The following is a 41,205-nucleotide window of genomic DNA, read 5'->3' as shown; positions in this document are numbered from 1 at the left end:
TTACAGCTTACAGCTTACAGCTTACAGCTTACAGCTTACAGCTTACAGCTTACAGCTTACAGCTTACAGCTTACAGCTTACAGCTTACAGCTTACAGCTGCGAAGCCGAAGGATTCGTCATGAACATCGACATTGAGAAGGTCTGCGCCATCGCCCGCGAGGCCGGCGCGGCCATCATGGATATCTACGACGGCGATCACGCCGTTGAATTCAAGGAAGACAAGTCTCCGCTGACGGCTGCCGACAAGGCGTCCCACGAGGCGATCATGGCGGGGCTGCAGGCGCATTTCCCCTAGATCCCGATCCTTTCGGAGGAGGGGAAGGACATCCCCTACGAGGAGCGCAAGGACTGGGAGCGCTTCTGGCTGGTCGATCCCCTCGACGGGACCAAGGAGTTCATCAAGCGCAACGGTGAATTCACCGTGAACATCGCCCTTGTCGAAGGCAATGCCCCTGTTCTCGGGGTGGTGTATGTGCCGGCCCAGGACAAGCTCTACTATGGCAGGGTCGGGGAGGGGGCGTTAACCCGGAAGGGACAGGAGTCTCCCCTGCGGATCCAGGTGCGCCCGGAGGCTCCCGAGGAGGGGCAGACGGTCGTTATGAGCCGTTCCCATCCGTCGCCCGAACTCGAGGATTACCTGAAGAGCATCAAGGTGGCCGAAGCCCTGCCGGTTGGGAGTTCCCTCAAACTCTGCGTCGTGGCCGAGGGCCGGGCCGATCTTTACCCTCGCCTAGGCCCGACCATGGAGTGGGATACGGGCGCGGGCCAGGCTGTCGTGGAGAGCGCGGGGGGGCGGGTTCTCGATCCCGCCGGCGCACGCCTGGAGTACAACAAGCCCAACCTTTTGAACAGCTACTTTATTGTCAGCCCCTGAGAGCCGCATCTTCTGAAGCCAGTCTGTCCGCAATGAATCCGGTCCCCGTATCAGTCTGCATGGCCACCCGCAACGGGGAGAGGTTTCTCCCCCGGCAGCTCGAGTCCATTCTGCGGCAGCTGGCGAAGGACGATGAGATCATCGTCTCGGACGACTCCTCCACGGACCGCACCCCCGAGATCGTCGCCTCCTGTCGGGATCCGAGGGTCAAGTTTTTTCCCGGCAACGCCTTTTTCCATCCCGCCTACAACCTCGAAAACGCCCTGAAACGGTCCACGGGGGAGATCATCGTCCTGGCCGACCAGGACGATGTCTGGCTGGAGAACAAGGTCGATCTCGTTCGCGAGCGCCTGAAAGGGCGGTCCGGGCAAATTGTCACCCTTTCCCTCGACGGGGAGGTGATCGATGCCGAGGGGGTGGTGGTCTGCGCTTCCATCTTCGGAATGATCGGGGCAGGGCGGGGCCTGGTGAAAAACCTGTACGACAACACGTACATGGGCTGTACCATGGCTTTCACCCGCAGGCTCCTCGATGTGGCTCTTCCGTTTCCGAAGACAATCCCCATGCACGACTCGTGGTTGGGGCTGTTGAGCGAGATTTACGGGGAGGTCGAGTTCGTTCCCGAAAAGACCATGCAGTACCGCCGCCACGAGGACAATGCGAGCTTCCGCCGGCCCTTCCGGGAACAGGTCGGATCCCGGCTCGCCCTTGCGGGCAATCTGCTCCGGCGACGACTTCTTGTCGGGACGTTGCCCTGCAACCGGAATTGACGTTTGCCTTTGAGAAGAGTTTTTGAAATAATTAACGGTTGAATGCTGTTTATCTTTTCTCCAGAAAGAACTCGGGAGCGTTTATGAAAATCACAATTTTTGGATCGGGTTATGTCGGTCTGGTGACCGGGGCCTGTCTTGCCGACGTCGGCAACGAGGTCCTTTGCGTCGATATCGACGAAAACAAGATTGCCATGCTGCAGCGGGGAGAGATCCCCATATTCGAGCCCGGCTTGGACGGACTGATCCAGAGCAACGTGTCGGCGGGGCGAATCTCCTTCACGACCGATGTGGCCGAGGGGGTCGCCCACGGCCTGTTCCAGTTTATCGCCGTCGGCACCCCGCCCGACGAGGACGGTTCCGCCGACCTCCAATACGTCCTCGCCGTTGCAAAGAGCATCGGGGAGCACATGGACGACTATCGCGTTATTGTCGATAAATCGACGGTTCCCGTCGGCACGGCCGACAAGGTCAAGGCCGTCGTGCAGAAGGAGCTGGACGGCAGGGGGATGGAGCTGGAGTTCGACGTGGTGTCCAACCCCGAATTCCTCAAGGAGGGGGACGCCATCAGCGATTTCATGAAGCCCGACCGGATCGTCGTCGGGACGGACAACCCGCGTACGACCGAGCTTCTGAAGGCTCTTTATGCCCCGTTCAACCGCAATTTTGACCGCCTGGTGACCATGGACGTTCGTTCGGCCGAACTGACAAAGTATGCCGCCAACGCCATGCTCGCGACGAAGATCAGCTATATGAACGAGTTGGCCAACATCAGTGAGAGGGTGGGGGCGGATATCGAGCAGGTGCGGCGCGGCATCGGGTCCGATTCCAGGATCGGCTATTCCTTCATCTATCCCGGGGCCGGTTACGGAGGCTCCTGTTTTCCCAAGGATGTGCAGGCCCTGGAGCGGACCGCGCGCCAATACGGCTACGAAGGGCACATCCTCCAGGCGGTGGAGAGCGTCAACAATGAGCAGAAGCAGGTCCTGTTCAAGAAAATCAACCACCACTTCCATGGGGATCTCGTGGGCAAGACGATCGCTTTGTGGGGACTGGCATTCAAGCCGAACACCGACGATATGCGGGCGGCTCCGAGCCGCACCCTGATGGAGGCGCTCTGGGAGGCCGGGGCAAAGGTTCAGGCTTATGACCCGGAGGCCATGGATGAGGCCCTGCGCATTTACGGGGAGAGGGACGACCTTGTCCTGTGCGATTCCCCGGAAAAAGCCATGGAAAACGCCGAGGCGCTGGCGGTCCTTACCGAATGGAAGATTTTCCGAAGCCCGAATTTTGACAAGATCAAAACGACCCTGAGGCAACCGGTGATTTTTGACGGCCGCAACATTTACGACCCCCTTCTTTTGAAAAACAGGGGTTTCACCTATTATGGCATCGGGAGAGGGGAACTCCCTGCATACTGGCAAGGGTAACGCCACGCCCGTGTTGTGGGTTTTGCATTCTCTCTTTTTCGAGATGCCGGTTTTTTCGGATTGACCATTTAATAGATTCCAGGGGAGGTTTCCAGCGATGCTTGTACCAATCATACTTTCCGGGGGGGCGGGGACACGCCTGTGGCCCCTCTCCAGGGAGCTGTATCCCAAGCAGCTTCTTCCCCTGGTAGGCGACAAGACCATGTTGCAGAATACGGTCAGCCGCCTCGAAGGGATTTCCGGCCTCGCAGAACCGGCGGTTGTCTGCAATGAAAACCACCGGTTCATGGTTGCCGAGCAGCTAAAGCAGTTGGGTCGTGCACCGTCGGCGATCATTCTCGAGCCGGTGGGGCGCAATACCGCCCCGGCGGTTGCGGTGGCCGCGTTCCAGGCCATGGAGGGGGGAGAAGACCCCCTTCTGCTCGTTCTTCCGGCGGACCACGTTGTCCGACAGGCCGAGGGCCTGCGCCGGGTGATCGAATCGGCCGTCCCATTGGCCGAACAGGGCAAGCTGATCACTTTCGGCATCGTACCGACGGGGCCGGAGACAGGGTATGGGTATATTCGAGCGGGGGCCCCGCTCGAAAGCCGGAAGCTGGAAGCTGGAAGCGTGAAGCTGGAGGGGGCACCCGTCACTGGTCACGCGTCACGCGTCACGGCCTTCGCCGTTTCCCGTTTCGTGGAGAAGCCGGATCTCGAGACGGCCCGCTCCTATATCGACTCCGGGGATTATTCCTGGAACAGCGGCATGTTCATGTTCAAGGCGTCCCGGTTGGTTCAGGAGTTGGACCGGTTCGCCCCGGAGATCGTCTCCGCCTGTCGCAAGGCCGTCGAGGGGGCCGAAAGGGACCTCGATTTTATTCGCCTCGACGCCGATGCCTTTGCCGCCTGCCCGAGTGATTCCATCGATTACGCCGTGATGGAGAAAACGGAGGATGCGGTGGTCGTTCCTCTCGACGCCGGATGGAGCGATGTGGGGTCGTGGTCGGCCCTTTGGGAAGTGGGGGAGCATGACTGTCACGGCAATCTGGTGTATGGCGATGTTCTGCTCAATGATGCCAAAAACAACTACCTTCATGCCGAAGGCCGGATGATCGCGGCGGTGGGGCTCGAAGACCACGTTGTCGTCGAGACGGCCGATGCGGTCCTGGTGGCTCACAGGGACAAGGTTCAGGATGTCAAGGAGATCGTCAGTCAGTTGAAAATGCAGCAGCGTGACGAAGCCATCCTGCACCGAAAGGCTTTTCGGCCCTGGGGGTCCTATGAATGCATCGACAGCGCGGAGCGTTTTCAGGTCAAGCGCATTACGGTGAATCCTGGCGCCAGCCTGTCCCTGCAGAGGCACCACCATCGGGCCGAACACTGGATCGTGGTCAAGGGGACTGCGCGCATCACCAAGGGGGACGAGGTCGTTCTTCTGAGCGAGAACCAGTCGACCTACATTCCACTCGGCGTGACCCACCGCCTCGAGAACCCGGGGAAGATCCCCTTGGAGTTGATCGAGGTCCAATCGGGGAGTTATCTTGGGGAAGATGACATTGAGAGGTTCGGGGACGTTTATGGCCGCTCGTAATCTTTTCAGCCTGTAGCGTTGTCATTTGATTCATTTTCCATCGGTGGGGGGGGCATGATGGACCGACTTAACTGTTTTAAGGCTTACGACATTCGCGGGCGCTTGCCCGATGAATTGAACGCGGACATTGCCTACCGGATCGGGCGGGCCTATGCGCAGTTCCTGGCGCCGGAGAAGGTCATCGTCGGCCGGGACGTGCGTCTGTCTAGCGGCGAGCTCTGCGACGCCCTCGCCGAGGGGTTGACCGACGGCGGAGCGGATGTCCTCGATATCGGGCTGTGCGGCACGGAGGAGGTCTATTTCGCCACCTTCCATTCGGGGGCGGACGGCGGCATCATGGTGACCGCCAGCCACAACCCCATGGACTACAACGGCATGAAGCTGGTGCGGAAGCAGTCCAGGCCGATCAGCGGCGACAGCGGCCTCGACGCTATCCGGGATCTGGCCGCCGGGGGCGAGTTCGCTCCGGCGGAAAAGAAGGGGCGGGTCGTTTCCCTCGACGTCAAAGAGGCGTATGCCCGGCATCTTCTGGGCTACGTCGATGCCGGGGGCTTGCGCCCTCTCAAGGTGGTGGTCAACGCCGGAAACGGCTGTGCCGGACCGGCGGTCGATCTGCTCGAGAAACACCTGCCCTTTGAATTCGTCAAGGTTCATCACGAGCCCGACGGGACGTTCCCCAACGGGATACCCAACCCCCTGCTGCCGGAGAACCGTGCGGCGACGGCCGATGCGGTCCGGGAGCACGGTGCCGACGTGGGCATCGCCTGGGACGGCGATTTCGACCGCTGTTTCCTGTTCGACGAGGCGGGAGGATTCATCGAGGGCTATTACATCGTCGGTCTTCTTGCCGCCGCGTTTCTCGCCAGCCATCCCGGCGCCAAGATCATCCATGACCCGCGCCTGACCTGGAACACGATCGCCCTGGTCCGCAGGGCTGGCGGGGAGCCGATCCAGAGCAAGACCGGCCACGCCTTCATCAAGGAGCGGATGCGCAAAGAGGACGCCGTTTACGGCGGGGAGATGAGCGCCCATCATTATTTCCGCGACTTTGCCTACTGCGACAGCGGAATGATCCCCTGGCTCCTCGTTCTGGAACTGATGGGGCGGACCGGCAAGGCCCTCTCGGCTCTGGTGGGGGAGCGGATGCGCCTCTTCCCCGCAAGCGGGGAGATCAACCGCCGCCTGACCGACCCGGGAGGCGCGATCGAGCGGGTTCGCGAACGCTACGCGGAACAGGCCCCGGCGATCGACCTCACCGACGGGCTGAGCATGGAATTCGCCGAATGGCGCTTCAACCTGCGCTCTTCCAATACCGAGCCGGTGCTGCGTCTCAACGTGGAGTCGCGCGGGGATGCGGCGCTGATGGAGGAAAAGACTGCGGAATTGCTGGCCCTGATCGATGATGACGGACACTAAGGTCAGTTCTCAGCTGTCAAATATCAACAAAACGAAGCCATCAGTCTGACGGGACACGGGTTGATGCGAATAATGCCTGAAGCTGTTTTGGCCTGGTTGGTGTTCAAAATCCGTGTTGATCAGATTCGATCCGCCTCCTGCCGGTTTTTTGGGGACTGTGGCCTGATCTGCAACAAAAAAGTTTGAACCGGCATCGGGATGATCCAGGATTGTCCCGGTTTTTTTTTAGGTTCTGTGATTCGCGCGGAGAGCGGGTGACGGGTTTGGGGTTCAAGGAACGAGGATGAAGGTTCCTGTCCCCTCTGTCCTGAAACCTGGGTCTCCGTTGTGCCTGCCTTATCTTCAGGATTTGCCAAAGCAGGTTAAATAGTTGTATGGTGTCATGTTGTCCCGTGACGGTTCAAGGGGCGTCTTTTCCTCGCCCCTGACCCCGTTCCCCGACCACGATTTACCTCTTCACGAATCACCGATCACGGATATGTCCGATGCCCAGAACGCTTGTCATCATTCCGGCCCATAACGAAGAGCCCCTCATCGGCGAGGTGGTGGGCCGCGTCCGCAAGGCTGTCCCGGAGTGCGACATCCTGGTGGTCGATGACGGTTCTTACGACCATACGGCCGCCGTCGCCGGGAGGGCCGGCGCCCTGGTTATCCGCCATCCCTACAACATGGGCTATGGGACCACAATCCAGACCGGCTTCAAGCACGCCCGCCGGCAGCAATACGATTTCGTGGTTCAGCTGGACGGCGACGGGCAGCATGACCCGGAGTTCATTCCCCGCCTGCTGGAGCCGGTGGTCCGGGGGGAGACAGATTTCGCCCTCGGTTCCCGTTTCCTCGACGTGGAGAGCTACCGGCCCTCCTTCTCCCGTCGGCTCGGAATCCTGATTTTCCGCAAGCTGGTCTCGGTCCTCATCGGCCGGCCGATCACCGACCCCACCTCGGGTTACGCGGCCTTCAACAAGGATGTGGCGCGCTTCTTCACGGCGGACATCTTCCCCTGCGACTATCCCGACGCCGACATGCTGGTGACCCTCAACCTGGCCGGTTTCCGAATCCAGGAGGTGCCGGTGCGCATGCTTGCCAACGAGGAGGGCAAGACCATGCACGGCGGGCTGAAGCCGCTTTATTACATCTTCAAGATGTTCCTGTCGATTTCCGTCACCTTGATGCGCAGCCGCAAGTTTTACCGAAAGGTTGTGTCATGCCGATAAATCAGAAGATATTCGCCCTTCTGGTCTGTGCCGGGGTTTTTTTCTTCACCTTTGAGATGGTGCGCCGCAAGCGTTTGCGCGAGGAGTACTCGGTGCTCTGGCTGACAGTCAGCGTCGGGATGTTCGTGCTGGTGGTCAAGTATGAATGGCTGGTGGCGCTGACGGAGATGATCGGAGCGGCCCTGCCGACGACGACCCTCTTCCTCGGCTCGATCATTTTCCTGGCGCTCGTCGCGGTGCAGTTTTCGATCAAGATTTCCCAGCTCACCAACCAGGTCAAGAACCTCGCTCAGGAGAATGCCATTCTGCGCCACGAGGTGCAGCAGGCCTGTCAGGGGAGGCTGGAGGACCCGGCGGCCGACCCGATAGAGTGAGTGTCCGCCCGTCTTCCGGGGGGCTGCCGCAGCGCTCAGAAAATTCTTTACAGCCATACCCCTTTGATGTATTCTGCGCAACCTGCGGAGAGGTGACCGAGAGGCCGAAGGTGCTCGCCTGGAAAGCGGGTGTACCGCAAGGTACCGAGGGTTCGAATCCCTCCCTCTCCGCCAGTTTTTGCAAGCAGATGGATCCCAAGGGGATTCGAAGCGGAGCGAGCGCTGCCAGCGGCAGAAAAGCGGCCAGGGATGGACGCGCCAGCGAGCGCAGGGGAGCCGACGCCGGAGCCGCCGTGACGGCGGCGACGAAAGTGGGCGAATCCCTCCCTCTCCGCCAGTTTTAAACATTCCGATGACATAGCCGGCGTCCATTGCCGCCAGAAGTGACAGCCGGGTCCCGCGCAACGGCCGGTCGCCAACTCCGTCAGGCCCGGAAGGGAGCAGCGGTAACGACCTCAGCCGTGTGCCGCGGGGGTGCCTGGCTGTCACTTGTGGCGGCAAACCCGTCTATCTTCTTTTGCCCTTCCACCTTTGCCGTGGAGACTCCGAGGCCTCATGTCTTACCTGGTCCTGGCGCGCAAGTGGCGGCCCCAGAGTTTTGAAGACCTGATCGGGCAGGAGCATGTCAGCCGGACCCTGGCCAACGCCATCCGCACCGGCCGCGTTCACCACGCCTTCCTTTTTACGGGCGCCCGGGGGGTCGGCAAGACCTCCGCTGCCCGAATCCTTGCCAAGGCCCTCAACTGCGAGGAGGGCCTCTCCCCGACCCCGTGCAACGAGTGTCCTTCCTGCAAGGAGATCGCCGCCGGGCAGGGAACCGATGTCTTCGAAATCGACGGCGCCTCCAACACCGGGGTCGACGACGTTCGCGACCTGCGCGAGAATATCCGCTACCTACCGTCGCGCTCCCGATACAAGCTCTTCATCATCGACGAAGTCCACATGCTCTCCATCAACGCCTTCAATGCTCTGCTGAAGACGCTTGAGGAGCCGCCCGAACACGCCAAGTTCATCTTCGCGACCACCGAACCGCATAAGATTCCCGTCACCATCCTTTCGCGCTGCCAGCGTTTCGACTTCCGCAAGATCCCCCTCGGACGGGTCTCCGGACGCCTGCGCGAGATCGTGGATGCCGAGGGGGTCCGGATCTCAGACCGCTCCCTTTCCCTGGTCGCTCGAAGGGGGGAGGGGAGCATGCGCGATTCTCTCTCCACCCTCGACCAAGTCATCGCGTTCTGCGGCGAGGATGTGGCCGACGACGATGTGCAGGGGCTCCTGGGGATGGTGGACCGCCGGCTTCTGCTCGACGCGGTGGAGGGCGTCATGCAGCGCGACAGCCGCAAGGCTCTGGAGACGGTGCGCCGGGTGGACGAGTTGGGGCACTCCTTCCGGCAGTTCTGCCAGGAACTGGTGGAGACCTTCCGAGCCCTGGTTCTGGTCAAGGTGCTGGAGGATCCGGCGGAGCATCTCGACGCCACGGGCGAGGAGGTCCAGGGTCTTCAGGCTCTGGCCGGAGCTTCCGGCCTGGAAGACCTGCAGCGGGCCCTCGGCCTGCTGGTCAAGACCGAGGCCGAGCTGGCCGGCTCGGCCTTTCCCCGTCTGACCCTGGAGATGGCCCTGATTCGCCTGGCCCAGTTGCCCCCGGCCCGGGAGATTGCCGCCCTGGTGCGCAAGCTCGAGGAGGTCGAGGGGCGCCTGGCGGCGGGGGGGGGCTATTCTCCCGTCCAGGCCTCTGCAAGGCCCCCCGCCCAGGTCTCTGCAAGGCCCCCCGTCCGGCAACCGGAGGCGGCGCCGCCAAAAAAGACTGAGGCCCCGGCGCCCGAAGGGGACGGCGGCCGGGGCTGGCAGGGTCTGGTGGAGTACGTCAGGGGCCGCCGGCCCCTCGTCGGTTCCATGCTCGAAGGCGCCAGCCTCCTGGCCCTCGATTTGCCCCAGCTGAAGATCGGCTTTCCCGCCGGCTCCTTTCCGCTCGAGCAGGTTAAGGACCCGGAGACCCTGCAGGCTCTGGAGGATTTGGCCCAGGAGCATTTCGGACAGCCGGTGAAGGTGCTGGTCTCTCCGGTGGATGCTCGGGAGGGGGACGCTCCCCCTTCTCTGCTGGATGAGCGCCTTGCCCGGGAAACCGACCGCAAGAAGCGCCTCCGGGAGGACGCCCTGGACCATCCGATGGTGAAGGCGGCCGTGGATATCTTCGGCGGCGAGGTCAAGACCGTCAAGCCGATCGACAAGGGGTTCGTCTGAGGGAGGTCCTTGATCCCTCGGTCGTGGAAACAGTTTCGAGCCGAAAGTTGATTGCTGACGGCTGAAATATCAATTCACAAACGCCGCCCGCGGAGGCGATGCAAGGAGGTAGGAACCATGTCCAAAGGTATGGGGAACATCATGAAGCAGGCCCAGCTCATGCAGCAGAAGATGGCTCGCCTGCAGGAGGATCTGGGGAACCGCGAGGTGGAGGCCTCCTCCGGCGGGGGGATGGTGACCGCCACCGTCAACGGCAAGCAACAGCTACTCTCTCTCAAAATCGAGCCGAGTGCGGTCGATGCGGAGGATGTCGAGATGCTGCAGGATCTGGTGATCGCTGCGGTCAACGAGGCGATCAAGAAGAGCCAGGACATGGCCCAGCAGGAGATGTCGAAGATCACCGGCGGCATGCAGATCCCCGGGCTCTTCTGATCTCTGGGATCGCTTCGGTCGGCAGGCCACCGTCATGGGGAAGAATGGCGGTGGCTTTTTTCTTTCCCATGAGAAAACCTTCTGCTATGGTGGCCATGCCTTGAAATGGTAAGGCCAAAAAATTTTAGCGATACAAAACTTCTTCAGTCCACTTAAAAAAATAGAACGCCATTTTAAAACTCTTGGATTTTTGTTTTAAGCCATGCTAGACTCCATCCCGTCTTTCGCCCGGCTGGTGGCCGAACTGGCCAAGTTCCCCGGCATCGGGCAGAAAACAGCGACCCGGTTGGCCTTCTTTGTGCTGCGCCAAGCGACCGGGGAGGTCGAGGCCCTGGCAGGCGCTATTCGTGATCTGAAGCAGAAGGTTCGTTTCTGTTCGGTCTGCTTCAACATCACCGAGGCAGATCCCTGCCCCCTCTGTACCGACCCAGGGCGGGATGACCGCCTGCTCTGTGTTGTGGAGCAGCCTCAGGACCTTATCGCCATCGAGCGCAGCCGTTCTTTTCGGGGGCGCTACCACGTTCTGCATGGCGCCCTGTCGCCCCTGGACGGCGTCGGTCCCGAGGATTTGAAGGTCGCCGAGTTGACGGCCCGCCTGGGGCAGGGGGCGGTGGAGGAGGTCCTGGTGGCCACTAACTTTACCGTCGAGGGGGACGCCACCGCACTTTACTTGTCCCGGCTCGTCCGCCCTCTCGGCATTCGGGTCACCCGGCCGGCCCACTGCATCCCCATGGGAAGCGACCTGGAATTCGTGGACGACGCCACGGTCAACCGGGCCGTGGAGGGCCGCCGGGAAATTTGAACTTTTGTTGAGTTTTGTCTACCATGACGTAAACTGTTTATGTTTTGGGGAAAAGCCCCGCAGCGTTCCTCTTCGCACCTTTCGCCCGTTTCATCAAGGGCTGTCGGTTGTGGGCAGGCGACGCCGGGGTCGATTTCGTTTGTAGCCTGATTCGCCCCGTTTTTTCGTTGAAAAATATCACGCAAAAAGGAGGTTTTTCATGTCCAGGAAGATGGTCAACATTGACGGCAACACCGCCGCGGCGCATGTGGCTCACGCGACCAACGAGGTTATCGCCATTTACCCGATCACCCCCTCTTCGGTAATGGGGGAGGTCTCCGATGCCAAGAGCGCCGTCGGCGAGAAGAACATCTGGGGGACGGTCCCCAAGGTCGTCGAGATGCAGTCCGAGGGCGGCGCCGCCGGGGCCGTTCACGGGGCGCTGCAGACCGGGGCCCTGACCACCACCTTCACCGCCTCCCAGGGCCTGCTGCTGATGATCCCCAACATGTTCAAGATCGCCGGTGAGCTGACCCCGACGGTCTTCCATGTTTCGGCCCGGGCCATCGCCGCCCAGGCCCTCTCCATCTTCGGCGACCACTCCGACGTCATGTCCTGCCGCTCCACCGGCTGGGCCTTCCTCTGTTCCAGCAACGTCCAGGAGGTCATGGACTTCGCCCTCATCGCCCAGGCGTCGACCCTCGAGAGCCGGATCCCCTTCCTCCACTACTTCGACGGTTTCCGGACCTCCAGCGAAGTGCAGAAGGTTCACGAGCTCTCCATGGACGACATGCGCGCCATGATCGACGACGACCTCGTCCGCGCCCACCGGGCCCGCGCCCTCTCCCCCGACCACCCGGTGTTGCGCGGCAGCGCCCAGAACCCCGACGTCTACTTCCAGGGGCGCGAGACGGTCAACCCCTTCTACGAGAAACTCGCCGAGTTGGTCCAGGCGCAGATGGACAAGTTTGCGAAGCTCACCGGCCGCCAGTACAACCTCTTCGACTACGTCGGCGCCCCCGACGCCGAGCGGGTCATCGTCATGCAGGGTTCCGGCTGCGACACCGCCCACGAACTCGTCGAGCACCTCGTGTCCAAGGGTGAGAAGGTCGGCCTCATCAAGACCCGCCTCTTCCTCCCCTTCGGCATCGAGGCCTTCGCCAAGGCTCTGCCCAAGACGGTCAAGAGCATCGCCGTTCTCGACCGCACCAAAGAGCCCGGCTCCATGGGCGAACCCCTCTACCATAACGTCCGCACCGCCATCGGCGAGGCGATGGCCGACGGCCTGGTCGAGTTCGGCGGATACCCGACGATTGTCGGCGGCCGCTACGGCCTTGGTTCCTACGAGTTCTCCCCCGGCATGGTCAAGGCGGTCTTCGACAACCTCTCTGCCGCCAAGCCGATGAACCACTTCGTGGTCGGCATTAAGGACGACGTCCTCGGCAAGAGCCTCGACTTCGACGCCGATTACCAGGTGCCCCAGGACGTCTACTCCGCCATGTTCTACGGCCTCGGCTCCGACGGCACCGTCGGCGCCAACAAGAACTCCATCAAGATTATCGGCGAGAACACCGACTTCAACGCCCAGGCCTACTTCGTCTACGACTCCAAGAAGGCCGGCTCCATGACGACCAGCCACCTGCGCTTCGGCAAGGAGGAGATCCGCTCCCCCTACCTGGTGCAGAAGGCCGACTTCATCGCCTGCCACAACTTCTCCTTCCTCGAGAAGTACGACATGTTGAAGTTCGCCAAGGACGGGGCCACATTCCTGCTCAACGCCCCCTTCGGCAAGGACGAGATCTGGGCCCACCTGCCGCTCGAAGTCCAGCAGCAGATCATCGACAAGAAGCTCAATTTCTTCGTCATCGACGGCGTCAAGCTCGGCAACCAGATCGGCCTCGGTCCCCGCATCAACGTCATCATGCAGACCGCCTTCTTCAAGATCTCCGAGATCATCGACTTCGGTCTGGCGACCAAGGAGATCAAGGACGCCATCGTCAAGAGCTACGGCAAAGCCGGCGAGAAGGTCGTCAACATGAACTTCGAGGCGGTCGGCGCCGGCACCAACAACGTCGAGCAGGTCGCCGTGCCGGCGAGCGCCGACAGTGCCATCCGCATCAAGTCGGCGATCAGCGGCGAAGTCCCCGACTTTGTGCGCGAGACCACCGGGCCGATCATCGACGGCAAGGGCAACCAGTTGCCGATCTCGGCCATGCCCGTCGACGGGACCTTCCCCACCGACACCGCCAAGTACGAGAAGCGCAACATCGCCGTCGATATCCCGGTCTGGGATGAGGATATCTGCATCCAGTGCGGCATCTGCTCTTTCGTTTGCCCCCACGCCACTATCCGCATGAAGATCTACGACGCCGACCAGCTCTCCGGGGCCCCTGAGGCCTTCAAGGCGGTCGACGCCAAGGGCAAGGAGATGGCGGGCAAGAAGTTCTCCCTGCAGGTGGCTCCCGAGGACTGCACCGGTTGCGGCGCCTGTGTCCACAACTGCCCGGCCAAGAGCAAGGAAGATCCGAGCCACAAGGCGATCAACATGACCTTCCAGGCCCCGCTGCGCGAGACCGAGGCCAAGAACTGGGACTTCTTCCTCACCCTCCCCGAAACCGACCCGGCCCTGATCAACCGCTCTAGCCTCAAGGGAAGCCAGCTGCTGCAGCCCCTCTTCGAGTTCAGCGGCGCCTGCGCCGGCTGCGGCGAGACCCCCTTCGTCAAGCTCTGCTCTCAGCTCTTCGGCGACCGGATGGTGGTGGCCAACGCCACCGGCTGTTCTTCGATCTACGGCGGCAACCTCCCCACCACCCCTTGGACGACGACCAAGGACGGCCTTGGCCCGGCGTGGAGCAACTCCCTCTTTGAGGACAACGCCGAGTTCGGCTACGGATTCCGCCTGACCATCGACAAGTTCAACGAGTACGCCCTCGAGTTGCTGGACAAGGTCACCTCCTGCGACTGCAAGGGGTGCAAGGACAACCTGGCGCTGATGGATGAGATCAAGGGCGCCGACCAGTCCACCCAGGAGGGGATCGAGGCCCAGAGGGTCCGCGTGGCCAAGCTCAAGGCGGCCCTCGAGCAGTGCCCCGACGCCGCCGCCAAGAACCTCCTCTCCGTGGCCGACTACCTGGTCAAGAAGTCGGTCTGGATCCACGGCGGAGACGGCTGGGCCTACGACATCGGCTATGGCGGCCTCGACCACGTCCTCGCCTCCGGCGAGAACGTCAACGTCCTGGTTATGGACACGGAGGTCTACTCCAACACCGGGGGGCAGGCTTCCAAGGCGACCCCCCTCGGCGCCGTGGCCCAGTTCGCCGCCGGCGGCAAACGCATGCCGAAGAAGGATCTCGGCATGATCGCCATGACCTACGGGAACATCTACGTCGCCAAGGTCTCCATGTCCAACCCCGCCCAGGTGGTCAAGGCGATGCTCGAGGCCGACGCTTACGACGGGCCGTCCCTGGTCCTGGCCTACAGCCACTGCATCGCCCACGGCATCAACATGACCACTGCGGTCGACCGCTGCAAGGAGGCCGTCGCCTCCGGTCACTGGCCTCTCTTCCGCTACAACCCGGCCTTGGCCGATGCGGGCAAGAACCCCCTGCAGTTCGACAGCAGGGACGCCAGCATGACCTTCGCCGAGTACGCCGGCAAGGAGAACCGCTATCGGGTGCTGGCGAAGGCCCAGCCCGAGGTGGCCGAGCAGTTGATGGAGGCGGGCAACAAGATCACCAACGCCCGTTTCGAGATGTACAAGGCGCTGGCCGAAATCCAGGCCAGCTTCAGCACCAAGGACTGATTCGTCCTTTCATAAAGCAGGAAAAAGCCCCCGGCAGTCCATTCGCCGGGGGCTTTTTCCTTTGGCGTTATGGGGGGTTGGCCGCGGAAGAAAGCCTTGATCGATGGCAGGATAGATGCTATAAAGGCCACTGGCTTGGTAACCTATCTAGGAGCATTGGCATGTTCGGTTCGCAGTCGTCCCTCGTCATGTACGATGAGGAATTCCAGAAGATCAGTGCCGTGCTGGCGAAACTGCTGCGGGAGTCCAACGCCAAGGTTATCTTCCTGGTGGACAAGAACGGCCAGTTGATCGCTTCAGCCGGGGAGAGCAAGCACCTGGACACCACCAGCCTCGCCTCCCTCACCGCGGGGAATATCGCAGCGACCGGCGGGCTGGCCAAGCTGATCGGCGAGAAGGAGTTCTCCATCCTCTTTCACGAAGGGGAGAAGGACAATATCCACATCTCCCTCGTCGCCAGCCGGGTGATTCTGGTGGTGATTTTCGACGAGCGCAGCTCCCTCGGCTTGGTCCGCCTGCGGGTCAAGAAGGCCAGCGACGAGTTGGGAACGATCTTTGACGAGTTGAACCGAAAGTCCGAGCAGGTCGGGCAAACCGGTGGCCCGCCGAGCCCCTTCGCCGAGATCACCGACGACGATATCGACAATCTGTTCAGGTAAGGGTTGAGCGAGCATGTCCTTCATTAACTACGCCTCGCGCGAGATCAACTGCAAGATCGTCTACTACGGCCCCGGCCTCTGTGGCAAGACGACCAACCTGCAGACCGTCTACAACAAGACCGCACCGGAGGCCAAAGGGAAGATGATCTCCCTGGCGACCGAGACGGAGCGGACCCTTTTCTTCGACTTTCTTCCCCTGGCCCTCGGCGAGATCCGCGGGTTCAAGACGCGTTTCCACCTCTACACGGTCCCCGGCCAGGTCTTCTACGATGCCTCCCGCAAGCTGATCCTCAAGGGCGTCGACGGAGTTGTTTTCGTCGCCGACTCGCAGGAAGAGCGGCTCGACGCCAATATCGAGAGCATGGAGAATCTCAAGGACAACCTCGAGGAGCAGGGCTACCAACTCGAGAAACTTCCCTTCGTCATGCAATACAACAAGCGCGATCTGCCCAACGTATCCTCGCTGGAGGAGTTGCGCAGTCTGCTCAATCCCGACGAGGTTCCCGAATTCGAGGCCTGCGCAATGAGCGGCGAGGGGGTGTTCGAAACCCTCAAAGCCGTGGCTAAGCTGATCCTCGTAGAACTCAAGAAGGGGTCGTCTTAGGAAATCCCTTCGGGGGAAGCAAAAAACCTTGACAACAATTCGTCAATTTCTTATATTCTGCGCCTGTTGAATTTTCCCTGCCGACGAGATCGCCGGCAGGATGCAAATCAGTTCCATTCCACCTTAGCTCAGTTGGTAGAGCAGCGGACTGTTAATCCGCTTGTCGCTGGTTCGAGCCCAGCAGGTGGAGCCAAATCGAAACTCCCACTTCTGAAAAGAGGTGGGAGTTTTTTGTTATGAACTCACGCATCGCCGCCGGCATCGACAGGTTCGCTCGATTGGTTTTCAGAATGGGCCGCCCGTTTTCGAAGCGCCCGCCTCCGACGGGGAGGTGGGCGCTTTTACGGGGTTAATTTCGCCCCGGTCTTGGCCGAGAACCTTTCCAGATCTTCCCGTTCGGGGACCGGTACTGTCGCCGAACGGAGGAAGGCGAAGGCTTATCTGGTAAACTTCCCCTGTTAAGTGGGTTTCGGGGAGACGGCCATGGAAAAGATCCCGACATGCCGTTTCAGGAAAGGCCTTCAGCCGAGCCGGAAAAAGGGCGATGGCGCGCTACGCGTGGTCGGCGCCCTGCTTTTTCTGACCCTGGCCATCTCTGCGGCCCCCGCCTTTTCTGAGGCCCAGACAGTCGCCCCCGCAAAGGTGACGCTGCATTTCTTCTGGGCAGAGAGTTGCCCCCACTGCGCGGAGCAAAGACCCTTTCTTGAGGGGCTTCAGGAGCGATATCCCCGGTTGGAGGTTCTGGACTACGAGATCTGGAACAACAGGGCCAATTTCGATCTGCTGGTGAGCCTGGCGGAGTCCTTCGGCCAGGAGGCGGTCTCCACCCCGGCAACGGCCATTGATGGCAGGCTCTGGTTCGGATTCTCCGATCCGGTGGCCTCCGAGATCGAGGAAGTGCTGCAAAGGTGCCTGTCCTCCGGTTGCACCGATCCCCTGGAGCGGCCTGCGGCGCCCGGAGCGGGGCAACCGGAGGAGCCTGCCGTGGCTGGCGAATCACCCCCGATTGCGGTCCCGGGGCTGGGACTCGTCGACCCGTCAACCCTCTCCCTGCCGGCCTTCACCTTCGTCCTCGGCCTGCTCGACGGGTTCAACCCCTGCGCTTTCTTCGTGCTGCTGTTTCTGCTCAGCCTCCTCATCCACGCCCGGTCCCGCCGCCTGATGCTGCTGGTCGGGGGGACCTTCGTGCTGTTCTCGGGGCTGATCTATTTTCTTTTCATGGCGGCCTGGCTCAACCTGTTTTTCCTCGCCGGCACGGTCCGGGCGATAACCGCGGTTGCAGGGGGGGTCGCCCTGGTCATCGCCGCCATCAACGTCAAAGACTATTTTTCACCCCATCGGTGGCTCTCTCTGTCCATTCCCGAGGGGGCCAAGCCCAGGCTCTTCGCCCGCATGCGCGGGCTCGTTCAGGCCAGTCGCATCCCCTCGGTCCTCTTCGGCACGGTGGTTCTGGCAGTCTCAGCCAACAGCTACGAATTGCTCTGCACGGCCGGATTTCCCATGGTCTACACCCGCGTACTGTCCCTGCACGAGATGCCCCGCGGGCACTACTACGCGTATCTCGCCCTGTATAACCTGGTCTACGTTTTGCCTCTGCTGGTGATCGTTCTCGCCTTTACCGCCACCCTCGGTTCCCGGAAGCTGAGCGAGAAGGAGGGGCGGGGGCTGAAACTCGTCTCCGGCCTGATGATGCTCTGTCTCGGCCTGATCCTTTTGGTCCGGCCCGATCTGCTGAACAGCGCCTGGACGGCCATCGTGCTTCTCCTGCTGGCACTCGGGACCGCCGGGATCATTCTGCTCCTTGAGCGCCTGCGGAACGGGGGCAGAGGCCCCCTCTGAGCCGATTGTCCCGTTTTCAAAAAGAAAGAAGCCCGCCGACCTCCTCGAGGTGGCGGGCTTTCTGATTTTTCCGGTCCAGTTCTCCTGTCACATTTCGACGAAGTAGTTCTGCCACGCCATGTCGATGGACTCCTCGGTCAGTTCCGGATCCCGGTTGTGGTAACGGGCGTCATCGACGATGTGGTCGATGATGTCGCGCGGGTGGCATGCGCTCAACATGACCGCCATGCGCCGATAGTGGTGCCGGAGGAGGTATTCGAGGATGTGGGGGGCGAAGCGGATGCCGTTGGTTTCGCAGACAGAGCGGAAGATCCGCCCGTACTCCAATTCGCTGGGGTGGTCGATCTTGATCTTGTAGCGGATGCGCCTCAGGAACGCTTCGTCCACCAACTGCTTCGGTTCGAGATTCGTGGAAAAGATGACCAGCTGGTTGAAGGGGATATCGAACTTCATTCCGGTATGCAGGGAGAGGTAGTCGATGTTCCGGTCGAGGTTGACGATCCAGCGGTTGAGGAGGCTCTGGGTGGCCATCTGCTGCCGCCCGAAGTCGTCGATGATGAAAAGGCCGTTGTTGGCCTTCATCTGCAGGGGGGCCTCGTAGAACTTGGCGATGGAGTTGAACTCCAGGTCCAGCATCTTCAGGGTGAGTTCGCCCCCGGTGATGATCACCGGCCTCTTTATCTGGACCCAGCGCCGGTCCAGGTCCGGCGGGGCGGACCCGGTGTCTGCCAGTTCGTGGTTGACGGGGTCGAAAAGGGTGATGATCTGCCCTCCAACGGTGAGGGCGTAGGGAATGAAGATGGTGTCGGGGAGAACCCTGCCGATGGTTTCGGCGATGGTGGTCTTGCCGTTTCCCGAAGGACCGTAGATGAACATGGGCCTGCCCGAGGAGATGGCCGGGCCGATGCGCCGAAGGAGCTGTTCGTCGAGGGTCATGTGAGCGAAGGCCCTCTTCACCTGGTCTTCGGTAACGACGATGTTGCGCACCGACTGCATCTCGACGAAGGTTTTGTAACTTTCGAGGGAGACCGGGGCCGGCCCGGTGTAATGGCAGATGTCGAGCAGCTCTGCGGCGCGATTCTTCCCGTATTCATTGATGGAGAAGGCGAAGGCGGCCTTCACGTACTGGGCGGCTCCCTTGACCTCCACCAGCTTCTCGCGACGGAGCTTTTCGATGGCGGCATCGACCACGGTGCCCGGCAGTTTGGTGCTCTCCACCACGTCCGAGAGCCTGAAATCTCCCATGTAAAGGATGTGCTTCAGGACCAGATCCGCAATGTTGGAGATGTCCAGGCCGGTCTGCTCCACGTTTTTTGGGGAAACCGGGTGACGCCGCAGGAATGTGTTGAGTTTCTCGGGCGTCACATAGCCTAGGGCTACCAGGTTGTGGCCGAGCCTCCCCCCATGCACTTTCTGGCGGGCCAGTGCCTTGTGCAGGTGACTTTCGCTGATCACCCGTTCGGCCAGCAGTTGTTCGCCAAGGGTCAAATTCCTGTCCAGGTGGTTTGGTGCAGCTTCCATTGGCGCGGCTCCAGGTTGTGAAGGGTTGCCTCTTCAAGTGGAGGGGATCGCGTGGGTCCACACGTCCCGGCATGAACAATGAGTTTGCATTATAGCGCAGGACGGGGCGGTGTGCATGCCAAAAGCTTAAGAATGTCTCATTCTTTCGGACGAGAGCCTTCGATTCCTCGTTCTGCCGGGGGAGAAATGGAGTCCCGGGCAGTTTCGCCGAGGCGGGCGAAAGCTTCAAGGGCAAGTCGCCGGGACCTCGGGAGGGCGGTCTCGATTTGGCATGCATTGTGCTGTTTCATTAGGCGTTGAGGGATAAAGTCAAAAGTCAGGATGTTCGGGATGGCGGAAAAAGGTGTGGTTTACCTGCTCATTGTGGTGGTCTGTTTCTTTCTGGGGGGTGTGGCCGGGCTCGTCATGCACCGCTCAGACTACTGTATTGCCGGCATGTTTCGTGACTTCTTCCTGTTCGGAGAGACGCTCCGGTTGCGTTCTCTGCTGCTGCTGGTCGTGGCCAGCATGGTGCTGTTCGAAATGGCCAGGCAGCTGGGCTATATCACCCTGTATCCCTTCCCCCTGCTAGGTTCCCCCTCCCTCGCCAACCTTTTCGGCGGCGCCCTGCTCGGGGCCGGGATGGTTCTGGCTGGGGGTTGCGTGGTGGGCACCCTCTATCGCCTGGGGTCGGGGAGTCTGCTGAGCGTTCTGGCCCTGGCGGGGTTGGTCGCCGGCAGCGCTCTGTACGCGGAGGTGCACCCTTGGTGGGGGGAGCTGGTGAGGAACACCACTTTTTTCCCGGGGATTGTCACCCTGCCGCAACTGTTGGGGATCGAACCGGGGCTCCTCGTCGGGGCGGTGGTGCTGGCCGCCGGCTACCCTTTCTGGCGCTGGTATCGGCAGGGCAAGTGGTCCCGCCAGACCTCCGTCGAGGGGTATCTGCAGCCCTGGAAGGCGGCCCTGGCGCTGGCTCTGGTCGGGCTTGTTTCGTACCTCGCGGTCGGCATGCCCATGGGCATTACCACCGCCTATGCCAAGGCGGGAGCCTTTCTGGAGCAGTTGGTGATGCCGGAGCACGTGGCCGGTCTCGCCTACTTCCAGGGGGTTCCCCTCGACTACACGGCCCCCCTCGGAGGGGTGGTGCTGCAGGGCGGGGCGGGGCCGCGGTTCGATGCCATCGCCCTTATCCAGTTTCCCCTCATCGGGGGGATCGTTCTTGGCGCAGCCTTTTCGGCCCTTCGGCTCGGGGAGTTCCGGATTTATCTGCGGGTGCCGTGGCGGCAGGCCCTGTCCGCTCTGGCCGGTGGCCTCATCATGGGCCTGGCCGCGCGCATGGCCCCGGCCTGCAATGTTTGGCACCTGCTGGGCGGGGTGCCGATTCTGGGCATGCAGAGCATGCTGTTTGTGGCCGGAATGGTTCCGGGCGCCTGGTTGGGAAGCCGGATTCTCACCGGACTGGTTCTGAAATCCTCCCGGTAGGAGGCTGTTCGGTTGGCCGGGAGGCGGTGCAATAGGAATAGAATGCCATCGAAGGAAGGGGGCTTTGCCCATGTCCGATCAAGAAGCTGAATTTCTCTACTACGATCTGAGGGGACAGATCTGCCCCTCCACCCTGCTGACCGCCCTGCGCGAGGTCAACCGCTATAAGGGGCCGCTCAGGGCCGGAGGGCTCACGCTGTCCTTCCAGACCGACAACCGGGATTCCACAACGACCATCCCCGACGCGGTGCGTAACATGGGCTACCATGTGGCGGTGACTAAGGAGAAGGGGCACTACTGCATCGTTATCGGCAAACAGCACTAGTCGCAAAGGAGGAGGCCCCGGCCAAGACCGTTCGCCCGGGTTGACCCATGTCCTTAACAATGCCTTTCGAAGAGTCGGACCGAACATCGACGAAAAGCGCCCTGCGCGCCTAGATCGCACGCCTTGCGGGGGAGAACGAGGCGCTGCGCCAGCGGGAGGCGGCCGCCGTCGCCTATGTTCGTGAGAAGATCAACCAGCTCCTCGAGGTCATGGGGACCCTGCCCCTGCGCCCCGAGGAACTGGACGACGAGACTCTCTTTGCCCTCGATCCCATCGGAATCCTCAGCGAGTCCTTCGCCCAGGTCCTGGAAAACCAGATAGAGGTTAACGAGGAGCTGGCCCTGGCGCGGGACGAGATCCAGGCCATTTTCGACTCGGCCGGTGCCGGCATCCTGGTGGTCGATGACCGGATGCGCTTGGAAGCCTTCAACAAAAAGAGCCAGCAGCTCTTTTTCCCGGACAAGACCGAGGCCGAGGTGCTGGGCGGCAACTTCCGCCAGATCGTGTGCGAGCCCGAACTGCCCCCCGAGGAGTGCATCTTCGACCGGGTGCTGGCCACCCGGTGGATGGTGGAGCAGGTCGATTTCGTCGCCAGGGGCCGCCACTTCCACGTCGTGGGCACGCCCATCAAGAACAATCGGGACGAAATCACCCAGGTGGTACTGGTGTACGCCGATATCACCGACCGGATTCGCGCCGAGGAAGCTCTACGGGAGAGCGAGACGAGGTTCCGCGACCTGTTCGAGAACGCCAACGACTTGATCCAGAGTATCGCTCCGGACGGCTCCCTCATCTATGTCAACCGGGCCTTGCGGCAGGCCATGGGTTACGGGCCGGAAGAGCTGGCCGGCCTGAAACTGCAGGACGTCATCCATCCCGGCTGCATCGATCGTTGCATGGAGACTTTTGGCCGGCTGGTCTCGGGAGACAACACGGGAGGAAGGCTGGAGGCCACCTTCGTGACAAAGGATGGCCGGGCCATCATTGTCGAGGGGAGCGTCAACTGCAGCTTCGAAGATGGCCGGCCGAAGGCCACCCGGGGAATCTTCCGCGACGTGACCGCCCGCAAGGCGGCGGAACAGGCCCTGCGCGAAAGCGAGGAGCGCTTCCGCGGTCTTTACGAGAACGCGCCCTCCAGCTATCAGTCGCTGGACGGCGAGGGGCGGTTGCTCGAGGTCAACCAGGCCTACCTCGACATGCTCGGTTACGCTCGGGGCGAGCTCCTCGGCCGCTGGGTGGGAGACTTCATGTCTCCCGAATCGAGAATGCTGCTCAAGGAGTGGCTTCCCCGCTTTAAGGCCGAAGGGGCTGCGGACGGGGCCGAGTTCATCATGGTGCATAAGGACGGCTCCGAAGTCGTCGTCTCGGTGACGGGGAAGGTGGCCTACGACGCCAGGGGCAGGTTCCAGCAGAGTCACTGCATCCTCCACAACATCACTGAGCGCAAGCGGGCCGAGGCCAAGATCCAGAAGCTCGCCTACTTCGATGCCCTGACCGACCTGCCCAACCGCTCCCTCCTCCACGACCGCCTCTGCCAGACCCTGTTGCAGGCCGAGCGTAGCGGTCATCAAGTGGCGGTGATGTTCCTCGACCTCGATCGCTTCAAGGAGATCAACGACACCCTTGGGCACATCGTCGGTGACGGGTTGCTCAAGGTCGTCGCAGAGCGGCTGCTGCACTGCGTGCGCAAGAGCGATACGGTGGCCCGGGTCGGGGGGGATGAGTTCGTCATCATCCAGACCAGCCTCATCAGTCAGAAGGACACATCCCTGCTCGCCCAAAAAGTCCTTCAGGCACTGGCGCAGCCGGTGGACCTGGATGGGCGGGAGGTGTTCACGACGGCCAGTCTCGGCATCGCCATCTATCCCCGAGGCGGATGCGATGCCGATGCCCTTTTGAAAAATGCCGACAACGCCATGTACCGGGCCAAGGAGGAGGGGCGCAACACCTACCGGGCTTATACCTCGGACATGAATGCCAAGGCCCTGGAGCGCCTGCTGCTGGGCAACGACCTGCGACGGGCCCTGGAACGGGGGGAATTCTTCCTGCATTACCAGCCCCAGGTGGAGCTCGCCTCGGGGAGGCTGTTCGGCATGGAGGCCCTGCTGCGCTGGAACCATCCCGACCTGGGCCTGATTTCCCCGGCCCAGTTCATTCCTCTGGCGGAGGAGACCGGGCTTATCCTTCCCATCGGCCGTTGGGTTCTGGAGACCGCCTGCGCCCGGACACAGGCCTGGCACGAAGCGGGGTTTCCGGGCCTGAGGGTGGCGGTCAACCTCTCCGGCTGCCAGATGCGCCAGCGCAACCTGCCCGCCATGGTGGAGGAGGTTCTGCACCGCAGCGGTCTCGATCCGAGCTGCCTGGAACTGGAACTCACCGAGAGTATCCTCATGGAGGGCGCCGAGGCCAACAAGAATATCCTCGGCGAGTTCAAGGCGATGGGGGTGAAGCTGGCCATCGATGATTTCGGCACCGGCTACTCCTCCCTGAACTATCTCCGGCACTTTCCCATCGACCGGCTCAAAATCGACCAGAGTTTCGTGCAGGACATCACCCGCAAGCCGGACGACGCCTCGGCTATCGCCGAAGCGATCGTCGCCCTGGCCCGCAGCCTGCGGCTCAAGGTGCTGGCCGAGGGGGTGGAGACCCAGGAACAGCTTGAGTTCCTGCGGGCCCTGGAGTGCGACGAGGTCCAGGGATACTATTTCAGCCGCCCGGTGGCCGGGGAGGACTTTGCCGGGCTGCTGCGATCGGGGCTGACCACCGCCGAGGGGAATCGCTACCGATTCTGACCCGGCCCATCCAGCCCTTCTGCCGACCCGCGACCGCCCCTCTTCGGGGCGGTTTTTTCGTACCTTTCGGCAAAGGGGAGCCTTGCACTCGGTGCGGGGAGGGTTTACATTGTAGCGGCAACGTCAGCTGCCAACCATTCCGGGTTGTTACATGTCCTCAGAACAGAATTTCCAGAGCGGGCGTCTGCCCGTCCCTTCCCCTGACCTGGTGGTCGCTCAGGCCCCCGGTGGGGACTGGCTGGTGGTGCGCGTCACCCCCCGTTTGGCCAAGATTGCGGCGCTCAGCTCCGATACCGGGGCGGGCCGGCCCCTCGGCCAGCTCTTCCCCACGGCTGTTCCAGATTTGACGAGTTTGGCGCGGGAGGCCGCTGAAGAAGGGCACTCCCTCGTCGGCGTCCGAGTCCGGTTGGGCGGCGGGGCTGAGGAATCCCTTGCGGCAGATGTGAGCCCCGGCGGCCTGACCGGCGACTTTCGGGCCCAGACGGTGGCTTTCAGCTTCCGGAGTCTCTCTCCCGGGGAGACCGGGGCCGTGAGCGAGTTTCACGGCCTGGTCGGCAGCGGTCCGGGAATCCGCGAGGTGTTTCGCAAGATCTCCCTGTACGCCTCGAGCGATGCGGCGGTGGTGATCACCGGGGAGACCGGGACCGGCAAGGAACTGGTCGCCCGGGCTCTTCATGACACCAGCCCCCGGGGCGGCGGGGCCTATGTCGCGGTCAACTGCGCGGCCATCTCCGATGAGCTGCTCGAATCCGAGCTGTTCGGGCACGAAAAGGGGGCCTTTACCGGTGCCCTGCGGACACACCGCGGCCGCTTCGAGCGGGCCCATCGCGGCTCCCTCTTCCTGGACGAGGTCGGGGACATGCCCCGGCGCACCCAGAGCAAGCTGCTGCGGGTGCTGGAGACCGGGCGGGTCGAGCGGGTGGGGTCCGAGCAGGAGCGCTTGGTCGACGTGCGGGTGATCAGCGCCACCAACATCCCTCTCGAACAGGCGGTTGGGCAGGGGCGCTTCCGCGCCGACCTTTATCATCGCCTCTCGGTGCTGCGCATTCACCTGCCGCCCCTGCGGGAGAGATCCGAGGACATCCCCGCCCTGGTGAACCATTTCCTGCGGATGTTCAACCGCCGATACGGGCGGCGCATCGAGCGGCTGACCCCGGAGGCCCAGTCCCTTCTCCAGTCCTACCTCTGGCCGGGCAATGTGCGTGAGCTGCGCAACGTCCTGGAGCGGGTCTATGTCGAGACCCAGGCCGAGGTGATCCCCGCCCGCGCTTTCCGGGAGTGGGTCCGGGAGCGCCAGGGCTTCTCCCCCGGCGGCTGGGACCTGGAGGCCGCCTCCGGCCCGCCGCCCCTCGCCCCCCCTTATCCCCTCGCCTCGGAGCGGCCCCTGCTGGAGTCCTCCCATGCCGGGGTCCTGGATGCCGAACTCCTGCCCGCGGGGCCGTCTGCGGCCCGGCGTTCCACCCGTCCCGTCGAACTTGAGCCCGGGCAGATCCGCCGGGCCTACGCCCAGGCCGGGGGCAACCTCTCCGGGGCCGCCCGCCTGCTGGGGGTCCACAGGGCCACCCTCTACCGCTACCTCCAAAAGCTCGGCCTTCGGCGCGAAGACCTGGAGGGTTGAAGCCGGAGGCGGCCCGCCGCGAACCCTTTGGCCCGAACGTTCCTGCGACGCCGCAAGCGCCTCCTGCGGCGCTGCACTGCGACGTCGCAAGGAGTCGCTCCGGCGTTCTCTGTTTCTTGAATACAACGTAAATTCGGTAGGTTGTCTTTTCTCGGGCCGATGGCACGGGTGTTGAAGTACCGATGGGCACACCCGGAAGCCGCCAGGGCTTCCCCCATCAACCCCGAGCAAGGAGGACAACAACCATGACAGGACTGACTCTTCTCAGAGAAATGGATCACCTATCCCGCGAGATGGATGGCCTCTTCCGCGGTTTCGGTCGTTTTCTCGAACCGCCTTTCGCTTCCGGCAACGGTGGCCGATACCACAGCTTTTGCCTCCGGGAGAACGCCGAGGGTTATACCCTTGACGCCCGATTGCCCGGGGTCACCCCCGAGGCCCTGGAGATGACCTTCCAGGACGGGGCCCTGACGATCGCCGGCGAGCGCACTGCAGCCGCTCCCGACGGGGCCACCTGGCATCGCCGGGAGCGCAGTGCTGGACGTTTTGCCCGGACCGTCGACATCCCGGCGCCGATCGACGCCGAAGGGGTGAGGGCGGAGTTTCGGGACGGGGTGCTGAACGTGACCCTGCCCAAGGCGGCCGAAGCGAAGCCGAAACGGATCGCGATCAAGGCCGCTTGATTGGCGGCGCATCGCAATCGGGCTGAAGAGTGACGACGATGATGATACGGATAAGGAGACAGACCATGGGAAACAGGGAGCTGGCAGTAAAGACGGGGGCCGAACTGGCCGAAAAGAAGAGCGAGGAGACCTGGACCACACCAAGCGTCGACATCTACGAGACAGGCGAGGCCCTGACCGTCGTTGCCGACCTGCCGGGCGTGTCCCGGGAAAGGCTGGAACTCGGCATCGACGGGGAACTCCTCACGATCGAGGGGCGCATGAGCGGTCGGGAGGCCGGCTTCCGGCGCCGCTTCCGGCTGCCCGACCATCTCGACCTGGAGCAGGTGGCCGCCGAGCTGAGCCAGGGGGTCCTGACCGTGACTCTGCCGAAGGCGGCTGCCGCCAGGCCGCGGAGAATCGAGGTCAGCGTCCACTAGGGGGATCAGGGCCGGGGCCCGGGAAAGGCCCCGGCCCGCAGAACAGGTTGCGGTTTTCCCGGGCGTCAACCTGCCTCCGCGGCGAAAAGAATTATACTTGAAATATAGCCTTAGTTCCCAGGAAAGGACTCTCCCATGGACCTCAACCGCATGACCCAGAAAACCCAGGAGGCCCTGCAGGCCGCCCAGAGCCGTGCGGTCAAACTCGGCCACGTCGAGGTCGACGTGGAGCACCTGCTCGCGGCCCTTCTGGAGCAGGAGGGGGGCCTGGTCCCCCGCCTGCTGGAGGGGATGGAGGTTGCTCCGCAGAATTTTTCCGCCGCCCTGAAAAAGGAACTGGAGAAAAAGCCGAGCGTCTCGTGCCCCGGCGCGGGGGCGGGGCAGATCTACGTCACCCAGCGCCTGAACCGCCTGCTGGTCAGGGCCGAGGAGGAGGCCCGCCACCTGAAGGACGAGTACGTCAGCGTCGAACACCTGCTGTTGGCCATGCTCGGCGAAGGGGAGGGGCATCCCGCCGGTCGGCTTTTCAAGCAGTTTTCTGTCACCCGAGACCGGCTGCTGCAGGCCCTGACCCGGGTGCGCGGCCACCAGAGGGTGACCTCCCAGGATCCCGAGGGGACCTATGAGGCCCTGGAGAAGTACGGGCGGGACCTGGTCGAAGAGGTGCGCAAGGGCAAACTCGACCCGGTCATCGGGCGGGACGCCGAGATCCGCCGGGTGATCCGCATCCTGTCGCGCAAGACCAAGAACAACCCCGTTCTCATCGGCGAGCCGGGAGTCGGCAAGACGGCCATCGTCGAGGGGCTGGCCCACCGCATCGTGCGGGGGGACGTTCCGGAGGGACTCAAGGAAAAGACCCTCTTCGCCCTCGACATGGGGTCGCTGGTGGCCGGGGCCAAGTACCGGGGCGAGTTCGAGGAGCGGCTCAAGGCGGTGCTGACCGAGATCAGGCAGAGCGAGGGGCGGATCCTGCTCTTCATCGACGAGCTCCACACCATCGTCGGTGCGGGCAAGGCCGAAGGATCCATGGACGCCGGCAACATGCTCAAGCCGATGCTGGCCCGGGGCGAACTGCACTGCCTGGGGGCCACCACCCTCGACGAGTACCGCCGCTACATCGAGAAGGACGCCGCCCTGGAGCGCCGTTTCCAGCCGGTGCTCGTCGATCAGCCGACGGTGGAGGACACGGTCAGCATCCTGCGCGGTCTGAAGGAGCGCTTCGAGGTCTTTCACGGGGTTCGTATCCAGGACAACGCCCTGGTGGCTGCGGCGACCCTGAGCCATCGTTACATCTCGGACCGCTTCCTGCCCGACAAGGCCATCGACCTTGTGGACGAGGCCTGCGCCACCATTCGCACCGAGATCGATTCGATGCCCGCCGAGCTCGACGAGGTGACCCGGCGCATCATGCAGCTGGAGATCGAGGAGGCGGCCCTGAAAAAGGAGAAGGACCGGGCCAGCGGGGAGCGCCTGGAGACCCTGCGCCGGGAACTGGCTGAATTGAAAGGGCGGGCCGACGCCTTGCGGCTCCAGTGGGAGCAGGAGAAGGGGGGGATCAGAAAGGTCCAGTCCCTGCGTGAAGAGATCGAAAGGGTGCGCCAGGAGGTGGAGCAGGCCGAGCGGGCCTACGACCTGAACCGGGCCGCCGAGCTCAAGCACGGCCGCCTGCCTCAACTCGAGAGCGACCTGCACGGCCTCGAGGAGAAAAGCGAGGCCGAGGAGGCGGAGCCGCGCCTGCTGCGCGAGGAGGTCACCGAGGAGGAGATCGCCGATATCGTCTCCCGCTGGACCGGCATCCCGGTGACCCGGCTGGTGGAGGGGGAGCGTGAGAAGCTCCTTCAGCTCGACCAGGTTCTGCACCGCAGGGTGATCGGCCAGGACGAGGCGGTCGGCCTGGTGGCCGACGCGGTCATCCGGGCCCGAAGCGGAATCAAGGACCCGCGCCGTCCCATCGGCTCTTTCGTCTTCCTCGGGCCGACCGGCGTCGGCAAGACCGAACTGGCGCGGACCCTCGCCGAGGCGCTGTTCGACAGCGAGGACAACATGGTGCGCATCGACATGTCCGAGTACATGGAGAAGCACGCCGTGAGCCGCCTCGTCGGGGCGCCTCCGGGGTATGTCGGCTACGAGGAAGGGGGGCAGCTCACCGAGGCGGTGCGCCGCAAGCCCTATGCGGTGATCCTTTTCGACGAGATTGAGAAGGCCCACCCCGAGGTGTTCAACATCCTGCTGCAGATCCTCGACGACGGCCGGGTGACCGACGCCCAGGGCCGCACCGTCGACTTCAAGAACACTGTCATTATAATGACTTCCAACATCGGCTCGCAGCACCTTCTCGAAGGGGTCACCGCCGACGGCCAGATCGAGGAGGCGGCCCGCGAAGCGGTGCTGGCCGAGCTGCGCCATCAGTTCCGCCCCGAATTTCTGAACCGTGTGGACGACACGGTCCTCTTCAAGCCCCTGACCCTGGAGGAGATCAAGCAGATTGTCGACCTGCTCACCGGGGAGCTTCGCCGGCGCCTGGCGGGGCGCAGGATGTCTTTGGAGATCACCGACGAGGCGCGGGACCACATCGCCCGCACCGCCTTCGACCCCGTCTACGGAGCCCGCCCCCTGCGGCGCTACCTCCAGCACACTCTGGAGACCCGCATCGGGCGCGCCCTGATCGGCGGCGAGGTCGGGGAGGGTGCGACCATCCTGGTGACGGCGGAGGGCGGCGAGCTGGAGGTCGCCATCGCCAACCCCCCCGGGGGCTAGTGTCCCCCATGGTGGGCCGTGTCACCCATGTCGAGGTGTACTGGATGGTCCCGAGGCTTGCCGCCTCGTGATTGGACCGGGCCGAGAAGGCGGAACGTGGGCCGCGGCATGAAAAGGAACGGAGTTTGCATCAAGAATTAACGTACGGGACACCGGGGCCGGGAAAGGATGTTTTTTCTGTTCAGTCCGAGCCGGGTGTGTTTATATTAAGGCATGGTCCCTCATGAGGGGGGGTGCGGGAAACGGAAGGATCGAGGCGCGTATGACCAGACGCAAGCGGATCGGCCAGATTCTGGTCGAAACCGGGACGATTAGTGCAGAGGCGTTGACCCGGGCTCTGAAACGGCAGGAAAATTTCGGGGGGCTCCTGGGACAGATTCTGGAGGAGATGGGGACGGTCTCGGAACGGGACATCGCCGCGGTGCTGGCGCGCCAGTTCAATTTTCAGATCGTCCGGGACATCGCCAAGCACTCCTTCTCCCCTGAACTGCTCGGACTGCTCGACAGCGAAACGGCCATCAAAAAGCTGATTTTCCCCCTTCGGCAGCAGGGCAAAACCCTTTACCTGGCCATGGCCGACCCCCTCGATATGGAGACCCTGGACGATCTCTCCTTTCGGACCGGGATGCGTGTCATCCCCTGCGTGACCACCGCCGGTGAAATCCAGGAGGCCGTCAACCGGCACTACCTTCAGGTCGGCAGCGGCCTCAAGCCCGCCTGGTGGATGGTTCTCGTTGTGGACGACCACGAACTGGTTCGCGCGGCCGCCATCGCGGCTCTGGAAAAGGAGGGGTTCCACGCCATCGAGGCCGCCAACGGCGCCGAATGGCTCAAGGCCGCCTACGAGCACCTTCCCCACCTGATCATTTCCGACACGATCATGCCGCGCATGGACGGCTACGACATGTTTCGGGCCCTGAAGGCCAACAGCCGTACCTGCTCCATCACGGTCATCGCACTCTCTTCCCGCTCCGCGGCGGAGGAGGAAGCCAAATTGCTGGAGAAGGGCTATTTCGACTTCGTCGCCAAGCCGATCAACCCGGTCCGCCTCATGGCCCGGGTCAAAAGGGCCCTGAAGTCCGTCTACGGCGACTCCCCACCGTTTCGTTAATCCCCTGCCAGCCTTGGCTCGCCTCGGCCCCGGAGGAAGAGAACGCAAGGAGAGAGAAAAAAGTTGCTTTTTTCTTCTGGCTGGCTATAATATGACCGTAAAGGTTATAATTTGGCGGTAAGATATCTTCCCCGATGGAGGCCGTTATGAGGATCGATATCCTTTGCAAGCCGGAGAGTGGGAAACGTTGCGAGCAAACCCTGAAGAACGTACGTCTTGCCCTTTCCCGTGCTGGAGTCGAAGCTGAGGTTCACCTTTACCGCGACAGGCGCAAGATGATCGACAACCGGGTCTACGTTTCGCCGGCCCTGCTCATCGATGACAGCGTACGCATCGCAGGGCGGGTGCCCGAGGTGGAGGAGATTTTCAGGTTCATCGCCGAGCGTCCCCGCTACCACAAGAGGCTTCAGAGGGTCGCCTGAGCGCTGGCAGCATTCATGATGAGACGATCCCGAAAAGACCCCGCACGGGGTCTTTTCCTTTGCCCCCGGACCATCGGCCTGGGGGCTTTACTTTTGGACCCTGCTGCGGTAACGTCCACCATATTCTCGGGGGTTTTAAGAGGCGGTTATGGCAACCATTCTGCTGGTCGATGACGTTGAACTCTTTCTCGAAGTGGAGAAGTCTTTTCTGGAGGACAGCGGCCACACCGTGGTGACCGCCAAGTCGGGGGAGGAGGCCCTGTCCAAGCTCGACCGGGTCGAGCCGGACCTGGCCCTTCTCGATCTCTATCTGCCCGAAATCGACGGTGACGAGGTCTGTCGCCGTCTCCGGGCAGGCGAGCGCTGGCGGCGGCTCCCGGTCATCATGGTCACCGCGGCGGGCAAGCAGGAGGAGATCCTCAAGTGCCTGGACGCCGGCTGCGACGACTATCTCACCAAGCCGGTCAACAAGAAGGACCTGCTCGAAAAGGTCGACCGCCTTCTCGGCGCCGTCAGGGGGCGAACAGCCTCCCGGACCCCGGTCAGCCTGCAGGTCCAGATCCGGGGCAACAACCGCAGCCTTGGCGGCTATGCCCAGGATATCTCCAAAAACGGCATCTACGTCAAAAGCCGCACCACCCTCAAACCCGGAACGGCCGTCGAACTTCAGCTCGGACTGCCGGGCGGCCGGCAACTGCCGCTGCTGGGCAAGGTCAAACGGGTCCAGAAGGGGGCCGAACCGGGACTCGGGATCTACTTCATCCACCCCGAGCCAGAAGGGCTCAGGGCCCTGCAGGAGCTGGCCGAAAAGGCCCATGAGGGGGATGCGTCCGCAGTTCAACCCGCCGAGGGCGAGGATCTGAGGGAGCAGAATATCCGCTTGCTCCAGCGCATCGGGGAGATGGAGGAGGAGAACCGGGAGTTCGCCGATCAGATCGTGCGCGCCGAACAGGTCAACAACACCCTGACCAACCTCTACATCGCCGCCTCCAAGCTGCACTCGGTCCTGGACCGGGGCAGGGTGGTGTATATCGTCAAGGAGGTGGTGATCAACCTGGTGGGGGCCGAAAAGTTCGCCCTGCTCGAGTTGAATAAAAATTCGGGAGAGCTCCGCTGCCAGGCCACCGAGGGGTTCGAGGACGAAGAGTTCCCCTCCCTGGCCCCGGGAGAGGGGGTCTTCGGCAAGGTTCTGAGCGGGGGAGAAAGCTTCTTCGCCCAAGGTGCGGTTCCCGAGGGCTCCGACGATCCTCGCAATCCCCTTGCCGCGATCCCCCTCAAGATCAAGGGTGAAACCCTGGGCGTACTGGCGATCTACCGCCTCTTTGTCCAGAAGGAGCGCTTCGAAGAGGTGGACTTTCAGCTCTTCTCCATGCTCGCCGGGCATGCGGCCACCGCCCTGTTCACCGCCACCCTCTACGAGGCCTCCGAGCGCAAGGCGGAGACCTACCGCGGGGTCATGGACCTGCTCCTGCGCTGAGTCTCGTCCGGAGCCCGTCCGTCCTTTGTCCTTCCGTTTTCCTGCGGGGGGACCAGCAGCCCTTCACTGACCGCGAAATCGACGATTTCCCTTCCCTCCCGCTCCGGGACGCTTCCGGCGAAGATCTCCCGTGGACAGCGTCCGCCGTCGCACCCGGCGAGCAGTTTGAGAAAATCCTCCTGAAGGGACTCGCAGAACACCTCCTCGCCCCTTCGAAAGAACAGTCCGGTCGAACCGACCGGGCGGAACAGCCCGGAGCATTGCACCGGGTCGATCTCTCCCATCTCCAAAAGGTCGAGGATCTCGTAGGTAAAGGAAACCAGGCGGATGCCCGGCGCCCTTTGCCATGGGGTGTTCCAGGGGGCGGGTTCCGACGGGACGTTTCCGGCCGCCGGCAGGGTCTCCTCTCCGAGCAGGGTTTCGGCGTAGTGAAAGTGATAGTGGACCAGGTCCCGGGCGGCGGGGAGCAGTTCCTGCCGGCCGACCTGCCGCAGCAGGTGCTCCAACCAGGCCTTTTGCAGTTCCAGGATCTGGTCCGGCTGCCAGCTCTCCGCAACGAGAAAGCGCTCTCTTTCCACTCCCCCCCGATCGAGGGCCCAGGCGGCGAATTCTTCCAGGAAGGTGACCGCGTCTCTGCCCGTCGCACCCAGCAGGGCGGGAAAGAAGGCCACCGCCCGGCCCAGGTTGTAGAACAGGTCGGTCGCCGCGGCGAGTAGGCGGCTCCGGGAAAGATCCGGAGCGCCGTAGGTGATGGTCTCCAGTATCTCGTAGGGGGGGCGGTCTTGGGCCCGCAGTCCGTAGCGGCTGCGGTCGCGGTGCAGGGCGGTGCCGGGCAGGACGGCGAGGGGAAAGATATCGACGTGGTTGGGCTGGAGCTGGAGTGCGGTGAGAAGGCTCTGCCGGAACCCCTGATGACTGTCCCCGGGCAGGCCGTAGATGAGGTCCAGGCCAAAAATGACCCCGGCCGCCGAGAGCATTCGGGCCTTCTCCTCGAACAGCCGGGGGTCGAAGGAGCGGTTGAGGTTGCGCAGCACCTCCGGGCGGGCGGATTGCAGGCCGAGTTGCACCGAGCAGGGGATCTCCGCGAGCAGGGCGGCCGTTTCCCGGTCCAGGAAGTCGGCCTTGGCCTCCAGGTGAAAATGGATCCCGGGGGCCTTTGCGGCGATCAGGCGCAACAGGGCCTTGCCCCGCTCGGGGGGGAAGTTGAAGGTCGAGTCGAGAACCCACACCTGTGAGACCCCGCTTCGGACGAAGAGGTCGAGTTCCGCCTCCAGGCGCTGCCGGGGAAGATGGCGGACCCCGTGCCCGCCGCGGGCGTCGAAGCAGAAATCGCAGCTGAAGGGGCAGCCCCGGGAGATCTCCCAGAGCACTCCGCCTCCCGGGGTGGGGGTCAGGACCCCCGTCAGCCAGGGGGAGGGCAGCTCCTCGATGCGGGCGGCCGGGGAGCGCCCGGCGCCCTCCCGCAGCAACTTGTCGCCTTTCAGGACCAGGCCCGGCAGGGGGGGCGGCTCCTGGCCCCGGGCGAGGGCCTTGGCCAGCTCCCGGAAGGTCTCCTCCCCCTCGCCGCAGATGACCCCGTCCAGGCTTCCTTCCGCCATCACGCCCTCTGGGTCGGCCGTCGCTTCGGGGCCGCCGGCCACCACCGGGACTTCGGGGCATTGTTCCTTGAAGCGACGCGCCAGGGCCAGCATGGGAATCCGGCTCCACGAATAAAGGGGGATGGCGACCAGACCCGGCCCGGCGGCGCGGACCGCCTCCAGCATCTCCGACTCGTCCCGTTCCGGGAACAGGTCGATGAGCCGGGCCTGCGTGCGCAGCTTCTTCGGAAGGGCCGCCGCCAGGCTCGCCGCCGCCAGGGAAACGGCCTGGGCCGAGGTACGCACGTGGAGGGTGGGCAGGACGATAATCATAAGTCGGTTTCCCTGCGGTTCAGGTGGCCACCTCGGCGGGGGGGGCGGCGTCCAGGTGGGCGTCGGTGGTCGGGATGCCGTGCCGGGCAAAGACCTGCCGAAATTCCCCGTAGAGGTCGCGCAGATGCCCCAGGGTGAGGTGATAGCCGTGATTCATGACGTGGTGACGGGCGGTGTGGCTCATGGGGCTCTGGAAAAAGAGGAGCGACTCTTCCTGGGGCGGCTCGATGAGGAGGATGTCCACCTCGGGGTGCTCCCGGCGGTAGCCCGCCAGGGCCAGGTCCAGCTTTTCCTTGTTTTCGATGCGGCGGGCCTGCTCCCAGGCGAAGGTGATGCCGAGGTCGGCGATGCTGGAGCATTTCCCGAGGGAGAGGGAGGGCAGGCAGGCCCGCTCCATGTCGTTGGCCATCGGCACCCGGGGGTTGAAGACGACGATGAGCTTGGCCCCCTGCTCCAGGGCCACGTCCAGGTGGGTGACCCGGCCCGTCGAGCCGTCCAGGTAGTAGTGCTCCCCGACCTTGTGGGGGCGGAAGAAGAAGGGGATGGCGCTGGAGGCGGTGATCGCCTGGCAGATGTGGACGTCCCGGAAACCCTCGCTGCCGAAGACCACCCGTTCTCCCCGGTCCAGGTCGTAGGCGGGGATGTAGAGCTCCGGGTCGATGAGGTGGAAGGCGTCTCGAATCCCCTCCGTGCGGAAGGAGTGGCAGAGATAGTTCTGCATCGGGCCGAGGGAGAAGAGCCCGGCGGGGAACTGCTCCTGGAGGACGTGGAACAGGTCGGAGCCGGAGAGCCGCAGGCGGTTGCTGTGGAAGTGCCAGAGAATGCGCGGCAGGTTGATTGCCAGTCGGCCGCAGCAGCCGAGGACCTCCCAGAGATCGATGCGGTAGATATCGGAGCGGCGGAAATTGAAGACGCTGCGCTCTTCCCGCGCAATGGCCTCGAACAACTGGGAGGGGGGGATGCGGTTGGCGAGCAGGGCGGCGATGACCGCCCCGGCGCTGACCCCGACGAACATGTCGAACCGACCGGTGGAGAAGCCCGGCGCGAAGAGGCGCTCGAGGGCGGTCAAACAGCCGATTTCGTAGGCCGCCCCCATGATCCCTCCGCCCGCCAGAACGAGGGCCGTTTTTCCTTCGCTTTGGGTCATCCCTTCCCTCTGCAAGTGCCTCGTTCCCGCGCTTATTTCTTGACCCTGACTTTGATTTTCGGACGGCCCGCCTCGGTGACGATCCGGAAGGCCACGTCCCGTTCTCCGAACTGCTCGCGGATCTTTCCCTTCTGCTGCTCCAGGAACGCCGCGATCTGTTCGCGGCTCGGCGTCGGCCCGGCAACCTGGCAGCTGCGGTGGGCCTCGAGATAGTCCCGGTAAAGGCCGTCGAATTCCGACTCGGGAGGCGGCGCCCCTTGCCGAGCCCCGCCCCTTCGGGAGCCGGGGCGGACGAAGCGCCCCTCGTCCATCTGGCGCAGGATGCGGTCCCAGTAGCCGGCGTAACTGTGGTATCGGGTTGCCAGGTTCTGGTACTTGAAGCGCAGGTCGGTCTGCATGATGCGGCGGTTGGCGAAGCGGCGCAGTCGTTTCGCCAGGGTCTCGCGGTCTTTCATCGGCTCGCGCTTTTCCACCCCGTTGAAGTACTGGTCGTACAGGATAACCAGAGTCTTCATACTGTGCTCGATTTCGGCCAGGTCCCGGGCGATGCGGTCGCGTTCGTTTCTCGTTTGGTCCGGCATGCCCCAACTATACTGAAGTTGGCGTTCCCTGCAAAGCGAAAAGCCCTGATTCGGGGGACTTAACCCAACCATGCCTTGACTGCCCGTCGGGCTTTCGTATACTTTGTCACTTCAAAAGCTATTGTTGCGGAGGGGATTGATGAACGAGCAGAATTTGGCAGCGGTCGTCCTGGCCGCGGGGAAGGGAACGCGGATGCGTTCCGGGCGTTCCAAGGTGCTCCATCCGGTGGCGGGGCGGCCGATGGTCCGCTACCCCGTGGAGTTGGCCCGGTCGCTGTGTTGCGACCCGGCGGTTCTGGTGGTCGGCCACGGCGCCGAAGAGGTGCAGTCGGCCTTGGCCGGCGAAGATGTGCGGTTCGCCCTGCAGGCCGAGCAGCTCGGTACCGGCCACGCCCTGCTCTGCGCCGAGCAGGCCCTCGACGGTTTCGCCGGAACCCTGCTGTTGCTGTGCGGGGACGTGCCCCTGCTGCGCCGCCAGACCCTGGAGCGCCTCCTGGCCTACCACCGGAGTCAGGGGGCGGCGGTAACCGTTCTCACCGCCGAGGTTCCCGAACCTCACGGCTACGGGCGCATCGTACGGGACGGCGACCAGGTGCTGCGTATCGTCGAGGAGAAGGACGCCACCCCGAAAGAGAAGACTATTCACGAGATCAACACCGGGATCTACGCCTTCGAGGCGCCGCGGGTCTTCGACGCCCTGCGCCGGGTCGGCAGCGACAACGCCCAGGGCGAGTACTACCTTACCGATGTGCTCGAGGTGACGCGCTCGGCGGGAGAAGCGGTCCGCGCCCTGGCGGCGGCCGATGCCGTGGAGATCATGGGGATCAACGACCGGGTGCAGCTGGCCCGGGCCGACCGCCTCATGCGCCGGCGCATCAACGAGGAGCTGATGCGGGGCGGCGTCACCATCGTCGACCCCGAGGCGACCTACATCGAGGCGGGGGTGGAGATCGGCCGGGACACCATCGTCCACCCCGGAGCCCACCTGCGGGGCGCCACCCGCATCGGCCGCTTCTGCGAGATCGACCCCGGAGCGGTGGTGACCGACTGCGTCCTCGGCGACGAGGTCCACATCAAGGCCGGCTCGGTCCTCAGCGAATCGCAGATCGGCGCGGGCACCGACATCGGCCCCATGGCCCACCTGCGGCCCGGGACGGTGCTGACCGGGGGCAACAAGATCGGCAACTTCGTCGAGACCAAAAAGGCGGTGATCGGGGAGGGTTCCAAGGCCAGTCACCTCACCTATATCGGCGACGCCGAGGTCGGCGCCGACGTCAACATCGGCTGCGGCACCATTACCTGCAACTACGATGGCGTCGCCAAACACAAGACGGTCATCGAGGACGGCGTCTTCGTCGGCAGCGACACCCAGTTCGTCGCCCCGGTGCGCATCGGTCGGGGCAGTCTCATCGGGGCCGGCTCGACCATCACCAAAGACGTCCCTCCCGACTCCCTGGCCCTCTCCCGCGCCGAGCAGAAGATCATCGAGGGATGGGCTTTGCGGAAGAAGAAAAGCGGAAAGAGTAAGACGACGAAATAGTGGGCTAGAGAGAGTTTGAGAGACCGGGTACGGTTTTCTCCTTCACTATTTTCACTCCTTGACTCCCTTGCTGGAGATTTTGACTATGTGCGGCATTGTCGGTTACATCGGAGGGCAGGAGGCCAGTCCCATCATCCTTGACGGCCTGCGGCGCCTGGAGTACCGGGGCTACGATTCGGCGGGGATCGCCACCCTCGACGGCGGTAAAATCGAGACCCGGCGCGCCGAGGGCAAGCTGGTCAACCTCGAACGGCTGCTTCTCGAGCATCCCGTGAAGGGCTGCCGCGGCATCGGGCACACCCGCTGGGCGACCCACGGCCGTCCTTCGGAGACCAACGCCCACCCCCACTATGCCGGGGGGATCGTGGTGGTCCACAACGGCATCATCGAGAACTACCTGGCCCTGAAGGAGAAGCTGCAGGGCCTGGGCCACTCCTTCCGTTCGGAGACCGACACCGAGATCGTCGCCCACCTCATCGACCAGCATTATCGTGAATGCGGCGATTTCGAGGGCGCCGTGCGCCGGGCCCTGGCCGAGGTGCGCGGCGCCTACGCCCTGGCCATTCTCTGCGAGCAGGAACCGAACAAGCTCATCGCCGCCAAGCTCGGCTCCCCTCTCGTGGTCGGCCAGGGGGAGGGAGAATTCTTCGTCGCCTCCGACATCCCCGCCATGCTTTCCCACACCCGGGAGATGGTCTTCCTCGAAGACGGCGAGATGGTGATCTTCGCCGACGGCGCCATGCAGGTCACCGACCTGGAGGGGGCCCCCGTCGAGAAAGAAGCAAAGACCATTACCTGGAGCCCCCTGATGGCCGAGAAGGGAGGCTACCGGCACTTCATGCTCAAGGAGATCTACGAGCAGCCGCGGGCCATTGCCGACACTCTGGCCGGGCGGCTCTCCGAGGAGCAGGGGGACGTCTACCTCGAGGGCCTCAACCTCTCCGATGCCGACCTGAAGGGACTGAGCAAGATCTTCATCGTCGCCTGCGGCACATCCTGGCACGCCGCCCTGGTCGGCAAGTTCCTGATCGAGAAGCTGGCCAGGGTTCCCGTGGAGGTCGATATCGCCAGCGAGTTCCGCTACCGCGATCCCATCGTCGACGCCTCCAGCCTGACGGTCGTCATCAGCCAGAGCGGGGAGACCGCCGACACCCTGGCGGCCATGCGCGAGGCCCGGGGCAAGGGGGGCAGGGCGGTGGCGATCTGCAACGTGGTCGAATCCTCCATCGCCCGGGAGAGCGACGGGGTGATCTACACCCACGCCGGGCCGGAGATCGGGGTCGCCTCCACCAAGGCCTTCACCACCCAGCTGGTGGCCCTGGTGCTCCTCTCTCTGCGCCTGGGGCGGGCGCGGGGCGTTCTCGACGCCGCCGCCGGCCGCAGCCTGCTCGACGAGCTGGTCAGCCTGCCGCGCAAGGTGGAAGAGGCCCTCGAGCTCGACGGACAGATCGAGGAGGCAGCCCGGCTCTACATGGGCGCTGCCGACTTCCTCTACCTGGGACGAGGCAACCAGTACCCCATCGCCCTCGAGGGTGCGCTCAAGCTCAAGGAGATCTCCTACATCCACGCCGAGGGCTACCCCGCCGGCGAGATGAAGCACGGCCCCATCGCCCTCATCGACGAAAACCTGCCGGTGGTGATCGTCGCTCCCCACAACGACACCTTCGAAAAGGTGGCGTCCAACATGGAGGAGGTCCAGGCCCGCTCCGGCCGGGTCATCGCGGTCACCGACGGCGACGGCGGGAGCCTCGCGGGCAAGGCCGACGTCGTCCTGACCCTGCCGCAGACCGCCGACGAGCTGATGCCGGTACTCACCTCGATCCCCATGCAGCTGCTCGCCTACCACATCGCCGTGCTCAAAGGGACGGACGTGGACCAGCCCCGCAATCTGGCCAAGAGCGTCACCGTCGAATAACCTCCACCGGACGAAACGGTTCCGTGTTTATTTAAAATAAAGTTGGCAACCTAAAAATAAAGTTGGCAACCGCAAAAGCCCTCCCCTTTCCAGGGAGGGTTTTTTGTTCTTGAGTGTTTTAGTGGGAGATGTGTTGGTGTGGGGAAGCAATAAGGTTCTTACATGATTTTCTGATCAGTTGATGAATGTTGAGGCTGTAGAAAAACCCTTAAAAATGCTATTATCGTCGTGGTTTTTCGATCTAAACGAGAGGTCACGACATGCCCAAGTTCAAAAACTACGACTACAACCAAATGGTCATGGTTCCGGTAGCATTCGATCAGCAGATTCTGCCCGGCACCTTTGAACACTCTGTTAGCTACCTGGTCGATCACGAACTCGACCTGACTATCTTTCATCATCGCTTCAACAATGACGACAACGGGCGACCGGCCTACGATCCGGCGATTCTGCTCAAGATCGTTCTGCTGGCCTACTCCCGGGGCGTCAGCAGCAGTCGCAAGATCGAAGCGTTGTGCCAGGAGAATGTGGTCTTCATGGCCATCTCCGCCGATAGTCGACCGCACTTCACCACCATTGCCGATTTCATCTCCTCATCGCACAAGGAGATTTCCCAACTCTTCCATCAGGTTTTAATGGTCTGCGACAATTTGGGGCTGATCGGCAAGGAGATGTTCGCCATTGACGGCTGCAAGCTCCCCTCGAACGCCTCCAAGGAATGGAGCGGAACCAAAGAGGAGTTGCAGAAGAAGAGCGCGAAGATCGAGCGGGCTGTTGGCCACATGCTGAAGAAGCACCGGGAAGAAGACCGCAAGGGCGCCCGGGAGGATTCGATCCGGCAGCGTGAAGAGAAGCAGATCGCAACACTGCGCAAAGCCAGCGGCAAGATCAAAAAGTTCCTGGCTTGTAACGATGAGCGCACAGGCATCTCCGGCAAGCCGGTGAAGAGCAATATCACCGACAACGACAGCGCCAAGATGAAGACCGGCCACGGGGTAATCCAGGGGTACAACGGCGTGGCTGCCGTCGATGGCAAGCATCAGGTGGTGGTCGCTGCCGAGGCCTACGGGCAGGGGCAGGAACACGGCCTGCTAGAGCCGATGCTCGACGAGGTGCGGGAGAACCTCAACCGCGTCGGCGAAGACGACGTGCTGGATGAGGCCAAGGTGCTGGCCGATAGCGGCTATCACAGCAAGAAGACACTGGAACATCTCGAAGAGAACAAGATCGACGCTTACATCGCCGACAATGCCTTCCGTTCCCGCGACCCTCGATTCCAGACTGCGGATCGCCACAAGGCCAAAGAGCCGGCCAAGCCGAAGTCCCCGAAGAAGCGTTTCACCGTCGAGGATTTTGACGCCGACACCGAGGAGCAGACCTGTACCTGCCCGGCGGGCAAGACGATGTGGCTCAAGTGCGAACGGGCCAAGATCGGCAACCACATCTTCATGCAGTTTATGGGACGACAAGCCGACTGCGATGACTGTCCCTTGCGGTCCCAGTGCCTGCGCTCGGT

The 41,205-nt window shown here is 63.1% G+C and carries 30 protein-coding genes, 2 tRNA genes, 1 other RNA gene and 1 pseudogene (1 of these 34 cut by a window edge); 30 read left to right on the top strand and 4 right to left on the bottom strand.

Annotated elements, in window-relative coordinates; genetic code table 11:
- The first annotated feature begins 119 nt into the window (after window positions 1–119).
- The 17 genes and pseudogenes from cysQ to C0617_RS03795 all read left to right on the top strand — a co-directional run bounded on the left by cysQ (window position 120) and on the right by C0617_RS03795 (window position 18,010).
- Window positions 120–875 (top strand): annotated as a pseudogene (cysQ, locus tag C0617_RS03875) (3'(2'),5'-bisphosphate nucleotidase CysQ).
- A 59-nt stretch (window positions 876–934) separates the two neighbouring features.
- Window positions 935–1,645, top strand: coding sequence for a glycosyltransferase (locus C0617_RS03870; protein ID WP_291315702.1), 711 nt, complete (start codon window positions 935–937; stop codon window positions 1,643–1,645).
- Between the two features lie 83 nt (window positions 1,646–1,728).
- Window positions 1,729–3,075, top strand: coding sequence for a UDP-glucose/GDP-mannose dehydrogenase family protein (locus C0617_RS03865; protein WP_291315701.1), 1,347 nt, complete (start codon window positions 1,729–1,731; stop codon window positions 3,073–3,075).
- A 97-nt stretch (window positions 3,076–3,172) separates the two neighbouring features.
- Window positions 3,173–4,648, top strand: coding sequence for a mannose-1-phosphate guanylyltransferase/mannose-6-phosphate isomerase (locus C0617_RS03860; protein WP_291315700.1), 1,476 nt, complete (start codon window positions 3,173–3,175; stop codon window positions 4,646–4,648).
- Window positions 4,649–4,705: 57 nt separating this feature from the next.
- Complete coding sequence (locus tag C0617_RS03855) at window positions 4,706–6,064, top strand: phosphomannomutase (protein ID WP_365888892.1); 1,359 nt, start codon at window positions 4,706–4,708, stop codon at window positions 6,062–6,064.
- 485 nt (window positions 6,065–6,549) lie between these two features.
- Window positions 6,550–7,278, top strand: coding sequence for a glycosyltransferase family 2 protein (locus tag C0617_RS03850; protein WP_291315698.1), 729 nt, complete (start codon window positions 6,550–6,552; stop codon window positions 7,276–7,278).
- Complete coding sequence (locus tag C0617_RS03845) at window positions 7,269–7,652, top strand: DUF2304 domain-containing protein (protein WP_291315697.1); 384 nt, start codon at window positions 7,269–7,271, stop codon at window positions 7,650–7,652. The genes C0617_RS03850 and C0617_RS03845 overlap by 10 nt, the downstream gene beginning before the upstream one ends.
- Before the next feature lie 86 nt (window positions 7,653–7,738).
- Window positions 7,739–7,826 (top strand) — tRNA-Ser (locus tag C0617_RS03840).
- Window positions 7,827–8,040: 214 nt separating this feature from the next.
- Window positions 8,041–8,139, top strand: an RNA gene (ffs, locus tag C0617_RS03835) — signal recognition particle sRNA small type.
- 68 nt (window positions 8,140–8,207) lie between these two features.
- Window positions 8,208–9,893: a DNA polymerase III subunit gamma/tau gene (gene dnaX / locus C0617_RS03830; protein ID WP_291315696.1), complete on the top strand. Its 1,686-nt coding sequence runs from the start codon at window positions 8,208–8,210 to the stop codon at window positions 9,891–9,893.
- Between the two features lie 117 nt (window positions 9,894–10,010).
- Window positions 10,011–10,325 carry a YbaB/EbfC family nucleoid-associated protein gene (locus C0617_RS03825; protein ID WP_291315695.1) on the top strand — a complete coding sequence of 105 codons (315 nt, stop codon included), beginning with the start codon at window positions 10,011–10,013 and terminating at the stop codon, window positions 10,323–10,325.
- A 202-nt stretch (window positions 10,326–10,527) separates the two neighbouring features.
- Window positions 10,528–11,127 carry a recombination mediator RecR gene (recR, locus tag C0617_RS03820; RefSeq protein WP_291315694.1) on the top strand — a complete coding sequence of 200 codons (600 nt, stop codon included), beginning with the start codon at window positions 10,528–10,530 and terminating at the stop codon, window positions 11,125–11,127.
- Window positions 11,128–11,326: 199 nt separating this feature from the next.
- The gene (gene nifJ / locus C0617_RS03815) at window positions 11,327–14,908 is read left to right on the top strand and encodes a pyruvate:ferredoxin (flavodoxin) oxidoreductase (protein ID WP_291315693.1); all 3,582 of its coding nucleotides are present in this window, start codon (window positions 11,327–11,329) and stop codon (window positions 14,906–14,908) included.
- Between the two features lie 161 nt (window positions 14,909–15,069).
- Window positions 15,070–15,567: a roadblock/LC7 domain-containing protein gene (locus C0617_RS03810; RefSeq protein ID WP_291315692.1), complete on the top strand. Its 498-nt coding sequence runs from the start codon at window positions 15,070–15,072 to the stop codon at window positions 15,565–15,567.
- Window positions 15,568–15,580: 13 nt separating this feature from the next.
- Window positions 15,581–16,171, top strand: coding sequence for an ADP-ribosylation factor-like protein (locus C0617_RS03805; RefSeq protein ID WP_291315691.1), 591 nt, complete (start codon window positions 15,581–15,583; stop codon window positions 16,169–16,171).
- Between the two features lie 117 nt (window positions 16,172–16,288).
- A tRNA-Asn gene (locus C0617_RS03800) sits at window positions 16,289–16,364 on the top strand.
- 290 nt (window positions 16,365–16,654) lie between these two features.
- Entirely contained in the window at window positions 16,655–18,010 is a 1,356-nt protein-coding gene (locus C0617_RS03795; RefSeq protein ID WP_291315690.1) for a hypothetical protein, read from the top strand.
- Between the two features lie 87 nt (window positions 18,011–18,097).
- On the opposite strand, the gene C0617_RS03790 is transcribed toward C0617_RS03795, so the two are convergent.
- The gene (locus C0617_RS03790) at window positions 18,098–19,531 is read right to left on the bottom strand and encodes an ATPase (RefSeq protein ID WP_291315689.1); all 1,434 of its coding nucleotides are present in this window, start codon (window positions 19,529–19,531) and stop codon (window positions 18,098–18,100) included.
- 330 nt (window positions 19,532–19,861) lie between these two features.
- Here C0617_RS03790 and C0617_RS03785 point away from each other — a divergent pair, with 330 nt between their 5' ends.
- From C0617_RS03785 to C0617_RS03740, 10 genes are all read left to right on the top strand, one after another.
- Window positions 19,862–20,992 (top strand): YeeE/YedE family protein, encoded by a 1,131-nt coding sequence (locus tag C0617_RS03785; RefSeq protein WP_291315688.1) that lies wholly within the window; start codon window positions 19,862–19,864, stop codon window positions 20,990–20,992.
- Window positions 20,993–21,062: 70 nt separating this feature from the next.
- Window positions 21,063–21,317, top strand: a complete 255-nt coding sequence (locus C0617_RS03780) for a sulfurtransferase TusA family protein (RefSeq protein ID WP_291315687.1) — start codon at window positions 21,063–21,065, stop codon at window positions 21,315–21,317.
- A 209-nt stretch (window positions 21,318–21,526) separates the two neighbouring features.
- Window positions 21,527–24,109 carry a bifunctional diguanylate cyclase/phosphodiesterase gene (locus tag C0617_RS03775; RefSeq protein WP_291315686.1) on the top strand — a complete coding sequence of 861 codons (2,583 nt, stop codon included), beginning with the start codon at window positions 21,527–21,529 and terminating at the stop codon, window positions 24,107–24,109.
- 151 nt (window positions 24,110–24,260) lie between these two features.
- Window positions 24,261–25,727 carry a sigma-54 dependent transcriptional regulator gene (locus C0617_RS03770; protein ID WP_291315685.1) on the top strand — a complete coding sequence of 489 codons (1,467 nt, stop codon included), beginning with the start codon at window positions 24,261–24,263 and terminating at the stop codon, window positions 25,725–25,727.
- A gap of 245 nt (window positions 25,728–25,972) precedes the next feature.
- Window positions 25,973–26,410 (top strand): Hsp20/alpha crystallin family protein, encoded by a 438-nt coding sequence (locus tag C0617_RS03765; protein ID WP_291315684.1) that lies wholly within the window; start codon window positions 25,973–25,975, stop codon window positions 26,408–26,410.
- Between the two features lie 65 nt (window positions 26,411–26,475).
- Window positions 26,476–26,829 carry an Hsp20/alpha crystallin family protein gene (locus C0617_RS03760; RefSeq protein WP_291315683.1) on the top strand — a complete coding sequence of 118 codons (354 nt, stop codon included), beginning with the start codon at window positions 26,476–26,478 and terminating at the stop codon, window positions 26,827–26,829.
- 135 nt (window positions 26,830–26,964) lie between these two features.
- Window positions 26,965–29,586, top strand: a complete 2,622-nt coding sequence (clpB, locus tag C0617_RS03755; RefSeq protein WP_291315682.1) for an ATP-dependent chaperone ClpB — start codon at window positions 26,965–26,967, stop codon at window positions 29,584–29,586.
- Between the two features lie 262 nt (window positions 29,587–29,848).
- Window positions 29,849–30,697, top strand: coding sequence for a response regulator (locus tag C0617_RS03750; RefSeq protein ID WP_291315681.1), 849 nt, complete (start codon window positions 29,849–29,851; stop codon window positions 30,695–30,697).
- Between the two features lie 146 nt (window positions 30,698–30,843).
- The gene (locus C0617_RS03745) at window positions 30,844–31,119 is read left to right on the top strand and encodes a thioredoxin family protein (protein ID WP_291315680.1); all 276 of its coding nucleotides are present in this window, start codon (window positions 30,844–30,846) and stop codon (window positions 31,117–31,119) included.
- Between the two features lie 148 nt (window positions 31,120–31,267).
- The gene (locus C0617_RS03740) at window positions 31,268–32,596 is read left to right on the top strand and encodes a response regulator (RefSeq protein ID WP_291315679.1); all 1,329 of its coding nucleotides are present in this window, start codon (window positions 31,268–31,270) and stop codon (window positions 32,594–32,596) included.
- On the opposite strand, the gene C0617_RS03735 is transcribed toward C0617_RS03740, so the two are convergent.
- Genes C0617_RS03735 through C0617_RS03725 form a run of 3 tightly spaced genes read right to left on the bottom strand, consistent with a single transcriptional unit; the run spans window position 32,563 to window position 36,234 of the window.
- Window positions 32,563–34,506, bottom strand: coding sequence for a radical SAM protein (locus tag C0617_RS03735; protein WP_291315678.1), 1,944 nt, complete (start codon window positions 34,504–34,506; stop codon window positions 32,563–32,565). The two genes, C0617_RS03740 and C0617_RS03735, sit on opposite strands and share 34 nt — an antisense overlap.
- Before the next feature lie 19 nt (window positions 34,507–34,525).
- Complete coding sequence (locus C0617_RS03730; protein ID WP_291315677.1) at window positions 34,526–35,653, bottom strand: patatin-like phospholipase family protein; 1,128 nt, start codon at window positions 35,651–35,653, stop codon at window positions 34,526–34,528.
- Window positions 35,654–35,685: 32 nt separating this feature from the next.
- Window positions 35,686–36,234 (bottom strand): MXAN_5187 C-terminal domain-containing protein, encoded by a 549-nt coding sequence (locus C0617_RS03725; protein WP_291315676.1) that lies wholly within the window; start codon window positions 36,232–36,234, stop codon window positions 35,686–35,688.
- Window positions 36,235–36,373: 139 nt separating this feature from the next.
- Between C0617_RS03725 and glmU the strand changes: the two genes are divergently transcribed.
- The 3 genes from glmU to C0617_RS03710 form a co-directional block, all read left to right on the top strand.
- Entirely contained in the window at window positions 36,374–37,774 is a 1,401-nt protein-coding gene (gene glmU, locus C0617_RS03720; protein ID WP_291315675.1) for a bifunctional UDP-N-acetylglucosamine diphosphorylase/glucosamine-1-phosphate N-acetyltransferase GlmU, read from the top strand.
- Window positions 37,775–37,859: 85 nt separating this feature from the next.
- The gene (gene glmS, locus C0617_RS03715) at window positions 37,860–39,689 is read left to right on the top strand and encodes a glutamine--fructose-6-phosphate transaminase (isomerizing) (RefSeq protein ID WP_291315674.1); all 1,830 of its coding nucleotides are present in this window, start codon (window positions 37,860–37,862) and stop codon (window positions 39,687–39,689) included.
- A 260-nt stretch (window positions 39,690–39,949) separates the two neighbouring features.
- Window positions 39,950–41,205, top strand: the 5' portion of a protein-coding gene (locus C0617_RS03710) for an IS1182 family transposase (RefSeq protein WP_291315673.1). It continues 283 nt past the right edge of the window; only the first 1,256 of its 1,539 coding nucleotides appear in the window; it begins with the start codon at window positions 39,950–39,952; its stop codon lies off the right edge, out of view.

Source organism: Desulfuromonas sp., assembly GCF_002868845.1.
Lineage (GTDB): Bacteria > Desulfobacterota > Desulfuromonadia > Desulfuromonadales > BM501 > BM501.
Note: the sequence above shows the minus strand (reverse complement) of the source record. Positions and strands in the feature narration are given on the sequence as shown.

Excerpts from the sequence above, each read along its gene's own strand:
- C0617_RS03870 (WP_291315702.1), top strand. The coding sequence starts at position 935 with ATGGCCACCCGCAACGGGGAGAGGTTTCTCCCCCGGCAGCTCGAGTCC.
- C0617_RS03865 (WP_291315701.1), top strand. The coding sequence starts at position 1,729 with ATGAAAATCACAATTTTTGGATCGGGTTATGTCGGTCTGGTGACCGGG.
- C0617_RS03860 (WP_291315700.1), top strand. The coding sequence starts at position 3,173 with ATGCTTGTACCAATCATACTTTCCGGGGGGGCGGGGACACGCCTGTGG.
- C0617_RS03855 (WP_365888892.1), top strand. The coding sequence starts at position 4,706 with ATGGACCGACTTAACTGTTTTAAGGCTTACGACATTCGCGGGCGCTTG.
- C0617_RS03850 (WP_291315698.1), top strand. The coding sequence starts at position 6,550 with ATGCCCAGAACGCTTGTCATCATTCCGGCCCATAACGAAGAGCCCCTC.
- C0617_RS03845 (WP_291315697.1), top strand. The coding sequence starts at position 7,269 with ATGCCGATAAATCAGAAGATATTCGCCCTTCTGGTCTGTGCCGGGGTT.
- dnaX (WP_291315696.1), top strand. The coding sequence starts at position 8,208 with ATGTCTTACCTGGTCCTGGCGCGCAAGTGGCGGCCCCAGAGTTTTGAA.
- C0617_RS03825 (WP_291315695.1), top strand. The coding sequence starts at position 10,011 with ATGTCCAAAGGTATGGGGAACATCATGAAGCAGGCCCAGCTCATGCAG.
- recR (WP_291315694.1), top strand. The coding sequence starts at position 10,528 with ATGCTAGACTCCATCCCGTCTTTCGCCCGGCTGGTGGCCGAACTGGCC.
- nifJ (WP_291315693.1), top strand. The coding sequence starts at position 11,327 with ATGTCCAGGAAGATGGTCAACATTGACGGCAACACCGCCGCGGCGCAT.
- C0617_RS03810 (WP_291315692.1), top strand. The coding sequence starts at position 15,070 with ATGTTCGGTTCGCAGTCGTCCCTCGTCATGTACGATGAGGAATTCCAG.
- C0617_RS03805 (WP_291315691.1), top strand. The coding sequence starts at position 15,581 with ATGTCCTTCATTAACTACGCCTCGCGCGAGATCAACTGCAAGATCGTC.
- C0617_RS03795 (WP_291315690.1), top strand. The coding sequence starts at position 16,655 with ATGGAAAAGATCCCGACATGCCGTTTCAGGAAAGGCCTTCAGCCGAGC.
- C0617_RS03790 (WP_291315689.1), bottom strand. The coding sequence starts at position 19,531 with ATGGAAGCTGCACCAAACCACCTGGACAGGAATTTGACCCTTGGCGAA.
- C0617_RS03785 (WP_291315688.1), top strand. The coding sequence starts at position 19,862 with ATGGCGGAAAAAGGTGTGGTTTACCTGCTCATTGTGGTGGTCTGTTTC.
- C0617_RS03780 (WP_291315687.1), top strand. The coding sequence starts at position 21,063 with ATGTCCGATCAAGAAGCTGAATTTCTCTACTACGATCTGAGGGGACAG.
- C0617_RS03775 (WP_291315686.1), top strand. The coding sequence starts at position 21,527 with ATGGGGACCCTGCCCCTGCGCCCCGAGGAACTGGACGACGAGACTCTC.
- C0617_RS03770 (WP_291315685.1), top strand. The coding sequence starts at position 24,261 with ATGTCCTCAGAACAGAATTTCCAGAGCGGGCGTCTGCCCGTCCCTTCC.
- C0617_RS03765 (WP_291315684.1), top strand. The coding sequence starts at position 25,973 with ATGACAGGACTGACTCTTCTCAGAGAAATGGATCACCTATCCCGCGAG.
- C0617_RS03760 (WP_291315683.1), top strand. The coding sequence starts at position 26,476 with ATGGGAAACAGGGAGCTGGCAGTAAAGACGGGGGCCGAACTGGCCGAA.
- clpB (WP_291315682.1), top strand. The coding sequence starts at position 26,965 with ATGGACCTCAACCGCATGACCCAGAAAACCCAGGAGGCCCTGCAGGCC.
- C0617_RS03750 (WP_291315681.1), top strand. The coding sequence starts at position 29,849 with ATGACCAGACGCAAGCGGATCGGCCAGATTCTGGTCGAAACCGGGACG.
- C0617_RS03745 (WP_291315680.1), top strand. The coding sequence starts at position 30,844 with ATGAGGATCGATATCCTTTGCAAGCCGGAGAGTGGGAAACGTTGCGAG.
- C0617_RS03740 (WP_291315679.1), top strand. The coding sequence starts at position 31,268 with ATGGCAACCATTCTGCTGGTCGATGACGTTGAACTCTTTCTCGAAGTG.
- C0617_RS03735 (WP_291315678.1), bottom strand. The coding sequence starts at position 34,506 with ATGATTATCGTCCTGCCCACCCTCCACGTGCGTACCTCGGCCCAGGCC.
- C0617_RS03730 (WP_291315677.1), bottom strand. The coding sequence starts at position 35,653 with ATGACCCAAAGCGAAGGAAAAACGGCCCTCGTTCTGGCGGGCGGAGGG.
- C0617_RS03725 (WP_291315676.1), bottom strand. The coding sequence starts at position 36,234 with ATGCCGGACCAAACGAGAAACGAACGCGACCGCATCGCCCGGGACCTG.
- glmU (WP_291315675.1), top strand. The coding sequence starts at position 36,374 with ATGAACGAGCAGAATTTGGCAGCGGTCGTCCTGGCCGCGGGGAAGGGA.
- glmS (WP_291315674.1), top strand. The coding sequence starts at position 37,860 with ATGTGCGGCATTGTCGGTTACATCGGAGGGCAGGAGGCCAGTCCCATC.